The following is a 42,554-nucleotide window of genomic DNA, read 5'->3' as shown; positions in this document are numbered from 1 at the left end:
TGATTTATATGGTGTTATTTGAAAGAATGTTTAGACAGACAGACAGACAGACAGACAGACAGACAGACAGACAGACAGACAGACAGACAGACAGAAAGACAGACAGAAAATAAAATTGCCTTTTTTTGTGCAAAATTGAGTAGTGATACATCAAGGCATTATTGCACCTATTTTTAGGTATGGTAATGTCTTTTTTAGTAGTAGAAATGCTTTGATTTACAAGAATGTATAGGATAGAAAGGTGGTAATTTTATGAATAAGAATTTTAGAAAATGGTTAGCTTGTGCAGTAGCGGTTACGATAGCGGTATATAATGCGCCGTATAGTGTTGAGGCGTTAGAGGTTATAGGGGATAGTGTTCAGATGGATAGTGTTGATAGTTCAGAAGGTGAACAGAGTGGTGATACTTCTAAGCCAGAAGATGATGGTGTGCAGAGTGAGGATGGAACTCAGGCAGAAGAGGGAAATTCTGAGAATACTACTGAGCAAAATAATACAGATGGTTTGACACATATAGGTGCATTTTGGGTAAGTGGAGCAAATGGCACTGATTGGACGTTTAGCGATAATGGAGAACTTAAAATATCAAAAGATGCAATTAATGATATAAGAATAGAAGGAAATGGAAAGCAAACAACAACAGATAGAGTACTTATTGAAGCTGGATATCAGGGAACTGTTACTATAAAAAATCTAAACATAAATAGTAAAGATGATTATTCACGTGCGTTTGAAGTTCAAACTAAAGGTGATAGTACTACAAAAGTAGAATTAATATTAGAAGGAGAGAATACTTTAAAATCAGGATTGCAGAATCCTGGTTTAAAATTTGCAGGTGAAGGAAAAGGAAGTTTACTTACTATCAAAGGAAATGGACAGTTGACAGCGACAGGAGGATTGGATGGAGCCGGAATCGGAGGCGGCTACGATGGAAGTGGAAGTAATATAATAATCTCTGGAGGAACAGTAACAGCGACAGGAGGATTGGATGGAGCCGGAATCGGAGGTGGCTACAGAGGAAGAGGAAATAATATAACAATTACTGGAGGAACAGTAACAGCGATAGGAAGAAGATCTGGAGCCGGAATAGGTGGAGGATACCTTGGAAGTGGAAATAATATAACAATTACTGGAGGAATAGTAACAGCGACGGGAGAATCTGGTGGAGCTGGAATCGGAGGAGGAGATAGGGGAATAGCAAGTGGAACTATACCAACTGATGCAGGAAATGGAAGTAATATAACAATTACTGGAGGAACAGTAACAGCGATAGGAGGAAGCGATGGATCAGGAATAGGTAGAGGTGGAGGAAAGAGTGGAAGTGCAAATAATATCAAAATCGCTGGAGGAAGTGTAAAAGCAAGTAGCATAAGTATTACTCCTAAGGATGAAGACAATGCAAAAGACGTATATTTAGTGAAATTAGATGGAAAAAAAGGTATTACAAGTATAATAGTAAATGATAAAGATTACAAGGTATTAGCTAATCATCCTGATGATGACTCACTATATTTATATATGCCAGTAGGAGAACATACAATAACAACAAATAATGATACTTACAATATCCAAGTAAGTGATAGTGGTTATATATTTAAGAATGATTGGATAGTAGAACTTTCTATTACAGGATGGACATATGGGGCAAATCCAAATACACCAACTGCTGAATCAAAATTTGGAAATGTTGAATTTAAATATAGCAACGAAGAAAATGATAATTATACATCTAATGTACCAACTGATGCAGGAACATATTATGTAAAAGCAGAGGTAGTAGGAACAGAAAATTATGAAGGTTTAGTATCTGATCCTTTTGAATTTGAAATTGAACAAGCAAAAGGTTTAATTAAATTCAAAGATGGTGCTAAGTTTGATAAGATATATGATGGAAAACCTGTTGAGATAACAAATGAAGATGTTGAAACATCAGGTAGTACAGGTGATGTTACCTTTAAATTTGAAAAGAGAGTAGATGGTAAGTTTGATCAAATACAAGAAGTACCAACAGAAGCAGGTACATATCGAGTAAAAGTTTCTTTAGCGGAAGATAATAACTATACTTCTGCGGAATCAAAGTATTTATACTTTACAATATACAAAGCACCTGAAATTACTGAAGAAAATGAAAATGTAGATACTTCAACAGATAGAATAGAAATAAATACTGAAACTGAAAATAAAGGAGTATATTTATACTGTACAGACAGCAAAGACGTTCCACCACTTCCAGAAACTTCTACTCTTTCAATTGAATCAGTAGAAGTAGGAGTTAAGACATGGCAAGAAGTAACTGGATCAAAAATTATATTTACAGGATTAGAGTCAAACACTACATACCACGTTTGGAAATACGATAATACGTATCCTAATAAGCCTGAAGGAGAAAAACTTACATACGAATACTCTATAAAAACAGATACACCATCAACACCTTCAATACCATCTAAACCAGAAGAAAAACCAGGAATCGGTGTTGAAGTTGAGGTAGTTGACAAAATAGCTGGCGAAAACAGATACGACACATCAGTAAGTATAAGCCAGAAAGTATTCCCATCAAAATCAGAAAAGGTATATCTAGTATCTGGAGAAAAATTCCCAGACGCACTAAGCTCAGCAGCATTAACTGGAAAAGGCGATGGTCCAATACTATTAATCAACGACAAAAACATAGACAAAATATTATCTGAAATAGACAGATTAGACGCTAAAGAAATAGTATTTATAGGTGGAAATTCAATATCAGATGTAAATGAAGCTAAAATACGTAAATTTGCTAAAGAAAATTCTTCAGTTGTAAAATCTATTGTAGGTAAAGATAGATATGAAACAGCGGTAAAAGTTGCAGAACAGACTATAAAAAAATACGGAAACAAGGGTAAAGTTATAATAGCGGACGGAAGAAATTACCCTGATGCCGTTTCAATAGCTTCTTATGCAGCTAAGGAAGGAATACCAGTAATATTAGTGAACGGAAATAAAGTTCCTGATGTGGTTAAAAACTTCTTAAATAAATACAAAATAAATAGTGCGATAATAGTTGGAGGAGATAAGGCTGTTGGAAAAGATGTTGAAAAACTATTCAAATCAGTAGATAGAGTTGCTGGGGATGATAGATACGACACATCTAAGAAAATAGCAGAAAAATTCTTTGCAGGATCAAAGATTGTATTTGTAGCAAGTGGAGAGTCATTTGCCGACTCACTATCAGTTAGCTACTATGCAGGAGCAAAAAATGCACCGATACTATTAATAAAAGCGAACTCTTTAGATAACGATACAAAAGAATACTTAGAAAAGAACAAAGATAAAGAATATATAATAGTAGGTGGAGATAAGGCTATAAATCCAGATCTTTTCAAATAAAAGTAAAATATATGGGATAAAAATAAATATAATGGAAAATAGTTGTCATTTAGGTGGCAACTATTTTTTTATCCTGGAGAGCGAATACTTGTACTAAGTCAAAATATTGCTACAAAATCATTAATTCTACCTTGAAATACTTCACCTGTATCAGCCTTTTAACCGATAAACATAGATTAAAATACATTATTGTTGTATAATATAATATTGAGATAAATTAAAACATTTGACAATATCATTTATTTTGTAAAAATGAAACGGAGGAAGTTATGGGAAACACTTATTATATAGCTAGACATGGACAGACAGAATGGAATATATTAGGAAAAACTCAGGGGCATGGAAATTCACCTCTAACAGAAAAAGGTCTTGCTCAGGCAAATGAGCTTGCAGAAGGAATGGATAAATATCCACTAGACATGATATTCTCAAGCGATTTAGGTAGAGCAATGCAGACAGCAGAAGCAGTTGGAAAAAGATTTGGGATAGAAGTGCAGCCAACAGAAGCTTTAAGAGAGATGGGATTTGGAGAATGGGAAGGAAGATTAATTCCAGAAATAACTGAAAAATACCCAGAAATATATAAAACTTGGAGAAATGAGCCACATCTTGCAAAAATTCCTGGTGGGGAAACTTTAGATGTGATAAAGGAAAGATTAGAAAAATTCATAGACGAATTAAATGAAAAATATGATAACAAGAATATTTTACTAGTCAGTCATTCAGTGACAGTTAGGGTGCTTCTATTATTAATGTTAGATTCACCAATGAAGAATATATACAGAATTAAACAGGACAACACAGCTCTAAATATAGTAGAGTGGAGAAATTACGGTCCAGTTGTTACTAAGATGAATGATACATCTCATATAAAAGGGGATTATAAACTTAACAACTCGGCTCTTGAGTAAATGTAGGTTATTTTTACTTGGGTATAGGATTGTTGGATAAAGGAGATAAATATGGCAAAGGTTGTTATAATCGGTGGTGGAGCGGCTGGTATGATGGCGGCTGTGTCTGCTAGTCAAAATGCAGATAACGAGGTAATACTTCTTGAGAGAAATGGCGAATTAGGAAGAAAAATCAAACTAACTGGTGGAGGTAGATGTAATCTAACAAATGCCAGAGAGATAGATGATTTCTTTGATAAGGTAGTTACAAACAAGAGATTTTTGTACAGCAGTTTTGACGCATTTTCAAATAAGGATCTGCTAGGGTTCTTTGATAGAATTGGACTAAAATACAAAATAGAAAAAGATAATGATTTTAAGGTATATACAGAAAACGACAAGGCAGAGGATTTAATAGATGCTTTAAACAAAGAGCTTTTAAAGAAAAATGTTAAAATATATTACAATAAAAGAGTTGCCGATTTGGATGTGAATATGTTCCCAGAGGAACAGATTTTATCAAAAAAGGACAAGATTGGCGAGATTAAAGGCGTTATCCTAGACAATGGAGATAAGATTGAATGCGACAAGGTAGTCGTCGCAGCAGGAGGAAGAAGTTTTTCAAATACTGGATCAGACGGAAATATGTACAAAATCCTAAAAAAATACAGTCATAAGATAGTTGAGCCACTTCCTGCACTTGTACCACTTAAGATAGAAGAATCTTGGATAATGAATATGCAGGGAATTTCGCTAAAAGACGTGGAATTATCTTGCAAGATTAAGAAGAAAAAGATAAAACAGAGCGGCGATATGATATTTACCCACTTTGGAATAAGTGGGCCAGCGGTTTTAATTTTATCTTCTTATATAAATAAAGCATTGGAAGATGGAAATATAGAAATCACTCTAGATTGCCTACCTAATAGCACAAGAGAGGATATTGTTGCAGCGATAAGAGAGTTCCCAAACAGAAACGTAATAACAAATTTAAAGGGAATACTTCCACAGAATTTCTTAAAAGCTATTGCTGAGCAGGCAGGAGTTGAGGAGATGAAAGTCAACGAACTTCCTAAAAAACTAGAAAACAAACTAGTGTCTTTAATAAAAGAAATGAAGCTGACTTGCAATTCAACACTTGGAATTGAGCCAGCTATAGTAACTTCAGGTGGGGTATCTGTAAAAGATATCAACTCTACTACTATGGAGTCTAAAAAGATAAAAAATCTTCACGTTGCAGGTGAGATTTTGGATATAGATGCAGAAACTGGGGGATACAATTTACAGATTGCATTCTCAACAGGATTTGCTGCAGGTAAAGATGAATAAAAAGTTAATTAAGAGAGGTTGGTAATTATGATAATAGCAGTAGATGGACCAGCAGGAGCTGGAAAGAGTACTATTTCGAAATTAATAGCTAAAAAACTAAACATAAACTACATAGACACAGGAGCAATGTATAGAGCAGTAACATACAAATGCTTATCTGAAGGTGTTGATGTTAAAAATGAAGCAGCTGTAATGGAAGTAGCTAAGAGAACTGATATAGATTTCAGAGATAACAACATATACTTAGATTCAAAAGTTGTAAACGAAGAGATAAGAACTAGAGAAGTTAGTGCAAATGTTTCTGATGTCGCTAAGATAAAAGAAGTTAGATACTTAATGGTCGATGTTCAGAGAGAAATAGGAACAAGAAACGATGTTATACTAGACGGTAGAGATATCGGATCTTATGTATTCCCAAATGCAGACTACAAATTCTTCTTAGTTGCAACTCCTGAAGAAAGAGGAAGAAGAAGATATAAAGAACTTTGTGAAAAGGGATTTGAAGGAACATTAGAAGAAATTATAAAAGATATAGAAAAAAGAGATGAGATAGATTCTAATAGAGAATTTGCTCCTCTAAAAAAAGCAGATGATGCTATTGAAATAGATACTACTGGACTTGGAATTGACGAGGTTGTAGAAGCTGTAGTGTCTAAGATAAAATAGTTACCATGACTACTATAAAGTTAAATAAAAATAAGAATGGAGAAATTAAATAATGAAGTTTTACGATTTTGCATTGAGTGTGCTTCGTCTATTTTGTAAGGTTTTCTTCAAATACGAGGTAATCGGTATAGAAAATGTACCTCTTGAAGGAAATGTTATAATAGCTGCGAACCACAAATCAAACCTAGATCCTATATTTGTCGCATCTTCAATGACAACAAGAGAAGTTGCTGCAATAGCTAAGAAGGAATTATTTGACCATAAAGTGCTAGGTTTTATTTTAAAGAAATTAAATACAATACCAATAGATAGAGAGAATACTGGAATTTCAACAGTTAAGCAGATTTTAAGAGCTATAAAAGACGGCTATGTGCTAGGATTATTCCCAGAAGGAACTAGGGTAAGAGGAAAAGAATTTGGTCAGGCAAAGGCAGGTCTATCACTTTTCGCTTCTAAAGGAAAGGCAAATGTAGTGCCTATATCTGTAATTTCTAGCTATAAATTATTCAGCAGAGTTAAGATATATATAGGTGAACCTATAGATATGAGCCAGTATTTTAGAGCTAAACTTACAAATGAAGACCACGAAAGAATATCAGAAGAGATTATGCAGGTAATTATCAAAAATTACTGTGAACAGGCAGATGGAATAGTAGATGTTGAGGGGATAGAATACAACGCTTAAACATCGATTGGAGGACATTATGAATATAAAGATATCAGAAAAAGCAGGATTTTGCTTTGGTGTTAAGAGAGCAATGGGACTTGCATGGAGAGAGTTATGCGAGGAACAGAATAAAAAAATATACGCATTAGGGCCACTTATTCATAATAAACAGGCAGTTGGAAAGTATGAAGAAAGAGGTTTAATAACTGCTGACGATATAGAAGAGATACCAAGTGACGTTAAAATGATAATAAGATCTCATGGTGTGTCTAAGTCTATATACGATAGAGCAGAGAAAAAAGAGTTAGAAGTAGTGGACACAACTTGTCCTTTCGTTAAGAAAATACACAACATTGTTGAAGAAAAATACAACAAAGGGAAGAAAATCATATTAATAGGTGATAAAAATCATCCTGAGGTAATAGGGATAAATGGTTGGTGTAAAAACACAGCTATAACTATAAAAACTATTGATGAAGCAAAAGAGTTAGAATTAAATCCAGAAGTTTATTACTGCTCAGTTGCACAGACTACTATGAATTTAGAGGTTTACGGTGAGATAGTTGAGATATTAAAACAGAAATCTGATAAGATAGATTTCAACAATACTATCTGTTCATCAACTAAGGCTAGACAGGAAGCGGCTAGAGAGCTTGCGTCAGAAATGGACTGTATGGTTGTAATTGGTGGAAAACACAGTTCAAACACTCAGAAATTAGTTGGAATATGTAAAGAAGTTTGTCCAACTTTTGCTATTGAAACTAGAGATGATTTAGATGTGGAAGAGATAAAAAAATACGAAAACGTCGGAATAACAGCTGGGGCATCTACTCCTGACTGGATAATAGACGATATAATAGAATTCTTAAAAAGTTTATAAAAGTTATTAATAAATCGTTATACACCACTATAACTTGCCCTTCAGGCTTCAGCGACTCGCACTTTTATGTAACACATTTTAAGTATCCTCTTATATTCTTGGAAAAGAGTATAGGGGGATATTTTTTTTATTATTTTTTATTTAGTTATATTTATTGTAAAAAACATTTTCTTTAGATAAATATTTTTAGTATAAAATATTATTTATAAAAAATGTTTGACAATAAAATAATATGTGTTAGAATATAACATATAAAAAATACAGAGGTGATAAATATGAGAATATTTGAAAGTATATTTGACATCTGTTACTTAGTAACAGTTCTTACAGTAGGTGTAAAGATGATCAAAGCAACAGAAAAAGGTAGCCAGTTTAGATTATTTGGTATAATGGCTATCGTTCTTGGATGTGGGGATGCATTCCACTTAGTTCCAAGAGTATATTCTATGTGGACAGTAGGTATAAACAATAATCCTGCTGCGTTAGGATTTGGTGAAGCCGTTGCATCAATCACAATGACTATTTTCTATGTAATATTATTCCATATATGGGAAATGAGATATGAAGTAAAAGACGATAAAGGTCTTAAATTCGCAGTATATGCATTAGCAGCTATAAGAATAATACTTTGCCTATTCCCACAGAATGATTGGTTATCTCCAAATGCACCAGAAATTTGGGGAATATACAGAAATATACCATTTGCAATAATGGGATTAGTTATAATAGTTATATTCTTCAAAAAGGCAAGAGAATTCAATGATATAAGCTTCAAGAATATGTGGCTTGCAGTTACATTAAGCTTTGGATTCTACATTCCAGTTGTACTATTTGCTAAAACTATTCCAATAGTTGGAGCACTAATGATGCCTAAAACATTAGCATATGTATGGGTAGTATTCATGGGATACAATGCTATGAAAAGAGTAAATGAAAACTAAAAGCGTGATATAAATTTTTAGGAAAACTTTGGAAAAGTTAATTAAAATGAAAGGACAAGATTATAACTACCATCCGCTCCAGGCAATCAAGTTGCATTGTCGCTGGCTGGCAGTTATATATCTTGTCCTATTTTTTTACTTAACCTTAATCCAAAGTTTCTAAAAGTTTATATCACGCTTTTTTGTTATCATTTATTCACAGTATTGTATGTGAGTATCGAAGCCTAGAGAGGAGCTTATCTATAAATTCAATACAGTGAGTAAATATAATAATTAAAAATTTTAATTTATTCACTTTCTATATGCTAGTAAATTCCTAATGGATTATAAAAAGGGACTGATGCAAATTATTGCAACAGTCCCATTGTTATTTTAGAAGTTTGTTCTGCTTTCTTTCATCAGCGCTTCGTAGTCTTCAAGGTCTTCTTTTGAAGGTTCTACAAATTCTTCACCAACATTGTTCTTAAATCCAATTCTTCTTGCTGGTTTTTCATCGTCCAATTTTGGAGCTGATGTAATTAAGAAATTGATTTGAGAAACGTGTTGGATTAGTTCAGCATAGTTTCCATTTACGTATCCGAAGTAGTGGATAAGTGATGGATTGCTGTATCCAATATCAGTTATGTGCATAAGGACGCTTTCACCGAAATTAGTAAGATATAGAGCAACCTCTTTATCTTTGTCTAAATATTGTTCAAAATCGTAAATGCTTTCCATGATTCTTTGATATTGGTAGTCTGCAAGCTCGTAATTTCTTGATGATACTGATTTTCTGATTTTATCGCTAATAGTATCAGGAAGCACATTAGAATCATTTTTACGCATAAAATCACGACCTTTCAAAAATTATCTTATATTTGTAATTATTATTATAGTACTGTGAAATTTATTTTTCAATATATGATAGTTAATTTTCAGAAAATTATTATAAAAACAAAACTTTATTAAATCATAAAATAAAACAGCATAAAATTTGGTTAATAGTGTGATATACTATAATTAATAAATTTAAAAATTTGAAGTACAAATTAGTGTAATGAGGTGCATTTTATGGAATCAAAAACAATAGTAGACTACTATCATTTAGATGTGTTTAATGGGGATCAGCTTTATCAGATAGATTTAGGCTTAAAAGAAGGCATCGACGTCGATGTTTATGCTAAGCCTGAATACAAATTTGAACAGATGTATGAGATAAGAATGGGGTTAAAAGAAGGATTAGATATTTCTTTCTATATAGATCATAGATTAGATTCTAACCAGATGTATGAAATCAGAAGAGGTCTTGAAGCTGGGTACGATGTTTCTGTTTATGCAACAGATAAATTTATCTGGAGCCAGATGGAGCAGATTAGAATGGGACTTGAAAGTGGTGTAGATGTAAGTAAATACGCAAAATCTAATATATACACTTCTGTTATGGAGCAGATTAGAAAAGGTCTTGAAAATGGAGTAGATATCTCTCCATACACAGAAAGAAAGCTTTTTGCTAACCAGATGGAACAGGTTAGACTTGGATTAGAACATGGAATTGACCCAGATTCATACGCTTGGAGAAAATATGAATGTTATGAAATGGAAAAAATGAGATTAGAGCTAGAAGGAAAATAGTAAATAGAAGAGGAGAATGAAAAATTTGCATTCTCCTCTTCTATTTTATATATAATTATCTAGTTTATACTGTTCAATTACTTTTTTTCCTAGAATAGTAATTGCCTTTTGTGGGCAGTTACTTACACAACGATAGCACAGAGTACATTTATTACCTCCAATAGCTTTTAGATTTACTATACTTATATTTTGAGTAGGACAAATTTTTGAACACAAGCCACAACCAATACAATTTTCATTAATAGTCAAATTATTACTATAAGTTTTCGTTTTATGGAAAAACCAAAGTCGTTGACCTAAAAGACCAATTATATGAGATATAGAAGATAAACCATCATTAGGATATATTTTATTTTTTATATTATTTGCAATGAGTTTTATTTTTTCAGTTGCATTTTTAATTATTATTTCTTTCTCTTGTGTATTTTTTTTGAGTAAAGGACTATCACATACAGAATCAGGCATTTTTATATGTAAACCACCTAAGATTATTGCCCCATATTTTTTAAATAACCTTGCTGAACATCCAGCACCATCGCCACTAAAGGCCCCCATTGTAGCTAAACATATAATTTTCTTATTTTTCCATAAAAATGAATTTTTTATTATAAACTCTCTTACAAAATAGGGAATATTAGAATACTGTATAGGATAACCGAAAATAATTGTATCCCGCTCTTCAATCTTTTTTATAGATGATGGATTTTCTAAAGAAACAATTTCATAAGATTCATCTAATAAAGAAGATAAAAGTCTAACACAATATTCAGTATTTCCTGTTCCACTAAAAAAAACACCTAACATAATTTCACCTACCCTTCAATAGAAAATAGACAAATTAAATCATCAAGTTTTTTACTCCAATCGAATGTATGCTTTACATTTTCCATTGTTGCCAAAGAAGTAATACCATGTATATAAGCAAATAATGAAATAATATAATTTTGTTTTTTTTCATCAGATATATTTAAAGATGCAAGTTGTTTTAACAGTTGTTCTTTATATATTAGAAATGGTTTATAATTCTCTTCTGTAAAACTATTAATATCTAAATCAATACTTATAGAATTTTGTGTAAATAAAAATGAAAAATATTGTGGATTTTCTAAAAAAAATAAAATATATGTTTTACCAAATTCTAATAAAAAATTAGATTGATTTGAATAAAGAGAAACAGTATTTAATAATTTTTCTGCAAATTGATCTGTAATATACTTTTGCATAGCTGAAATTAACTCATCTTTATTTTTAAAATGGCTGTACGGAGCAGAATGGCTTACATTACACACTTGAGCTACTTTTCTTAATGAAAGCTGTTCAACTCCATATTTATTTACCAAATCAATCCCTTTTTCGATTAACTCATTTTTTAAATTTATATGATGATATGTTGAATTTTTCATAGACTCCTCCCGATAATTTAAACTTGACACTGTAAATATTATATCAATACAAACTTGACAGTGTCAATATTTGATAAATATATTATTAAATTAAAAATAATTAATTCTTTAAAAATACTTGATTTAGAGTATATAACGTGATAACGTTTAGTAGAGTAAATGTTAGGGAGGAAAATTATGAAGGACGGTATGAAATCAGTTATTCTTAAAATGATAATGTTCATAATTGCTGTTGGACTTTTATTCAATGTAATTATGATATTCAATATGATAATGAAAAAATTCTAATAAAATAAAAACTGCTGAGAAATTTCTTAGCAGTTTTTTATTTATATAAAATTATATAAACACATAATTCTAGTGAGAGATTTAAAGAAGGTTAGCAGCCTTCTTTTTTGTTTCAAATTTTTTATAAATAAAATTTAAGGAAAGTTAAGATATAATTAAGAATTGTGTGTTATGATAAAATAAAGATATAATATTTTATAAAAATAGTAAAAAGCGGTATAAAACTTATCAAAATTCCACATATAATAAAAATAGCATATTTTTATAATTTGGATTGATAAAATAATACCAAAAAATAAAGGCAAATAGATTATCCTAAAGAATTTAGGGTATTTATTAATTTAGGAATAAAAAAATGGAGGTATGGATATGGAACCAAAGAAACCGAAGAGATCGATTTTTTATTACTATGCTATGATGATGCTTTTCGTAATGCTTCTTAACGTGCTTGTATTCCCAAGTATGCTGGAAAGACAAACAGTTGAGATAACTTACAGCAAATTCGAGCAGATGTTAGACAAAAACGAGATAAAAACAGTTAACTTAGACAACGATAAAATATCTATAGAGCCTAAGAAAAAAGACGACAGAAACATATACGTAACAGGAAATATGAATGACCCAGAGTTGATTGAAAAATTAAACGCAAAAAATGTATCGTTCAGCAAAGAAATTCCTAGAGAAAATTCTCCTCTTATGAACTTCTTACTTACTTGGATATTGCCGTTTGCAATTTTAGGTATGTTAGGTAATTTAATGATGAGAAATCTTTCTAAAAAAATGGGCGGAAATTCTATGCAGTTTGGTAAGTCAAACGCAAAGGTTTATGTTCCTGCACAGAGTGGAAAGAGATTTGCAGATGTAGCTGGTCAGGATGAAGCAAAAGAAGCTTTAACTGAGATAGTAGATTATCTTCACAACCCAGCTAAGTATAGAGAAATAGGTGCTCAGATGCCTAAGGGTGCACTTTTAGTTGGACCTCCAGGTACAGGTAAAACACTTCTTGCTAAAGCTGTTGCAGGTGAAGCAGGAGTACCATTCTTCTCAATTTCAGGATCTGAATTTATAGAAATGTTTGTTGGTATGGGTGCTGCAAGAGTTAGAGATTTATTCAAACAGGCTAAAGAAAAAGCTCCTTGTATAGTATTCATCGACGAAATAGATGCTATAGGTAAGAAGAGAGATGGCGCTAATGGTATGGGAGGAAACGATGAAAGAGAACAGACTCTAAACCAGTTACTTAGCGAAATGGACGGATTTGATGGTGGAGTAGGAGTTGTAATACTTGCTGCTACAAATAGACCAGAAAGTTTAGATAAAGCACTTTTAAGACCAGGTAGATTTGACAGAAGAGTACCTGTTGAATTACCAGACTTAAATGGTAGAGAAGCGATACTTAAAGTACACGCAAAAGCAGTTAAATACGATGCAAATATAGATTTCAACGAAATTGCAAGAGCTACATCAGGAGCATCTGGTGCAGAACTAGCAAATATAGTAAACGAAGCTGCACTTAGAGCAGTTAGAGATGGTAGAAAACAGGTTGAACAGATGGACTTAGAAGAAGCTGTTGAAACAATAATCGCTGGTTACCAGAGAAAAGGTGCAGTTATAAGTCCAAAAGAAAAGAAAATTATCGCATACCACGAAATTGGTCATGCACTTGTTGCAGCAATCAATAAACATTCAGCACCAGTACATAAGATAACAATAATCCCAAGAACTTCAGGTGCACTTGGATATACAATGCAGGTTGAAGAAGGCGAAAAAGTGCTAATGTCTAAGGAAGAAGCAATAGACAAGATAACAACATTCACTGGTGGTCGTGCAGCTGAAGAAATAATCTTCAATATGTGCACATCAGGGGCATCAAATGATATAGAACAGGCTACTAGAATAGCTAGAGCGATGATAACTAGATTTGGTATGAGTGAAGAGTTTGGAATGGTTGCACTTGAAACTCTAAACAACCGGTACTTAGGTGGAGATACTTCACTAGCTTGCTCAGCAGAAACAGCAGCTAAAATAGACAAAGAGGTAATAGCTTTAGTTGGAGCTTGCCACAAAAAAGCAACTCAGATACTTGAAGACAACATAGACAAACTTCACGAATTAGCAGATTACCTTCTTGAAAAAGAAACAATAACTGGGGACGAATTCATGCGGATACTAAACAATGAAGATCCAGAAAAAGCAAAATCTATATCAGAAGAAGTAGAAGTATCTATAAATAAAGAAGAAAACTAAGCAAATAAAAAACTAAAATCCAAAATAAAAACATACAAAAAGGATACTGATAGACGTTATTTTATGTTTGTACAGTATCCTTTTTAATTTCAAAAATATATAATATTGACAATTAGTATATAAGTATTGTATACCAAATGTATGAATATAATTTATTGGAGGTATGGCATATATGAAAAATTTACCAGTTGATTTAAAAAATAGAAATTCAAAATTAGAAACTATAAAAAAAGAAAGTAGGCGTGTAAATGTTATACCAATAGAACAGCTTTTTGAAAATTATAATATGTCAAATTATGAACCTTCAGAGGTTAATTGGGGGGAGGACATAGAATTGAATGCTTCAAGTAAATAAAGCTGATGGAAAGATGTATAACTGCTCAAAAGCGACAATACTGCAAGCGCCCCACAACCGCTAAATGTGTTACTCTAACGGTGTGGGGCGCTGAAGCCTGGAGCAAAGAGCAGTTATACTCTTTCCCTATTACTACATTTCTTCAGGATATTTCATACCCCATTCATTTCTTATTTCAGTCATCATATCCATAACATCTTTAGTATAATTCAAGTGCATTATATCATGATTTCCATTTAATGCCTTTTCCATATCTTCAACCTCATATAACAATGCGTTTGAAGTTTCTCCAGATTTTATAACTTCCTTGCTGCCATCCTCAGTATATGTGATAACAGCTTCCTCACCTCTAGGATATTCAAAAATCTCAACATATCCTTTATCAAATGCGATAGTTCCACGTTTAGGCTGTTTTGCGTGAAGAGATAGTATAACTGTAGCCATTTCTTCTTCCTTATTTTTTAGAAGAAGACTAGCCTGCTCATCGACACCAGTAGGAGCATACTTAACCTGAGATAGTATTTCTGTAGGCTTTGAGCTCATAAACCATCTAACAAATGAAAGTGCATATACACCGATATCTAGCATAGCACCACCTGCTAAATTTTTATTGAAAAATCTATTAGTCATATCGTATTCTTTGTAGCTTCCAAAATTCATCTGAATTAGTTTTAAATCTCCAAGCTTTCCAGATTCTATTATCTTATTAAGCTCTTTGTAAATTGGCATATGGAAAATTGTCATAGCTTCAGCTAAAACGACGTGATTTTCCTCAGCAAGAAAAATAGCTTCATCTAATTCATCGCTGTTTAATGTAATTGATTTTTCACAAAGAACGTGTTTACCAGCTTTTAAAGCCTTTCTTAAATATTCTATATGAGTGTTATGAGGAGTTGAGATGTAGATAATATCCACATTTTCGTCCTCAAAAACATCCTCAATCTTATCATATACTTTTTCAATTCCATATTTTGCAGCGAATTCTAAAGCTTTTTCGTGAGTACGATTTGCAACAGAGTATAGATTATCTCCTCTTGAAATCATGGCCTCTGCAAGCTGATTAGCAATTACACCACATCCTAATGTTGCCCAATTATATTTTTTCATAGAAAACTCCTTTTTGAATGGTATTAGAAAAAATAATTATCGTCATCTGGTTAATACACAATAATTATTTTCTTGAATAAATAATACCACAAAAATAATTTTTGTCAACGAGAATAAAACAATCTTAACACAATAAAATTATCAAAAGTATATCAAAAGATATTTAAATTTATTTAATAAAATTAACGTAAAAAAAGAATCCCCTAAAAACCAGGAGATTCTAAAAGTTAAATTTTTTCGTTAGCCATTAAATTTTCGCAAGCACTAAGCATATTGTATGAGTTTTTATTGTCTGCAGCGAGTAGAATGTAGAGAATTTCAACAATAGTCATAGCTGATATTCTAGAAAAATAAAACTCATCTAAAAACAGTTTTTCTCTTGTAATAGTCTGTATGTGATAATCAACTATATTTGCAATATTAGAATTAGGGTTATTTGTGATACCAATGGTTTTAACCCCTCTCGATTTTGCTTCTTCTACCATAGTGAACACTTTTTTAGACTCACCAGAGTTTGAAATTGCAATCATTACGTCGTTTTCATCTAATGACATTGAAAAGGCAAGCTGTGTCTCCCAAATTGTACTTGAAACAGTTTTGATCCCAATTTCATTAAATCTATAAACACCGTCTATTGCAACGGGGATTGTATTTCCAACAGCAACAAATTGCACAATTCTAGCCTTTTTAATCACATCTAAAATAGATTTTAAAATATCTGTATCTATAAGAGAAACAGTCTGCTCAAGTTCTCTTACTTTATTAGCTAAAATATTGTTCAAAGATTGCTCAAAGCTGTCCTCAGATATGCTTTTTGATGCTACAATTTCATCGTCGGAATTAACAATTTCTTTCGCAAGGCTTATTTTTAAATGATGAAATCCATCTACATCGCATTTTTTACAAAATCTTGTAACAGTTGCGATACTTGTTCCGGATTCCTTTGCTAAGTCGTTTATAGTCATATTTATGACTTGACGGTGATTTTTCATTATATATGAAGCTACTTTCTTTTCTTGTTCGAAAAATGAATCATACATCATACAAATCTTATCGAGTATATTTTGTCTGTTTGACATTTAAGCACCCATCTTTCTATATATATTTATCTCATTCTGCTTTTATCGTAGTTTAAAATTAGAATAATAAATGAAGGAATCATTACAAGTATAAGCATCAAAATAAATATGATTCTCATCAAAGTTGCCAATAGTTTTTTCATAAAAATCCCTCCCGTATATTGTCTTCAAATATTACAAACTTCAATTACGCAAATTTACAATTTCTTACTATGCAAGGAAGTACTTATTCATAAGCACTCTACCTATAACATCTGTAATCCAGCTGTATTTGCATATAACATCGTCGTATTCAACAAAAGCTCCTTTTGGAAGAGGAACGTTGCTTTCTGTCATAGTTTCAATCAGTGTTATTAGTTTTAATAGCTTTTTCTGATCTGTTTCAGAAATTCTTTCGTCGGCAAAAATCATCTTCTTTATATCTAAATAATCTGTATTTTTATTTATATAATAAGATGTTGCAGCATCTGTGTTAGTAGAATTTACAGTATTTTCTGGTCTTTTGTATTCTGCAGGTTTTCTATACTCGTACTGTCTTTTATATTCATTTTCTTTTTTCTTATCTTCCTCAGTTTCAAAAGCATTGTACTGTTTTATATGCTCTATAGGTGTTGTGTATTTATACTTTTTCTGTTCTACTTCTGTTTCGAAGTTTCCTCTTTTAAATGAAAACTCTGGCATAGCACCTAAATCATCTGCTGGCTGGTCATATTCGATGCCCTTTTGATACACTTCCATAATCATAACAGTTCCAGTTATAAATTCCTTTGCGCATAGATATCCCTTTTCTCCTAGAGAAAGCACAGTTTCCCTAATTTCATCTATATTCATATTTTTAATTTTTTCATCTATAAAATTATCTCTCATTAAAACCTTTCTGTCCTCTATAGCGAACGGTTTTACAAAAGAAAGAATATTTTTTTCACTCTGGGTAAGCATTTTTTATCAACTCCTTAAGAAAATTTCAATTTTATTTCTTATTATACTACACTTTTGTGAAAATAATTGAAAAAAACTTGTTAAACTGTCAGATGTAATTGATGAAAAGAAGAACGAATTTCAGTAATAGGCTTCAATATGGTATACTTGATATAATAAATAAAAAATTTTTAAATTAAAAACAAGTAGGTGAGAGAGATGAAGATATTGGAATTGCAGGAAAATAAAGTTTTAGATGGATTTGAAGAAGGATACGACTCGCAGCGAGATTATGTAATACTGTCAAAAGTTGATGAGTTTTGTAAGATAAAGGAAACTTTAGGGATAAATGAAGAGATCTTTTTCGACTGTATGAGTTTTGACAATTCTATCAGGATAAATCCAAATAAAAGTTTTGACTCTATAGCTTTAAGATCTCTCGAATACATAGATGAAGAGATAAGAGAATTTGAGGCTCATATATACACAGCCGATAATTTTATACTCACTGTGGCTGAGGAGGAGAGCTTTATATATAAATTTATGAAAAATTTGATTTTGAATAAGACTAAGTCTGATAAGAGTACGAGATACGTCTTATACAAAATAAATCAGTACATTATTAAAGAGTATATAATGAATGGTTTTGAGTTTTTGGAGATGTTAGAGGATAGGATATTAGATATTGAGGATGATATGATGGACAATGCAAACAGCAGCCACATTGAAGAAATTAATAAAGTTAGGGCAATTGCGAGAAAGGTTGTTAAAAATATTAGACCGCTTATTTATATAACAGACAATGCTGTAAGCGAGGATGTTAGGTTTTTAAAAGAGGTCGAGCTTGAGGAGTACAACGATATGCAGGGGATAGACTTTGGTATAGATAAGTTGTATGAGTTTTCAATTGCGACGAGAGATTTGGCAGATAAGCTTTTAGATATTTACGACTCAAAGGTCAATGAAAAGACAAACTCACTTATAACAAAGCTGACTATATTAACTGCAATATCGGCACCGCTTACGATTATAACAGGTATATACGGGATGAACTTCAAGTATATGCCAGAGCTTGGTATGGCATATGGATACCCTATTACAATTGTTATAATGATTTTAATAATATTAGTTGGGATACATTTGTTTAAAAAGAATGGAATGTTATAGTTTTTAAAGAGAATGATGTGAAATAACGAAATTAATTTGATAATTATTATATAAATTACTAAATTATAAGAAATAGAGAAAAGAGAGGAATTTTAATGGATATAAGGATAAAACCGTCAAAGCTTTCTGGTGAGCTTACAATTCCGCCATCAAAAAGTTTTGCACATAGGGCGCTTATTTGTGCAGCTCTTTCGGAAGGAAAAAGTATTATAAACAATATAGAATTATCTGATGATATAAAAGCTACTCTTGATGCTGTAAAATCTTTTGGAGCAGTTTCAAAAGTTGGCGATATGAGTATAGAAATTGAAGGAATTCGTAAAAGCGTTGAAGATGAGATAGAGATTGATAAGGATTTGCGCGTTATAGACTGCAATGAGTCAGGATCTACTCTTAGATTTATGATTCCTATAGCTGCGGTACTTGGATATAAGTGTAGATTTGAGATGAGTGGAAATCTAGGGAAAAGACCTTTAGATGTTTATTATGATATTTTTGATAAGAATGGAGTTAAGTACGAAAAAGGAGAAAATTACCTAGAAATTGATGGAAAGCTAGGTGCTGGAGAGTATGATATTCCTGGAAATATTAGTTCTCAGTTTATAACAGGGATGTTATTTGCACTGTCAATGCTTGAAGATGACTCAGTTATAAATATATTAGACAATATAGAGTCTAAGAGCTATATAGATATAACCCTTGCAAGTTTGAAGGATTTTGGAATAGAGATTGAGCACGACGAATACAGAAAGTTTAGGATAAAGGGCAATCAAAAGTATAATTGCAAAGGAGAAAATACAGATTGTAATGAGTACACAGTAGAGGGAGATTTTTCTCAAGGAGCATTTTTCTTGTGTGCCGATGCCATTGGAAACAATGTGAATGTAAAAGGTCTTAGAAGGGACTCAATTCAGGGAGATAAGGCTACTGTGAACATCCTTGAGAGAATGGGTTGCGAGAGAGTTTACGACGAGTGCGACGATATAAAAATGAAGGTAAACTCTTTAAATAGTACTATTATAGATGCAACAGATTGTCCAGATATTATACCTGTTCTTTCTGTTTGTGCAGCATTTGCAAATGGTACGACAGAGATTGTCAATGCAAAAAGGCTTAGAATTAAAGAATGTGATAGACTTAGTGCGATAAATGAAGAGCTTTCAAAACTAGGTGCAAATATAGAAGAGAGAGAAGACTCTCTTATAATCTACGGAAATGGAAATAAGAAGTTAAAGGGTGGCTGCGAGGTTTGGAGCCACAAGGATCATAGAATTTGTATGATGCTTTCAATAGCGTCTACAATCTGTGAAGAAGAGATAGTTATAAAAGACGCTGAGTGTATTTCTAAATCGTACCCAAGATTTTTTGAGGACTTTGAAAAATTAGGTGGATGCGTTGAAGTGATTGGTGGTGATTTGCATGAGTAGTATGTGGGGAAAAAATTTAAAAATATCAGTATTTGGTGAGTCGCATGGAAGTGAAATCGGCGTTGTTATAGACGGGTTAGAGCCAGGTTTTGAGATAGATTTGGATGAAGTGGAAAGACAGATGGATAGAAGAAAGCCTGGAAAAAATAGGATGTCTACTGCAAGAAAAGAGGATGATAAAGCAAATATTGTGAGTGGATTTTTTGAAGGAAAAACTACAGGGACTCCACTTTGCGCAACAATTAAGAATAAGGATAGAAAATCAGCAGATTATACTCAGATAAGGGATAATTTTAGACCTGGACACGCTGACTATACTGGATTTGTGAGATATAATGGTTTTAATGATTATCGAGGTGGAGGACATTTTTCTGGGAGATTAACAGCCCCTATTGTATTTGCTGGAGCGATTTGTAGACAGATTTTAGAAAAGAAGGGCATAAAGGTTGTTTCTCATATTAAGTCGATAAAGGAGATTGTGGATAGTAGTTTTGATTACACTAATATAGATGATAATTTAATTGAAAGGCTTTCGTATTCTGATTTTCCACTAATAAACGAGAGCCTTGAAAATGAGATGAAAGCTGAGATTTTAAAAGCTAGAGAGAATTTAGATTCTGTAGGTGGAAGGATTGAGTGTGCTATTGTAGGGATAAATGCTGGTGTAGGAAGTCCGATATTTGATTCTGTAGAATCTGTTATTTCTAGTATGATGTTTTCAATTCCTGCTGTGAAGGGGATTGAGTTTGGAGAGGGATTTGATATTTCTAAGATGCACGGATCAGAGGCAAACGACGAGATGTATGTAGATGATGATGGAAATATTTTATCCTATACCAATAATAATGGTGGTGTAATCGGCGGAATTACAAATGGTATGCCAGTTGTATTTACCGTTGCAATTAAACCAACACCTTCAATTGCTATCAAGCAGCGTACTGTAAACGTGGCTGAGTTGAGAATTAGTGGAGATGTGAAAAATACAGAGATTGAGGTAAATGGCAGACACGATCCTTGTATAGTGCAGAGGGCTGTGAGTGTTATTGAATCAGCAGCTGCAATAGCTATGCTGGATATGCTTTACGGAATGTAGATTTTAAATAGTTGATATTTGAAAAGGAGATTAATATGACTAAACTTGATGAATATAGAGTTGAAATAGATGAGATAGATAGAGAAATTGTGCAGCTTTTTGAAAAGAGAATGGAAACTGTTTTAAAGGTTGCTAGTTATAAGAAAGAGAACGGAATGGAAGTGTTACAGAGTAGTAGGGAGGAAGTTGTTCTTCAGAAAGCTGTAGATAATTTAAAAGATAAGAAATACGAGGATGATATAAAGGAAGTTTTTGAGCTTTTAATGAGATTGAGTAGAAATTCTCAGAAAAGAGAGCTTGGACTGTAGAGGTTTTTATGGATAAAATAGTAAAAATTAAGGATATAGAAAAAGTTAAAGGCTTGTTTGGAGATTGGGAGAATAATTTTGTGCTGTCTTGTCTGCAGGGAATTATGGGAGAAGTGCATTCTTTTGACTTAGATAATCCCAAATCTGCCGTTGCTGTACTTGGAGATTTTAGGATGTTTGCAGGAGAGCCTAATGAAAATCTTTTAAAATATGATTATAAAAAAGGTGAGATGGATATAATTATACCTCAAAATGATAAATGGGCAGAACTTGTTAGAAATACATTTGATGTAGATTTAGAAGGTGTGCCGGAGTTAAAAGAGATTAAGAGATATTCTACATTTGAGGATATGAGCCAGTTTGACGTGGATAAATTGAACGAGATAAAAAGTTCTGCAAAAGAAGGATTTGAGATTTTGGATATAGATGAAGAAATCTATAATAGATGCTTAGAAAATGAGTGGAGCAAGGACTTGGTTGGAATTTATAATAATTACGAAGACTATTCTAAAAAGGGTATAGGAGTTGTTCTTTTGGATAGAAGTAATAATGAAATCGTGTCTGGAGCATCTTCATACTGCACTTTTGAAGGTGGAATTGAAATCGAGATAGACACAAATGAGCAGCATAGAAGAAATGGATATGCGCTTATTTGTGGGGCAAGCATAATATTGAAGTGCTTGGAAAGAGGGATATATCCTAGTTGGGATGCCCACAATAAAGGATCTATAGAACTTGCTAAGAAACTTGGATATAAAATGAAGGGTGAGTATACAGCATTTGAGTTGTATAGAAAATAGTTGAAATTTACTAAAATTGAGGTTTGCGGGAGTTGGTATTTATGAGTATTAGTTTGTTTTTAGCGATTGTGTTCTACTTATACTTTGGAATACTGTTTTTCGCTATGAATGGGGTTGCATTTAGCGGATTTTTCTTTGTATTGGGGACAATTTGCTTAGTGTACCACTTTACTAGAAAGAAAATAAAGGAACATAGGTGGTTATATATGTTTATAAAAGTTTGTGCAGCTGTGGCGATTATAATATTCGTTGCTGTTGAGGGAATGATTATCGTATTTCCTAAGAAAAGTACGGAAAACTGTGACTATATCATCGTTTTGGGAGCTAGAGTGATGGGGAATGAGCCAGGGCTTACACTTAAAGGAAGGCTTGATAGAGCACTTGAATATGTAAAAAGCAACGACGATGATTGTAAAATAATTGTATCTGGTGGGAAGGGTGACGGAGAAAATATCTCTGAAGCCGAGGCTATGAAAAGATATCTTGTTGAAAGAGGAATTAAACCAGAGATGATTATCAAGGAAGATAAATCTGTAAACACTATGCAGAATTTTGAGTTTTCTAGAGATAAAATTGAAAACGACAGCAAGAAAAATGTAGCTGATGTAGATGTTAAGGTAGTGACTACAGATTTTCACGCTTTTAGAAGCGACAAGTATGCAAAAATGGATGGTTATAAAAATATAAGTTTTTATACAGAAAGAACTAAGTGGTATTTGATACCAGTATTTTATGTAAGAGAATTTTTTGCCATAATAAAAATGATGTTAGTTAGTATTTATACAATCTTTATATAATCTTAATGCTTAAAGAATACATTTTTATCCTAGCTTTATATTTTAACTGTTATATTTAAGATATAAGAAATATGAAAGGGTGTTGTATATGAAAATATTATCAGGTATATATGAATATAAAGCAAATAAAGATGTAAATGGAGATTTAAAATTTGGATATATAAGAAAAAGCTTAAAATCTGTTTCTATAATTATATCTATAACTGTTATGTTTTTTATGTTAGTAGCAAGAGTTTTTGATAAAAATGCATCTAATATAGATATATATGTATTTTTATTTTCACTTTTAGTTGCATTTTTAAATATACTGATAAGATACTTTAACTCTAAGTATGAAAAAGATATAACAAGAGAGATAAAATCAAAAGAAAAAACAAAAACAGTAACAAAAATTGTTGATTTAGAAAATGGATATGCTGAAAAAATAGATGTAAAAGATATAAAAAAAGGAAATATTTTTATATTAAATAGAGGAGATATAGTTCCTTGTGATGCAACAGTGATTGATGGAGTAGCTCTTTTAGATGAAAGCTGTATAACAGGTGAAAGTGCAGCTGTTTTGGTTGAAGAAGGTGGCGAAAGAGATTCAATAAAAGAAGGAACTAAACTAATATCGGATTCTTTAGTAGTTAAAGCAAAATCAAATTTTGGTGAAATTAAAAATAAAAGAACAATAAATAAAAGAGTTATAGATGATTTAGATAGAAGGTCAAGAGAAAATAAAAGGACTGTATTATCAATAATCGTAGCAATACTTATTATACTTGTATATTCACATTACAATAAAATAGATTTGTTTGAAAAAATATTTTATTTTTTAGGTATATACATAGCAATATTGCCAGATGATATATATAATATTTTTAAATTTTTAAAGCTATTTAAAGGTGAAATTTTAAAATATTATAATATAGATTTAAAAAATATAAATTCAATAAAAAAATTAGCTGATGTAAAAACAATTTTAATAGATAAAACAGGAACTCTTACATTTGGTAATAGAGAGGCAATAAAAATTTATCCTGCTAGAAACATATCTGAAGATGATGTTGCAGAAGCTGCAGCATTGAGTTCAGCATATGATGATACTCCAGAAGGAAAAAGTATATTAGTATATGTAAAAAAATTGTATTCTTTAAGAGGAAAATATATTGGTCAAAAGGATATTAAACCTATTTCATTTGCATTAGGTAGTAGAATTAGTGGATGTGATTTAGAAGGGTTTAAAATTAGAAAGGGTTCTGAAAAAGCAATAAAAAAATTTGTAGAAGATAATGGAGGAACTTATCCTATTGAATGTAAAGAAATAAGTAAAAAAATTTCTATGAAAGGGGGAACTCCTTTATCAATAGCTGTGAATGATAAAGTATTAGGGGTGATTTATCTAAAAGATATTGTAAAAGAAGGGTTAAAAAAATCTTTTAAAAAATTGGAAAATAGTGGATATGATATAGTATTAGCGACAGGAGATAATCCTTTAACAGCTGCAACCATAGCAGCAGAATGTGGAATTAATAAATTTATATCAGAGGCAACTCCTGATAATAAATTGGATTTTGTTGAAGATTGCCAAAGTGTTGGCGATAAGACTGCTGTTGTAGGAGATGGAGAAAATGATATATATGCTCTAGCAAATGCAGATGTTTCAATAGTTATGGGAAATTCAAATGAAGATGTAAAAAGTTTTGGAGATATTATAGATAATGACTCAGATCCTGCAAAAATACCTATGATAATAGGTATAAGTAGGGAAGTTATTAAATCCGAAAAAATAATAAAGGTTATAGATTATATAAAAATGATTATAAAATCTGTTGCTGTAATAATATTAATATTACCTATAATTATGAATAATAATTTATACTTAAAAATAGATGTTTCTGCTATGTATCTACTTTTATTTAATTTATTTACAAGTGTTTTAATGATGATAACAGTTGTGTTTCACAAAAAATAAAAGAGAATAAATTTTACAATTAAAGGGAGGTATAGTCTATGGAAAGACCAGATCCAGATAGTATACTCGAAAAAATTAAAGAAGAAGAAACTTCAAGAGGAAAATTGAAAATATTCTTTGGATATGCTGCGGGTGTTGGTAAAACTTATGCGATGTTAGAAGCGGCTCATTCCTTGCAAGATAATGGGATAGATGTGGTAGTTGGATACATAGAACCCCATACAAGACCAGATACAATGGCTTTATTAGATGGCTTAGAAAGAATTCCAGTAAAGCAAGTTGAATATAAGGGAATAAAATTGAATGAATTTGATATAGATGCTGCATTAAAAAGAAGACCACACACTATATTAGTAGATGAGTTTGCACATACAAATGCAAAAGGTTCTAGACATAATAAAAGATGGAAGGATATAGAGGAACTTTTATTGGCAGGAATAAATGTATACACAACTTTGAATGTTCAACATCTTGAAAGTCTAAATGATATTATGGAAATAATAACAAATATAAATATAAAGGAAACAGTACCAGATAAAGTAATAGGTGATTCTTATACTCAAATAGAACTTATTGATATTGAGCCAGAAGAATTATTAGAGAGATTTAAAGAAGGTAAAATTTACGAAAAAACTCAAGCAGAAAGAGCTAAAGAAAATTTCTTTGTAAAAGATAATTTAATTGCACTTAGAGAAATTGCACTTAGAAAAACTGCAGATCGTGTCAATAAAGAAGTTCAGATATCAAGAATGTCAAAAGCTGATTCAGGTGTAAAACCTACATCAGATATATTATTAGCGTGTATAAGTCCGTCAATATCTTCATCAAAAGTAATAAGAACGGCGTATAGAATAGCAGATTCTTCTTTAGCAAAATGGATTGCAATATATGTTAAGCCATCAGATATGTCTTCAATTAGTCAAGAGTCTAAAAAAAGGCTTGGCGAAAATATGGATCTTGCAAAAAAATTGGGTGCAGAAGTAGTAATATTACATGGTGAAAATCCAGAAGAGCAAATTATTAGATATTCTAAGGTAAGAAATGTAACTAAAATAATAATTGGTAGAGATCACTCTGATAAAGGCAAATTTAAAAGGAAATTTAAAAAGGATATTGCTGATAAATTATTAGATAATATAGATAATATAGATATTCTTATAATTCCGTTTAGAAACGAAATTCATTCGAATAAGGTAAATAAAAATAATAATAAATCCAAACTGAAGAGAGCTTTTTCTGTTTCTAGAGTAGATATTATAAAATTTATTCTTATAAGTATTTTTATTACTGTTATGGCTTATGTTTTACAGTCGATAGGATTTGCAAAAGATAATATTTTGTTAGTTTATATGCTAGGTGTTTCTATGGTGTCTCTTTGGACAAATGGTTATACACTAGGTATTTTAAGTGCATTTTTAAATATAACAATAGTAAATTATCTATTTACTATTCCAAAATATACTTTATCTATAGCAGATCCAAGCTATATTATAACTCTAGCTGTGTTCTGCGTAATAGGAATAATAACAAGTGCTTTAATGTCTAATATAAAATTCCAGGCTAATAATGCAAGTAAAAGAGAAGAACATACACAGATGATTTATCGGATAAGTAGGACATTTTTGAAGGTATCTAGAAAAGAAGATATAATAGAAAAGGCATTAGAAATTTTAAGTGTTAGTCTTGAAAGAGATGTTTCCCTAGTTATGAAAAATGAAGAAAAAATATACTATATTAAATATAAGGGAAAAAATAATGAAATAGAATTTGAACATAAGAGTATCAATGATGTAACAGAATATGACTTTGAAAATAATATAATGATTTCTCCAAACGAAATTGCTGTTGCAAAGTGGGTTGTTAATAATGGTATGAATGCAGGTCATTTTACAGATACACTTAGTGGTGCTGCAGGACTATATATTCCTATAAAAGGAATTAAAAAAATTCATGGTGCTGTAGGTGTTTCATCAGAAGTTAAAAATATAGATACAGATGATGAAATATTTATAGAAACTGTATTAGCACAGGTAAGTATTGCACTTGATAGGGAAGAATTAGCAGAATCAAGAGAAAAAGATAAACTAGAAATGGAAAGTGAAAGGCTTAGAAGTAACCTTTTAAGAGCTATTTCTCATGATTTAAGAACTCCACTTGCAGGGATATCCGGTGCTGTAAGTACAATTATAAAAAATAAAAATGAAATAAGTGAAGAGATTACAGACGAATTACTAAATGGTATATACGAAGATTCTCAATGGTTAATAAGATTAGTAGAAAATTTACTAAGTATGACAAAGATAGATGAAGGAAAATTGAAGGTTGGAAAAGAACCAGAGCTTGTAGAGGAGGTATTATCAGAATCCTTGTCCCATATAAAAAGAAGGTTGAACGATGCAGATGTGGAAATTGATATACCAGATGAATTGATATTTGTTCCAATGGATGTGAAATTAATAGAACAAGTATTTGTTAATTTAGTTGATAATTCATTGAAATATGCAACAAGTAGTTGTAAGATTAATATAAGAGTATATAGAGATGATGACAATGCTTGGTTTGAATTTTCAGATAATGGTCCAGGTATATCAGATGATTTAGCTAGTCATATATTTGATAGATTCTATACTGGAGAAAGAAAAAGTAAAGACTCTAGAAAAGGTGTAGGTTTAGGTCTTTCTATATGCAAATCTATAGTAAATGCACATGGTGGAGAAATAAAGGTTAGAAATAGTCAAGAATTAGGTGGTGCTGAATTTATTTTTAATCTTCCACTAGAAGAAGATGAAGAGTAAGGAAGGATAAAAAATGAGTAAAAAACTTATACTTGTTGTAGAAGATGATAGTACAATTAGAAAATTTATATGTACAGCTTTAACAACTCAAGATTATGAAGTAATAGAGAGTTCAACTGGAAAAGAAGCAGTCCAAAATGCTATAGCAAAATCTCCAGATGTTATGCTACTTGATTTAGGTCTTGAAGATATAGATGGTATTGATGTTATTAAAACGGTTAGGCAGATTTCGGACCTTCCAATAATTGTAGTATCCGCTAGAGAACAAGATCGAGAAAAAGTGGAAGCATTTGATACTGGAGCTGATGATTACATAACAAAGCCATTTTCAATAGTTGAACTTCTTGCAAGGGTTAGAGTTGCTCTTAGACATAAAGAAAATAAATCTGTAGATATTTCTATGCCCAAGGAAGAAAAGGAAGATACTTTTTCTGTGGGAGATTTGTTCATAGATTACGATAAGAGAAAGGTGACTGTATCAGGAGAAAACATACATTTAACACCAATAGAATACGATATATTATCCCTTTTAGCAAGAAATCATGGAAAGGTATTAACACATAATTATATTATAAAAAAAATATGGGGTGGAGTAATAGGTGGAGAAACCAAGTCATTAAGAGTATTTATGGCGACAATTAGAAGAAAAATAGAAAAACAACCTGCAAATCCCCAATATATAATGACAGAAGTTGGTGTGGGATATAGATTAAACGATGAAATATAATTAGAATAAGAAAGAGATTGATGTATTTACGATATTTTATTTTTGAATTTATTATTTAAAAATAATTATTGTATCTATATTAATCTCTTTTTTTATTGAATTTTATAGGAAAATATTTTCTTTTGTTAATTTTTTTTGTGTTAAGAAAGTATAAAGATAAAGTATAAATCTTGATACAATCTTAATCCTAAAGACACTATCTTTAATCCCGTTTTTATATATAAAAGCATAAAATTATATACATGATAAAGAAAAAGAAGATATTAAAAAATCTTCTAAAAAAGTAGGAGGTAATTGAAATGATGGATGTAATAATGATTATACGGCTTTTAGTTGGAATTATATCTGTTAAACTATTTGCTGATTGGTGTGAAAAACAAATACAGAAATAATAAAATTTATGAAAAGTAACAATTAGTATTTTTAGATGGAGGGAGAAAAATGATACTTTTAGTAGTTGTAATAGTAGCTTTATTAGCATATTTACTTTATGCTTTAATAAATCCAGAGAAATTTTAACAGAGGACATTATAGATTAATTATTAGATTCTAACTTAGATAGAAAATAAAATATAGTGATTAAGATATTAAAACAGGAGGAAAAAATGTTACAGAATATATTATTTTTAATAGTGTTTATGATATTAGTAGTTCCTATGGGTAAATACTTATATCAGGTTGCCAATTGTGAAAAAGCATTTGGCGATAGAATATTTAACAAAGTAGATAATACTATCTATAAAATATTTAAAATAGATAAGGAAGAAATGAACTGGAAACAGTATGTTTTAGCTCTTATCATAACAAATGCAGTTATGATATTTGCAGGATATTTAATTCTTAGAATACAAGGAATAGGACTTTTTAATCCTAGTGAAATTGGAGGAATGGAAGAAAGTCTTTCATTTAACACAATAATAAGTTTCATGACTAATACAAACTTACAGCATTATTCAGGTGAATCTGGATTATCATATTTAGCTCAAATGCTAGTAATAATTTATATGATGTTTACATCAGCAGCTACTGGCTATGCAGCTTGTATGGCATTTATAAGAGGTCTTGCAGGAAAGAAAAAAACTTTGGGTAACTTCTACGTTGATATGGTTAGAATAACAACAAGAGTTTTAGTTCCGCTTGCATTTATAGTAGGTGTTTTACTTATATCTCAAGGTGTGCCTCAAACACTTGGCGGAACAGAAACAGTAAGAACAATTGAAGGTAATTTACAAGATATAGCAAGAGGTCCAGTTGCAGCTCTTGAATCTATAAAACATGTTGGTACAAACGGTGGTGGATTCTTTGGAGCAAACTCTTCTCATCCATTTGAAAACCCAACAATTGTATCAAATATGATAGAAATGCTTTCAATGATGATACTTCCAGGAGCTTGTGTTATAGCTTTCGGATATATGATCGGAAATAAAAAACAGAGTAAAGCAGTATTTGGAGCTATGGGAATAATATTCTTAGTAGGTCTTTTAATATGCTGGACTTCTGAAAAAGCAGGTAACCCAGAATTAGCAGCAGCAGGATTAAGCCAAGCTATGGGTAATATGGAAGGTAAAGAGCTTAGATTTGGTATAGATCAATCGGCTTTATTTACAACAGTAACAACATCATTTACTACAGGTACAGTAAACAATATGCATGATACACTTACTCCACTTGGAGGACTTGTTCCAATGCTAAATATGATGTTAAATGTAGTATTCGGAGGAAAAGGTGTAGGGCTTATGAATATGTTAATGTATGCAATACTTACAGTATTCCTTTGTGGATTAATGGTTGGTAGAACACCAGAATTTTTATCAAAAAAACTAGAAGGTAGAGAAGTTAAGTTAGTTGCATTATCAATAATAGTTCATCCATTATTAATATTAGCATTTTCTGCATTAGCAGTTGCTATTCCGGCTGGACTTGAAGGTATAACAAATGGAGGATTCCACGGATTATCTCAGATTCTTTATGAATTCTCATCAGCATCAGCTAACAATGGTTCAGGCTTTGAAGGTTTAGCAGATAATACTTTATTCTGGAATATGACAACTGGAGTAGCAATGTTCTATGGAAGATATTTAGCAATAGTTATACAGTTAGCTGTTGTTGGATCACTAGCAAATAAAAAACCAGTAAATACTAGTGTAGGAACATTAAAAACAGATAACTTTACTTTCACAATACTTCTTGTTGCAATAGTTTTAATAATAGGAGCATTAACATTCTTGCCAGCTCTTGTATTAGGACCAATTGCAGAGCACCTAACTATTTGGGCGTAATAAAATAGACGAATATGTAAGGAGAGTATAAAGGAGATATAGATAAAAATGAAAAACAATGGAAATAAATTTTTAACTAATGATATTCTTAAAAGCTCTATAGTAGAAGCTTTTAAGAAGTTGAATCCAAAATATATGATGAAAAATCCAGTTATGTTTGTCGTTGAAGTAGGTACTGTAGTAGCATTTTTACTTACATTAATGCCAAACTTATTTGGAAATGATGGTTCAGGAAACATAAGAATATATAATGCGGCGGTTACAATTATATTATTTATAACTATATTATTTGCAAACTTTGCCGAATCAGTAGCAGAAGGTAGAGGTAAAGCTCAGGCAGATACATTAAAGAAAACAAGAAAAGATACAATGGCTAGACTTATTGATAAAGATGGAAACGAAAAAATGATAAGTTCAAGCGAATTAAAAAAAGGTGATGTGGTTTTAGTTAATGCAGGAGAAGTTATACCAAATGATGGAGAAGTTATAGAAGGTTTAGCTTCAGTTGATGAATCAGCAATAACAGGTGAATCTGCTCCAGTTGTTAGAGAATCAGGTGGAGATTTTGCATCAGTAACCGGTGGTACAACAGTTGTAAGTGACTGGTTAAAAATAAAAATAACTACAAATCCAGGGGAATCATTCTTAGATAAAATGATTTCTTTAGTTGAAGGTGCTTCAAGACAGAAAACTCCAAATGAAATAGCATTAAATACAGTATTAGTTAGTTTAACTTTAATATTTATGATAGTTTTAATAACTTTATACCCAATGGCTAATTACACAGGTGTTCAGATACCAGTATCAACAATGATTGCTCTTTTAGTTTGTTTAATACCTACTACAATAGGTGGACTACTTTCTGCTATAGGGATAGCAGGTATGGACAGAGTTACAAGATTTAATGTAATAGCAATGTCTGGTAAAGCAGTTGAATCTTGTGGTGACGTTGATACAATGATACTTGATAAAACAGGTACAATAACTTACGGAAATAGATTAGCAGCTGATTTTATCCCAGTGGCTAATATAGAAAAAGAAGAATTAATAAACTTTGCAACGTTAAGTTCACTAAAAGATGATACTCCTGAAGGAAAATCAACAGTAACTCTTGCAAAAGACATGAATTGCAATGTAGAAAAATTAGAAGAACTTGCAGAAGGTGCTGAATTTATAGAATTCTCAGCTCAGACAAGAATGAGTGGTCTTGACTTAACAAATGGTGTAAAAATAAGAAAAGGGGCTTTCGATAGTATAAAAGAATATGTTAGAAATTTAGGTGGAGAAATACCATCAGATCTTGATGAAAAAGTAAATGAAATAGCAAAACTTGGAGGTACTCCTCTAGTAGTTGTAGCAGATAATAAAATATACGGTTTAATATATTTAAAAGATACTGTTAAACCAGGGTTAGTAGAAAGATTTGAAAGACTAAGAGAAATTGGTATAAAAACTATAATGTGTACAGGTGATAACCCTCTTACAGCTGCTACAATAGCAAAAGAAGCAGGTGTAGATGGATTTATTGCTGAATGTAAACCAGAAGATAAAATAGAAGCAATTAAAAGAGAACAGTCTGAAGGTAAAATTGTTGCAATGACTGGTGATGGTACAAATGATGCTCCGGCACTTGCACAGGCAGATGTAGGACTTGCAATGAACAGTGGTACAACATCAGCAAAAGAAGCAGCAAATATGGTAGATTTAGATTCAGACCCAACAAAAATACTAGAAGTTGTTGAAATAGGTAAACAGCTTTTAATAACAAGAGGTGCATTAACAACATTCAGTATAGCTAATGACGTTGCAAAATATTTTGCAATAATACCAGCTATATTTACAGTTGCAATACCTCAGATGGAAATGTTAGATATAATGAATTTAGCAACTCCATTTAGTGCAGTTTTATCAGCACTAATATTTAATGCGATAATAATTCCTTGCTTAATACCTTTAGCAATGAAAGGTGTTAAATATAGACCTATGTCTGCACAGAAATTACTTCTTAGAAATGTAATAGTATTCGGTGGTGGTGGAGTAATCGTCCCATTCATAGGTATAAAATTAATAGACTTATTAATAGCACCACTTTTAATGATGATAGGTCTTTAAAAAAGAAATTTATGGAGGAAAAAAATGAAAGGGTTAAAAAATATATTAAAAAATGCAATTTCATTAAGTTTAGTTTTAATACTAGTTTGTGGGATAGCTTATCCAATGGCTTTAACAGCCACTGGACAAGTGTTATTCAAAGATAAAGCAGAAGGAAGTTTTATAGAAGTAGATGGTGAAAAAGTAGGATCAAAAAACATAGGGCAACAATTTACAGAACCGTATTTCTTTAAAGGAAGAGTGTCTTCTGTTAATTACAATACTTATACAGAAAAAGATAAAGAAGATGGAACATACGAAGGACCATCTTCAGGAAGTTTTAACTATGCTCCATCAAATCCTGAACTTAAAAAAAGAGTAGAAGTTAGTATTGATGAATTCTTAAAAAATAATCCAGAAGTAAATAGAGAAGATATACCAGCAGATTTAATGACAGCATCTGGTTCAGGATTAGATCCTAATATAAGTGTAAAATCAGCAGAAATTCAGGTTTCAGCTATATCAAAAGCAAGTGGAATATCAGAAGAAAAATTAAATAAAATGATAAAAGAAAATACAGACTCTAAATTTTTAGGAATATTTGGTGAAGAAAGAGTTAATGTATTAGAATTAAATATAGATGTTTATAAAAGTATGAATAAAAAATAAATAGAAAAAAACAATAATATATAATGATTGAAATGCTCCATTTTATAAATAACACAATAATATATAAAATGGAGTATTTTTTTGCTTATATATAAAAAAATAAAATTAATTTAATTTATACTTAATAAAATATAATAAATACGAAAAATAACAGAATAGCTAAATTTTCTAATAATTAAGAAAGTGATTACAAAAAATATATTTTATATATTAATTGAAAATAACATTTGAAACACATTTAGAAATATGATATTTTAAATTAGGTGCGATTATTTAAATGGAGGGAGTATAAAGTAATGATTGATGTAAGTAAATTTTTAGTTAATGAAGCAAATGAATGTTTATTATGTAAAAAACCAAGTTGTAGAACAAACTGTCCAGTTCATACAGACATACCTGGCATAATAAACCTATTTAAAGAAGGTAAAATGGAAGAAGCAGGGGAAATACTATTTGATAACAACCCAATGTCAGCAATATGCGCAATGGTTTGTCCTCACGAAGATCAGTGTTTCGGTCATTGTATAAAAGGAATCAAAAAAGACCCAGTAGAATTCTATAAAATAGAAGAATTCATATCAAGAGAATATTTAAAAACTGGTAAAATAACTATAAAAGAAGAACCTAAAAACCAGAGAGTTGCAGTAGTTGGTTCAGGTCCAGCAGGTTTAACTATAGCTACTGAATTAGTTAAAAAAGGATACAAAGTAACTGTATTCGAAAAAAATGGTAGAGTTGGTGGTATATTAAGATACGGTATACCTGATTTCAGATTACCAAGAGAAATAGTTAAAGACATGATAAGAATATTAGAAGAAGCTGGAGTTGTATTCAGAACAAATACTGCTATAGGTCAGGTTATAACTATAGATAAATTATTCTACGATGGATACGATGCTGTGTTCATAGGAACAGGTACTTGGAGTCCAAAGAGATTAGATATAAAAGGTGAAACATTAGGTAACTCACTATATGCAATAAACTACCTAAGATCACCAAAGAGATATAACTTAGGTAAAAAAGTTATAGTAATAGGTGCTGGAAACGTTGCAATGGACGCTGCTAGAAGTGCTAAACGTTACGGAGCAGATGAAGTAACAATAGCATACAGAAAAGACTTCTGCGATATGAAAGCTTGTAAAGCAGAAATAGAAGAAACTAAAGAAGATGGAGTAGTATTTGATACATATAAAGCTCCTATAGAAATAACTGAAGAAGGTGTAATATTCGCTGATACTCACAGAGTTAAAGGTGAAGACGGTAGAGAATCAGTTGTTATGATAGAAGGAAGCGAAAAATTATACGAATGTGATTCTGTGTTAATAGCTATAAGCCAGACTGCAAGAAATACAATCGTTAAAAATAACCCTGAGTTAGAAGTAAACAAATGGGGACTTCTAGTAACTGATGAATACGGTGAAACAACTAGAGAAGGTGTATTCTCAGGTGGTGACGTTACTTCAGGACCAAGTACAGTTATAGAAGCTGTTGTTAACTCTAAAAAAGCAGCTGAATCTATAGACAGATACTTAACTAGTAAAAGAAAATAAATTTGTAAAATAGAAGGACAAGAGTATAACTACTCTTTGCTCCAGGCTTCAGCGCCCCACACTGTTAGAGTAACACATTTAGCAGTTGTGGGGCGCTTGCAGTATTGTCGCTTTAGAGTAGTTATAACTCTTGTCCTTAGTTTATAAATTTGTTTTCATATGAGAGAAGGTAAAAAGTGCTGCTGTTGAATGTTTTGTAAAGAATGTTCGACAGTAGCTTTTTTGTTGGAAAAATTTGTGAGTGTAATAGACTTGTATATTTTTAAAAATTATTATAAATTTTAATATTTTTATTCAATTTTAATTTGTAAAATGTTATAATATTTTATACATATTATATAAAATAAAAATATAAAATGTAAAATTGCTAGGAGTTGACAGATATGTTGAAGGTTTGCGAAAATCTGTACAGACAGACAGACAGACAGACAGACAGACAGACAGACAGACAGACAGACAGACAGACAGACAGACAGACAGACAAGTAAGTCTGTAGTTTTGTTATGCAATTTTTTAATAGATGTATATAAAGGATACAGTTTTTGTTAGATACAATTACTGTGTCCTTTTTTTGTTGATTTTTAGCGTTTTATGTTTTAAGAGAGGGTGTTAGTATGAATAAGAATAGGAATAAGGTTGCGGCTATGATGATGGTTGCAGCGATTACAGTTAGTTCAGTTGCTATGCCAGTTGAGGCTGCTGTGAATAGTGTAAAAAATAGTAATATAAGAAAAGAGGAGAAAATAAATTCAGGAATAGACAATGTGGTATTGGATTCTCCTTATTTTGAAGATGATAACTTTATAAATAAAATAACAGAAATAACAGGTATACAACCAGGAAATCCAATAGGTAACAATCTATCAGCTATAACAGAATTAGATATTAAAAATTCAAATATTACGAATTTAAAAGGAATAGAATATTTTACTTCTTTAAAAAAACTAAATTGTTATAATAATAATATAAGTGAATTAGATTTAAGTAATAGTAATAAAAATTTAGAAGAAATAGATTGCGGAGATAATTTACTATCAGAGTTTAAATTACCTAGTAGTATACAAGTTATACGTTGCAAAAAAAACTCATTTAAAGAATTGAATTTATCACAGTATAGTCAGTTAAAGACTTTAGAATGTGGAGAAAATGAAAAGTTAGAGTCTATAAATATATCACAAAATACAGGTTTAATAACTTTAGATGCTTCTAAAACTAAAATATATATTAATGGTGGTATAGATTTAAAACAAAATAAAGTATTACAAAATTTAACTTTAACAGATAATAAACTAGATAATATAGATGTATCATCTAATACAGCATTACAAAACTTAAATTTAGAAAATAATAAATTAACAGATATAAAATTAGAACAATGTACTGGATTATTAGAATTAGATTTGAGAGGAAATGAATTAACAGATATAGATTTAAGTGGAAATAAACTTTTACAGGGATTAAAGATAGGAGGGAATAAATTAAAAAGTTTGGATTTGACACAAAATATAGCTTTAGCTAATATTATTTCGAGTGGAACAGAAGGGAAAATATTGGTAAGTAATAATATTCAACCAAGCTATTATTTTGTTACTGAACAACCTTTTGATTTGAAAAATAATGATTACATAGATTTAAATAAAGAATATGGTATCACACAAGAAGAAATAAAAAATAATAAAGTTGAATTAGATTCAGATGAAGTAAAGTTAAATGGTGTATATTTTGATGGAACAAAAATAAAATGGAAAGGTAAAACTCCAGATCTTATATCTTATGAATATAAGTGTGGAGGAAAAAGAGATGAAGTAAAATTAAGTGTATTCTTGCATTTAGAAAATAATAATACTGAGCAAGGAGGAGGTTCTGGTGGAGGAACAACAACTCCTGATCAAAAACCAGACCAGAAACCTGATGAAAAACCTAACAAACCAGGCAACATAACATCTAAAATAGTAGGAAAGAACAGATATGAAACAGCTGCTAAGATAGCAGATGAGCTAGTTAAGAACAACGTTTCATACAACTCAGTAATACTAGTAAATTCAGATAAATCAATGGCTGATGGACTTTCAGCAGCATCATTATCTGGAAAGAAAAATGCTCCAATACTACTAGTTAAAAAAGACAGCATCCCTGCTGAAGCTATGGCTAAAATAGAAAAAGCTAAGAATGTCTACATAATAGGTGGAGAAGGTGCAATTTCTAAAAAGGTAGAAAATCAGTTAAAAGGCAAAAATATAACTAGAATATCTGGAAAAGATAGATACGAAACATCAGCAAAAATAGCTAATATGCTTGGTGGATACAAGATGGCATTTATAGTTAATGGTGCGAAAGGTGAAGCAGATGCAATGTCTGTATCATCAGTCGCAGCAAAATATGGTGCTCCAATATTATTAACTAATGGAAAAACTTCTACACATCCTATAAAAGCGGGAGTTAGCTACTTTGTAATTGGTGGTAGAAGTGTTGTATCTAATCAATTAGCGGATAAATACAATGCAGATAGAATTGCGGGCGTTGATAGATACTCAACAAATAGAAAAGTAATAGATGAATTCTATTATGATTCTAAGAAAGTATACTTTGCAAAAGGAGATACTTTAGTAGATGCACTAACAGCGTCATTACTAGCAAAAGATAATGGTATGGTATTAGTATCTAAAAATGCAAACCATAAAAAGTTAGAAGGAAAAGAAGCTGTTCAGGTTGGAGGAATGGACTTCGAAATAAGCTTTGAATAAAAAATAAACAAAAATGCTACTGTGATTAATTTCATGGTAGCATTTTTTTGTTGAAACAATTTTAAAAACTTTTCCAGCATTTGTATAATTGTTGTCACAAGATGCTTTTTAATCAGCCGTATATTTTGTGTAATCACAAATTAATTTGCATCGACAATTCTGCAAGCGCCTCGCAACTGCTAAATGTGTTACATAAAAGTGCGAGGCGCTGAAGCCTGGAGAGCAAATAATTGTGATTGCGCAAAATAGGCTGTTAAAAAGAAATTGTGATAACTTTTATTGACATATGTCATAAACGGAGTATAATTATAGTTGTAAGTGACATATGTCGATAACTTAGGAGGTGTTTTATGCCGAGACCAATTAAATGGAGAAATGTCTGTGGTCTTCCAGAAAATGAGAGATTTGGACCGATAGACGCTCCTGAATCAGAAAGAAAATTTATAACTATGACTGTGGACGAGTACGAAACAATAAGATTAATAGATCTTGAAGGTTTCAACCAGACACAGTGTGCAGAGCAGATGAATATCGCAAGAACTACAGTGCAGGGAATTTACACAAGTGCTAGAAAAAAACTTGCGGAATCTCTTGTAAATGGTAGTGTTATCGTTATAAAAGGTGGGGAATACGTACTTACAGAAGGCTCAGGAATGGGCTGTATGCGAGGATGTAAGAAATGTAGAAAAAGAAAGATTATGGAAAAAGAACATCAAGAAAAAGAAATTTTAAAATTAGAAAAAAATTCAAATGAAGAAAAATAGTTTGAAGTATAAGAAGTATAAATTTAAAAGAAATTAAAATAATAAAGGACGTGTAAAATTATGAGAATAGCCATACCAGTAGACGAAAAAAATATAGATTCAGAGGTTTGTATATCATTTGGACGTACACCATACTTCCTAATATATGACACAGAAAATGGAAATGAAGAAATTTTAGACAATAGTGCAATAGCAGAGTCAGCAGGTGCAGGAATTAAGGCATCTCAGACAATAGTAGACGCTGAGGTGGAAGTTTTATTAACACCAAGATGCGGTGAAAATGCAGCCGAAGTTCTTGAAGCTGGAGAAGTTAAAATGTACAGAACATTCAAGGGAACTGCAAGAGAAAATATAGAAGCTTTTAAAGAAGGAAAATTAGAGGAATTAACTGAAATCCACGCTGGATTCCACGGACATGGTGCAAACTAGTATGAATATAGCAGTACTTAGTGGAAAGGGTGGAACAGGAAAAACCCTTCTTTCAGTAAATATGGCTGTAGCATCAGAATCAGCTACTTATATAGATTGCGATGTTGAAGAGCCAAATGGATATTTGTTCTTTAAGCCAGAAGAAATTGTAGAAGAAAATGTATCTGTAAAAATTCCTGAGGTCGATAAAGAACTTTGTAGTGGTTGTAGAAAATGCGTGGATTTCTGCAAATTTAATGCACTTGCATTTATAAAAAAGGCACCGATTGTGTTTGGAGATATTTGCCATTCATGTGGTGGTTGCTCACTACTATGTCCAGAAAATGCAATTACTGAAAAAGATAAAGTAATAGGAAAAATAGAAAAAGGAAAATTTCAGGGAATTGATGTATACACGGGAATTTTGAATACTGGCGAGGTGTCGGGAGTTCCTATAATAGAGAAATTGCTTGAGGAAAATAGAAAATCTTCTAGTAATGGAGAGGTTTCTAATAATATAGAAGGAAACGAAAAACTTTCTATTATAGATTGCCCTCCAGGAAGTGCATGCATAGTAATGGAAAGTATAAAAGATGCTGATTTTTGTGTGTTAGTTGCTGAACCGACAGCATTTGGAGCACATAATTTAGAAATGGTGTATGAGCTAGTTAGTTTATTTGGTAAACCATTTGGGGTAGTGCTAAATAAATGCTTAGATGGAGAAAATCCATCAGAAGAATTCTGCAAAGAAAAAGGAATTAAAATTCTTGGAAGAGTTCCTTTTGAAAAAGAACTTGGAGAAGTAAATTCAAATGCAAAAATAGCAGCTAGAGAAAGTGAAAGATACAATAAATTGTTTAAAAATATACTTGAAACAGTGAAAGGAGAGGTGCAACATGAAAGAGCTTCTTATACTGAGCGGTAAGGGTGGAACTGGAAAGACTACTGTAGCTAGCTCATTTATAAAGCTTTCAAATACAAAAGCTTATGCTGATTGTGATGTAGATGCTCCAAACCTTCACCTTGTAGCAGGTAAAAAAACTGAGCCTAATAAGGAAGCGTACTATGGACTTCCAAAGGCAGTAATAGATCAAGATAAATGCATCCAATGTGGAAAATGTATGGAAAACTGTAGATTTGATTCTATAATGGAAAAAAATGGAGAGTTTTCTGTAAAGAAATTTGGCTGTGAGGGATGTGGTGTGTGTGAATATGTATGTCTTTCAAGTGCAATAACAATGCAGAAATCAGCTGCAGGAGATACTATGATTTACAAAGATGAAGATAGAGTATTTTCAACAGCTAAGTTGTATATGGGAAGTGGCACATCTGGAAAACTTGTCACGGAAGTTAAGAAAAATATGAGAGATAATGCAACTGACGATGTAGAAATCGCTGTTATCGACGGATCTCCAGGAATTGGCTGTCCTGTAATAGCTTCTTTAAACGGTGTGGATGCACTTCTTATCGTTGCAGAGCCTTCTATTTCTGGGATGAGCGATATGGAGAGAATTATAACAACTGCAGCAAGATTTAGAGTAAAAACTGCTGTATGTGTAAATAAATTCGATACTAATATAGAAAATACAAATAAAATAGAAGAATTCTGTAAAGAAAATAATATTTCTTTAGTAGGGAAAATTCCTTATGATACAGAGGCAGTTAAGGCGATAAACAGTGGAAAAACTATAGTTGAAGTGGATTGCCCTTCTGGAAATGCTGTTAGAGAGGTATATAAAAAGGTTGTTGATATGCTTTCTGAAAAAACGGAGAAAGTTTCTAAAGGAAAGGATTACGAAAACGTAATAACATTATAAAGTATTAATTGTAGTATATTATGAAATATTAATAATATAAAATATTTTGGGAAAAGAGATGTTAAACTATGATAATAAAAACACTTTGCGAGAACACATCTGTAAATGAAGATATAAAAGCTGAGCATGGGCTTAGTTTTTATCTTGAGCTAAATAATGGAAGAAAGCTTATGATAGACACAGGTCAGACAGACTTATTCTATGAAAACGCTGAAAAAATGGAAGTAGATGTATCTGATGTGGAATGTCTTGTGATTTCACATGGGCATTACGACCACGTTGGAGGATTGAACAAATTCCTTGAAGTGAATAAAAAAGCAAAGGTTTATGTGCACGAGCTTGGATTTGACGATTATTTTTCTAAGAGTAGCGGAGAAATAAAGTATATTGGAATGGATAAAAACCTTGAAGAAAATCCTCAAATTGTAAAAACTAAAGGTATATTTGAAGTTGATGAAGATATTAAATTATTCTCAGATGTAGCACACGAAACTCCATTACCTGCTTCAAATTCAGGTCTTTTTATGAAAGAAAATGGAGAAATAGTTCAGGATAAGTTTTTACATGAGCAAAATACAATTATAAAAGAGGATGGGAAGTACGTCCTATTTACAGGATGTTCACACAATGGAATAGTTAATATACTAAAACAATTCTACAAAAATGAAGGAAGATACCCAGATTTTGTGATAGGAGGATTCCATTTTTCTTGGAAAAATGCAGACGCAGATGCTGATTTTAGCTATGTAGATGAAGTAGGAAAATTCCTTCTAGAAACAGGAGCGAAATTCTACACAGGTCATTGCACAGGAATTCCAGCATATGAAAGACTTAAAGAAATTATGGGAGATAAGATTGATTATTTAGCCTCAGGATCTGTTGAGACCTTATAAATAAATAATTTAAATTCAGTCGCAATTTTACGACGTTATTATATGGAGGTATTTGAAATGTTAAAAATAGCAGTAGCAAGTGAAGAAAAAATGGTAGCAGGACACTTTGGTCATTGTTCAAACTTCAATATATTTGATGTTGAAGATGGTAAAATAGTGAAAGAAGAATCAATAGCAAATCCAGGACATAAACCAGGATTTTTACCTAATTTCTTAAATGATATGGGTGTTAAAGTTGTTATATCTGGTGGTATGGGCGGTGGCGCCATAGAAATATTCAACGAAAAGAATATAGAAGTTATAACTGGTGCAACTGGTGAAGCTAAAGCTGCAGTAGAAGCTTATGTAGCTGGAAACTTAAAATCAACTGGAAGCGTATGTAACAAACATGAACATCATGGAGAATGCGGAGGACATTAATCTTTTGTTGAAATACAGAGGGGTTGTTGCGATATTTAGCAGCAACCTCTTTTTTAGTATGACGGGCATGCTATTAATCTGTGGTGAAAGTCCATAAAAGG

37 protein-coding genes are annotated in these 42,554 nt (G+C 31.5%); 31 read left to right on the top strand and 6 right to left on the bottom strand.

Annotated elements, in window-relative coordinates; genetic code table 11:
* Positions 1-252 precede the first annotated feature (252 nt).
* The 7 genes from DWX74_RS06150 to DWX74_RS06120 all read left to right on the top strand — a co-directional run bounded on the left by DWX74_RS06150 (position 253) and on the right by DWX74_RS06120 (position 8,739).
* Positions 253-3,366 carry a cell wall-binding repeat-containing protein gene (locus tag DWX74_RS06150; protein ID WP_118549187.1) on the top strand — a complete coding sequence of 1,038 codons (3,114 nt, stop codon included), beginning with the start codon at positions 253-255 and terminating at the stop codon, positions 3,364-3,366.
* A gap of 269 nt (positions 3,367-3,635) precedes the next feature.
* Positions 3,636-4,277, top strand: a complete 642-nt coding sequence (locus DWX74_RS06145) for a histidine phosphatase family protein (RefSeq protein WP_118549186.1) — start codon at positions 3,636-3,638, stop codon at positions 4,275-4,277.
* Positions 4,278-4,328: 51 nt separating this feature from the next.
* Positions 4,329-5,585: an NAD(P)/FAD-dependent oxidoreductase gene (locus DWX74_RS06140; protein ID WP_118549185.1), complete on the top strand. Its 1,257-nt coding sequence runs from the start codon at positions 4,329-4,331 to the stop codon at positions 5,583-5,585.
* Between the two features lie 27 nt (positions 5,586-5,612).
* Positions 5,613-6,251, top strand: a complete 639-nt coding sequence (cmk, locus tag DWX74_RS06135) for a (d)CMP kinase (protein WP_330415644.1) — start codon at positions 5,613-5,615, stop codon at positions 6,249-6,251.
* Positions 6,252-6,303: 52 nt separating this feature from the next.
* A complete protein-coding gene (locus tag DWX74_RS06130) occupies positions 6,304-6,936 on the top strand; it encodes a lysophospholipid acyltransferase family protein (protein WP_118549183.1) in 633 nt (210 codons plus the stop codon).
* Between the two features lie 19 nt (positions 6,937-6,955).
* Positions 6,956-7,798, top strand: coding sequence for a 4-hydroxy-3-methylbut-2-enyl diphosphate reductase (locus tag DWX74_RS06125; RefSeq protein WP_118549182.1), 843 nt, complete (start codon positions 6,956-6,958; stop codon positions 7,796-7,798).
* Positions 7,799-8,073: 275 nt separating this feature from the next.
* Positions 8,074-8,739 (top strand): hypothetical protein, encoded by a 666-nt coding sequence (locus DWX74_RS06120; RefSeq protein WP_118549181.1) that lies wholly within the window; start codon positions 8,074-8,076, stop codon positions 8,737-8,739.
* Positions 8,740-9,111: 372 nt separating this feature from the next.
* Here the strand turns inward: DWX74_RS06120 and DWX74_RS06115 are convergent, their stop codons facing one another.
* Positions 9,112-9,564: a DUF6173 family protein gene (locus tag DWX74_RS06115; protein ID WP_006440324.1), complete on the bottom strand. Its 453-nt coding sequence runs from the start codon at positions 9,562-9,564 to the stop codon at positions 9,112-9,114.
* 225 nt (positions 9,565-9,789) lie between these two features.
* Between DWX74_RS06115 and DWX74_RS06110 the strand changes: the two genes are divergently transcribed.
* Positions 9,790-10,350, top strand: coding sequence for a hypothetical protein (locus DWX74_RS06110; protein ID WP_118549180.1), 561 nt, complete (start codon positions 9,790-9,792; stop codon positions 10,348-10,350).
* Positions 10,351-10,395: 45 nt separating this feature from the next.
* Here the strand turns inward: DWX74_RS06110 and DWX74_RS06105 are convergent, their stop codons facing one another.
* Positions 10,396-11,154, bottom strand: a complete 759-nt coding sequence (locus DWX74_RS06105) for an EFR1 family ferrodoxin (protein ID WP_006440326.1) — start codon at positions 11,152-11,154, stop codon at positions 10,396-10,398.
* 8 nt (positions 11,155-11,162) lie between these two features.
* Positions 11,163-11,753 carry a TetR/AcrR family transcriptional regulator gene (locus DWX74_RS06100; protein ID WP_118549179.1) on the bottom strand — a complete coding sequence of 197 codons (591 nt, stop codon included), beginning with the start codon at positions 11,751-11,753 and terminating at the stop codon, positions 11,163-11,165.
* 651 nt (positions 11,754-12,404) lie between these two features.
* On the opposite strand from DWX74_RS06100, the gene ftsH reads away from it, so the two are divergent.
* On the top strand, positions 12,405-14,288 hold the full coding sequence (gene ftsH / locus DWX74_RS06095; protein WP_118549178.1) for an ATP-dependent zinc metalloprotease FtsH: 1,884 nt from the start codon (positions 12,405-12,407) through the stop codon (positions 14,286-14,288).
* Between the two features lie 172 nt (positions 14,289-14,460).
* The gene (locus DWX74_RS06090) at positions 14,461-14,643 is read left to right on the top strand and encodes a hypothetical protein (RefSeq protein ID WP_118549177.1); all 183 of its coding nucleotides are present in this window, start codon (positions 14,461-14,463) and stop codon (positions 14,641-14,643) included.
* Positions 14,644-14,775: 132 nt separating this feature from the next.
* Here DWX74_RS06090 and DWX74_RS06085 read toward each other — a convergent pair whose 3' ends face one another.
* The 3 genes from DWX74_RS06085 to DWX74_RS06075 all read right to left on the bottom strand — a co-directional run bounded on the left by DWX74_RS06085 (position 14,776) and on the right by DWX74_RS06075 (position 17,768).
* Positions 14,776-15,750 (bottom strand): Gfo/Idh/MocA family protein, encoded by a 975-nt coding sequence (locus tag DWX74_RS06085; protein WP_118549176.1) that lies wholly within the window; start codon positions 15,748-15,750, stop codon positions 14,776-14,778.
* A 227-nt stretch (positions 15,751-15,977) separates the two neighbouring features.
* On the bottom strand, positions 15,978-16,829 hold the full coding sequence (locus DWX74_RS06080; RefSeq protein WP_118549175.1) for a MurR/RpiR family transcriptional regulator: 852 nt from the start codon (positions 16,827-16,829) through the stop codon (positions 15,978-15,980).
* 210 nt (positions 16,830-17,039) lie between these two features.
* Positions 17,040-17,768 (bottom strand): hypothetical protein, encoded by a 729-nt coding sequence (locus DWX74_RS06075; protein WP_118549174.1) that lies wholly within the window; start codon positions 17,766-17,768, stop codon positions 17,040-17,042.
* A 198-nt stretch (positions 17,769-17,966) separates the two neighbouring features.
* Between DWX74_RS06075 and DWX74_RS06070 the strand changes: the two genes are divergently transcribed.
* The 21 genes from DWX74_RS06070 to DWX74_RS05970 all read left to right on the top strand — a co-directional run bounded on the left by DWX74_RS06070 (position 17,967) and on the right by DWX74_RS05970 (position 42,453).
* Positions 17,967-18,914 carry a magnesium transporter CorA family protein gene (locus DWX74_RS06070; RefSeq protein ID WP_199647582.1) on the top strand — a complete coding sequence of 316 codons (948 nt, stop codon included), beginning with the start codon at positions 17,967-17,969 and terminating at the stop codon, positions 18,912-18,914.
* 95 nt (positions 18,915-19,009) lie between these two features.
* Positions 19,010-20,341, top strand: coding sequence for a 3-phosphoshikimate 1-carboxyvinyltransferase (gene aroA, locus DWX74_RS06065; RefSeq protein WP_118549172.1), 1,332 nt, complete (start codon positions 19,010-19,012; stop codon positions 20,339-20,341).
* Positions 20,334-21,434, top strand: coding sequence for a chorismate synthase (aroC, locus tag DWX74_RS06060; RefSeq protein WP_118549171.1), 1,101 nt, complete (start codon positions 20,334-20,336; stop codon positions 21,432-21,434). The genes aroA and aroC overlap by 8 nt, the downstream gene beginning before the upstream one ends.
* 35 nt (positions 21,435-21,469) lie before the next feature.
* The gene (locus tag DWX74_RS06055) at positions 21,470-21,742 is read left to right on the top strand and encodes a chorismate mutase (protein WP_118549170.1); all 273 of its coding nucleotides are present in this window, start codon (positions 21,470-21,472) and stop codon (positions 21,740-21,742) included.
* Positions 21,743-21,750: 8 nt separating this feature from the next.
* Complete coding sequence (locus DWX74_RS06050) at positions 21,751-22,542, top strand: GNAT family N-acetyltransferase (protein ID WP_118549169.1); 792 nt, start codon at positions 21,751-21,753, stop codon at positions 22,540-22,542.
* Between the two features lie 41 nt (positions 22,543-22,583).
* Positions 22,584-23,339, top strand: coding sequence for a YdcF family protein (locus DWX74_RS06045; RefSeq protein ID WP_118549168.1), 756 nt, complete (start codon positions 22,584-22,586; stop codon positions 23,337-23,339).
* Positions 23,340-23,427: 88 nt separating this feature from the next.
* The gene (locus DWX74_RS06040) at positions 23,428-25,296 is read left to right on the top strand and encodes an HAD-IC family P-type ATPase (RefSeq protein ID WP_118549167.1); all 1,869 of its coding nucleotides are present in this window, start codon (positions 23,428-23,430) and stop codon (positions 25,294-25,296) included.
* A 38-nt stretch (positions 25,297-25,334) separates the two neighbouring features.
* Entirely contained in the window at positions 25,335-28,091 is a 2,757-nt protein-coding gene (locus DWX74_RS06035) for a sensor histidine kinase (protein ID WP_118549166.1), read from the top strand.
* 13 nt (positions 28,092-28,104) lie between these two features.
* Positions 28,105-28,818: a response regulator gene (locus DWX74_RS06030; RefSeq protein ID WP_118549165.1), complete on the top strand. Its 714-nt coding sequence runs from the start codon at positions 28,105-28,107 to the stop codon at positions 28,816-28,818.
* Between the two features lie 441 nt (positions 28,819-29,259).
* Positions 29,260-29,337, top strand: coding sequence for a K(+)-transporting ATPase subunit F (kdpF, locus tag DWX74_RS11425; RefSeq protein WP_071585597.1), 78 nt, complete (start codon positions 29,260-29,262; stop codon positions 29,335-29,337).
* Positions 29,338-29,423: 86 nt separating this feature from the next.
* Positions 29,424-31,097 (top strand): potassium-transporting ATPase subunit KdpA, encoded by a 1,674-nt coding sequence (gene kdpA / locus DWX74_RS06020; RefSeq protein ID WP_118549164.1) that lies wholly within the window; start codon positions 29,424-29,426, stop codon positions 31,095-31,097.
* A 48-nt stretch (positions 31,098-31,145) separates the two neighbouring features.
* Positions 31,146-33,209 (top strand): potassium-transporting ATPase subunit KdpB, encoded by a 2,064-nt coding sequence (gene kdpB / locus DWX74_RS06015; RefSeq protein WP_118549163.1) that lies wholly within the window; start codon positions 31,146-31,148, stop codon positions 33,207-33,209.
* Positions 33,210-33,233: 24 nt separating this feature from the next.
* Positions 33,234-33,857, top strand: coding sequence for a potassium-transporting ATPase subunit KdpC (kdpC, locus tag DWX74_RS06010; RefSeq protein WP_118549162.1), 624 nt, complete (start codon positions 33,234-33,236; stop codon positions 33,855-33,857).
* A gap of 296 nt (positions 33,858-34,153) precedes the next feature.
* Positions 34,154-35,407, top strand: coding sequence for an NAD(P)-dependent oxidoreductase (locus DWX74_RS06005; RefSeq protein ID WP_118549161.1), 1,254 nt, complete (start codon positions 34,154-34,156; stop codon positions 35,405-35,407).
* Positions 35,408-36,021: 614 nt separating this feature from the next.
* Positions 36,022-38,151: a cell wall-binding repeat-containing protein gene (locus DWX74_RS06000; RefSeq protein WP_118549160.1), complete on the top strand. Its 2,130-nt coding sequence runs from the start codon at positions 36,022-36,024 to the stop codon at positions 38,149-38,151.
* Between the two features lie 350 nt (positions 38,152-38,501).
* The gene (locus DWX74_RS05995; protein ID WP_118549159.1) at positions 38,502-38,915 is read left to right on the top strand and encodes a DUF134 domain-containing protein; all 414 of its coding nucleotides are present in this window, start codon (positions 38,502-38,504) and stop codon (positions 38,913-38,915) included.
* Positions 38,916-38,975: 60 nt separating this feature from the next.
* On the top strand, positions 38,976-39,344 hold the full coding sequence (locus tag DWX74_RS05990; protein ID WP_006440420.1) for a NifB/NifX family molybdenum-iron cluster-binding protein: 369 nt from the start codon (positions 38,976-38,978) through the stop codon (positions 39,342-39,344).
* A 1-nt stretch (position 39,345) separates the two neighbouring features.
* Complete coding sequence (locus DWX74_RS05985; protein ID WP_118549158.1) at positions 39,346-40,248, top strand: ATP-binding protein; 903 nt, start codon at positions 39,346-39,348, stop codon at positions 40,246-40,248.
* The gene (locus tag DWX74_RS05980) at positions 40,220-41,140 is read left to right on the top strand and encodes an ATP-binding protein (RefSeq protein WP_118549157.1); all 921 of its coding nucleotides are present in this window, start codon (positions 40,220-40,222) and stop codon (positions 41,138-41,140) included. The genes DWX74_RS05985 and DWX74_RS05980 overlap by 29 nt, the downstream gene beginning before the upstream one ends.
* A gap of 68 nt (positions 41,141-41,208) precedes the next feature.
* On the top strand, positions 41,209-42,033 hold the full coding sequence (locus DWX74_RS05975; protein WP_118549156.1) for an MBL fold metallo-hydrolase: 825 nt from the start codon (positions 41,209-41,211) through the stop codon (positions 42,031-42,033).
* A gap of 57 nt (positions 42,034-42,090) precedes the next feature.
* Complete coding sequence (locus tag DWX74_RS05970; protein WP_118549155.1) at positions 42,091-42,453, top strand: NifB/NifX family molybdenum-iron cluster-binding protein; 363 nt, start codon at positions 42,091-42,093, stop codon at positions 42,451-42,453.
* Positions 42,454-42,554 lie beyond the last annotated feature (101 nt).

Origin of the sequence: Peptoclostridium sp. AF21-18, from assembly GCF_003478825.1 — a bacterium.
Taxonomy (GTDB): domain Bacteria; phylum Bacillota; class Clostridia; order Peptostreptococcales; family Peptostreptococcaceae; genus Peptacetobacter.
Note: the sequence above shows the minus strand (reverse complement) of the source record. Positions and strands in the feature narration are given on the sequence as shown.

What these genes read in the sequence shown, in the direction of transcription:
- DWX74_RS06150 (WP_118549187.1), top strand. Translation starts at nt 253, where the DNA reads ATGAATAAGAATTTTAGAAAATGGTTAGCTTGTGCAGTAGCGGTTACG.
- DWX74_RS06145 (WP_118549186.1), top strand. Translation starts at nt 3,636, where the DNA reads ATGGGAAACACTTATTATATAGCTAGACATGGACAGACAGAATGGAAT.
- DWX74_RS06140 (WP_118549185.1), top strand. Translation starts at nt 4,329, where the DNA reads ATGGCAAAGGTTGTTATAATCGGTGGTGGAGCGGCTGGTATGATGGCG.
- cmk (WP_330415644.1), top strand. Translation starts at nt 5,613, where the DNA reads ATGATAATAGCAGTAGATGGACCAGCAGGAGCTGGAAAGAGTACTATT.
- DWX74_RS06130 (WP_118549183.1), top strand. Translation starts at nt 6,304, where the DNA reads ATGAAGTTTTACGATTTTGCATTGAGTGTGCTTCGTCTATTTTGTAAG.
- DWX74_RS06125 (WP_118549182.1), top strand. Translation starts at nt 6,956, where the DNA reads ATGAATATAAAGATATCAGAAAAAGCAGGATTTTGCTTTGGTGTTAAG.
- DWX74_RS06120 (WP_118549181.1), top strand. Translation starts at nt 8,074, where the DNA reads ATGAGAATATTTGAAAGTATATTTGACATCTGTTACTTAGTAACAGTT.
- DWX74_RS06115 (WP_006440324.1), bottom strand. Translation starts at nt 9,564, where the DNA reads ATGCGTAAAAATGATTCTAATGTGCTTCCTGATACTATTAGCGATAAA.
- DWX74_RS06110 (WP_118549180.1), top strand. Translation starts at nt 9,790, where the DNA reads ATGGAATCAAAAACAATAGTAGACTACTATCATTTAGATGTGTTTAAT.
- DWX74_RS06105 (WP_006440326.1), bottom strand. Translation starts at nt 11,154, where the DNA reads ATGTTAGGTGTTTTTTTTAGTGGAACAGGAAATACTGAATATTGTGTT.
- DWX74_RS06100 (WP_118549179.1), bottom strand. Translation starts at nt 11,753, where the DNA reads ATGAAAAATTCAACATATCATCATATAAATTTAAAAAATGAGTTAATC.
- ftsH (WP_118549178.1), top strand. Translation starts at nt 12,405, where the DNA reads ATGGATATGGAACCAAAGAAACCGAAGAGATCGATTTTTTATTACTAT.
- DWX74_RS06090 (WP_118549177.1), top strand. Translation starts at nt 14,461, where the DNA reads ATGAAAAATTTACCAGTTGATTTAAAAAATAGAAATTCAAAATTAGAA.
- DWX74_RS06085 (WP_118549176.1), bottom strand. Translation starts at nt 15,750, where the DNA reads ATGAAAAAATATAATTGGGCAACATTAGGATGTGGTGTAATTGCTAAT.
- DWX74_RS06080 (WP_118549175.1), bottom strand. Translation starts at nt 16,829, where the DNA reads ATGTCAAACAGACAAAATATACTCGATAAGATTTGTATGATGTATGAT.
- DWX74_RS06075 (WP_118549174.1), bottom strand. Translation starts at nt 17,768, where the DNA reads ATGCTTACCCAGAGTGAAAAAAATATTCTTTCTTTTGTAAAACCGTTC.
- DWX74_RS06070 (WP_199647582.1), top strand. Translation starts at nt 17,967, where the DNA reads ATGAAGATATTGGAATTGCAGGAAAATAAAGTTTTAGATGGATTTGAA.
- aroA (WP_118549172.1), top strand. Translation starts at nt 19,010, where the DNA reads ATGGATATAAGGATAAAACCGTCAAAGCTTTCTGGTGAGCTTACAATT.
- aroC (WP_118549171.1), top strand. Translation starts at nt 20,334, where the DNA reads ATGAGTAGTATGTGGGGAAAAAATTTAAAAATATCAGTATTTGGTGAG.
- DWX74_RS06055 (WP_118549170.1), top strand. Translation starts at nt 21,470, where the DNA reads ATGACTAAACTTGATGAATATAGAGTTGAAATAGATGAGATAGATAGA.
- DWX74_RS06050 (WP_118549169.1), top strand. Translation starts at nt 21,751, where the DNA reads ATGGATAAAATAGTAAAAATTAAGGATATAGAAAAAGTTAAAGGCTTG.
- DWX74_RS06045 (WP_118549168.1), top strand. Translation starts at nt 22,584, where the DNA reads ATGAGTATTAGTTTGTTTTTAGCGATTGTGTTCTACTTATACTTTGGA.
- DWX74_RS06040 (WP_118549167.1), top strand. Translation starts at nt 23,428, where the DNA reads ATGAAAATATTATCAGGTATATATGAATATAAAGCAAATAAAGATGTA.
- DWX74_RS06035 (WP_118549166.1), top strand. Translation starts at nt 25,335, where the DNA reads ATGGAAAGACCAGATCCAGATAGTATACTCGAAAAAATTAAAGAAGAA.
- DWX74_RS06030 (WP_118549165.1), top strand. Translation starts at nt 28,105, where the DNA reads ATGAGTAAAAAACTTATACTTGTTGTAGAAGATGATAGTACAATTAGA.
- kdpF (WP_071585597.1), top strand. Translation starts at nt 29,260, where the DNA reads ATGATACTTTTAGTAGTTGTAATAGTAGCTTTATTAGCATATTTACTT.
- kdpA (WP_118549164.1), top strand. Translation starts at nt 29,424, where the DNA reads ATGTTACAGAATATATTATTTTTAATAGTGTTTATGATATTAGTAGTT.
- kdpB (WP_118549163.1), top strand. Translation starts at nt 31,146, where the DNA reads ATGAAAAACAATGGAAATAAATTTTTAACTAATGATATTCTTAAAAGC.
- kdpC (WP_118549162.1), top strand. Translation starts at nt 33,234, where the DNA reads ATGAAAGGGTTAAAAAATATATTAAAAAATGCAATTTCATTAAGTTTA.
- DWX74_RS06005 (WP_118549161.1), top strand. Translation starts at nt 34,154, where the DNA reads ATGATTGATGTAAGTAAATTTTTAGTTAATGAAGCAAATGAATGTTTA.
- DWX74_RS06000 (WP_118549160.1), top strand. Translation starts at nt 36,022, where the DNA reads ATGAATAAGAATAGGAATAAGGTTGCGGCTATGATGATGGTTGCAGCG.
- DWX74_RS05995 (WP_118549159.1), top strand. Translation starts at nt 38,502, where the DNA reads ATGCCGAGACCAATTAAATGGAGAAATGTCTGTGGTCTTCCAGAAAAT.
- DWX74_RS05990 (WP_006440420.1), top strand. Translation starts at nt 38,976, where the DNA reads ATGAGAATAGCCATACCAGTAGACGAAAAAAATATAGATTCAGAGGTT.
- DWX74_RS05985 (WP_118549158.1), top strand. Translation starts at nt 39,346, where the DNA reads ATGAATATAGCAGTACTTAGTGGAAAGGGTGGAACAGGAAAAACCCTT.
- DWX74_RS05980 (WP_118549157.1), top strand. Translation starts at nt 40,220, where the DNA reads ATGAAAGAGCTTCTTATACTGAGCGGTAAGGGTGGAACTGGAAAGACT.
- DWX74_RS05975 (WP_118549156.1), top strand. Translation starts at nt 41,209, where the DNA reads ATGATAATAAAAACACTTTGCGAGAACACATCTGTAAATGAAGATATA.
- DWX74_RS05970 (WP_118549155.1), top strand. Translation starts at nt 42,091, where the DNA reads ATGTTAAAAATAGCAGTAGCAAGTGAAGAAAAAATGGTAGCAGGACAC.